The organism is Streptomyces pacificus, from assembly GCF_011766325.1.
Classification (GTDB): domain Bacteria; phylum Actinomycetota; class Actinomycetes; order Streptomycetales; family Streptomycetaceae; genus Streptomyces; species Streptomyces pacificus.
Genome location: NZ_BLLG01000008.1, coordinates 113,942 through 169,898 on the forward strand (window position 1 = coordinate 113,942; position 55,957 = coordinate 169,898).

General features: G+C 72.0%; 51 protein-coding genes, 1 tRNA gene and 2 pseudogenes (2 of these 54 cut by a window edge). 21 read left to right on the forward strand and 33 right to left on the reverse strand.

The window, feature by feature from the left end; genetic code table 11:
* The 3 genes from glpK to SCWH03_RS15590 form a co-directional block, all read left to right on the forward strand.
* Positions 1-1,183 carry the 3' portion of a glycerol kinase GlpK gene (glpK, locus tag SCWH03_RS15580; protein ID WP_173264840.1) on the forward strand. Its footprint begins 347 nt before the window's first position, so only the last 1,183 of its 1,530 coding nucleotides appear in the window; its start codon lies off the left edge, out of view; its stop codon occupies positions 1,181-1,183.
* A gap of 26 nt (positions 1,184-1,209) precedes the next feature.
* Positions 1,210-2,820 carry a glycerol-3-phosphate dehydrogenase/oxidase gene (locus SCWH03_RS15585; protein ID WP_173264841.1) on the forward strand — a complete coding sequence of 537 codons (1,611 nt, stop codon included), beginning with the start codon at positions 1,210-1,212 and terminating at the stop codon, positions 2,818-2,820.
* Positions 2,821-3,458: 638 nt separating this feature from the next.
* Positions 3,459-4,568 (forward strand): PAC2 family protein, encoded by a 1,110-nt coding sequence (locus SCWH03_RS15590; protein ID WP_173264842.1) that lies wholly within the window; start codon positions 3,459-3,461, stop codon positions 4,566-4,568.
* A gap of 329 nt (positions 4,569-4,897) precedes the next feature.
* On the opposite strand, the gene mshC is transcribed toward SCWH03_RS15590, so the two are convergent.
* From mshC to SCWH03_RS15620, 6 genes are all read right to left on the reverse strand, one after another.
* Complete coding sequence (gene mshC, locus SCWH03_RS15595; protein WP_173264843.1) at positions 4,898-6,127, reverse strand: cysteine--1-D-myo-inosityl 2-amino-2-deoxy-alpha-D-glucopyranoside ligase; 1,230 nt, start codon at positions 6,125-6,127, stop codon at positions 4,898-4,900.
* 646 nt (positions 6,128-6,773) lie between these two features.
* Positions 6,774-7,604: an SCO1664 family protein gene (locus SCWH03_RS15600; protein WP_173264844.1), complete on the reverse strand. Its 831-nt coding sequence runs from the start codon at positions 7,602-7,604 to the stop codon at positions 6,774-6,776.
* On the reverse strand, positions 7,568-8,158 hold the full coding sequence (locus SCWH03_RS15605) for a DUF3090 domain-containing protein (RefSeq protein WP_173264845.1): 591 nt from the start codon (positions 8,156-8,158) through the stop codon (positions 7,568-7,570). Before SCWH03_RS15605 ends, SCWH03_RS15600 begins: the two co-directional genes overlap by 37 nt.
* A 91-nt stretch (positions 8,159-8,249) precedes the next feature.
* Positions 8,250-8,957 (reverse strand): histidine phosphatase family protein, encoded by a 708-nt coding sequence (locus SCWH03_RS15610; RefSeq protein WP_173264846.1) that lies wholly within the window; start codon positions 8,955-8,957, stop codon positions 8,250-8,252.
* 272 nt (positions 8,958-9,229) lie between these two features.
* Complete coding sequence (locus tag SCWH03_RS15615; RefSeq protein ID WP_173264847.1) at positions 9,230-10,015, reverse strand: ferritin-like domain-containing protein; 786 nt, start codon at positions 10,013-10,015, stop codon at positions 9,230-9,232.
* A 383-nt stretch (positions 10,016-10,398) separates the two neighbouring features.
* Positions 10,399-11,448, reverse strand: a complete 1,050-nt coding sequence (locus SCWH03_RS15620; protein ID WP_173264848.1) for an LLM class F420-dependent oxidoreductase — start codon at positions 11,446-11,448, stop codon at positions 10,399-10,401.
* Between the two features lie 199 nt (positions 11,449-11,647).
* Between SCWH03_RS15620 and SCWH03_RS15625 the strand changes: the two genes are divergently transcribed.
* A complete protein-coding gene (locus SCWH03_RS15625) occupies positions 11,648-12,631 on the forward strand; it encodes an aldo/keto reductase (protein ID WP_173264849.1) in 984 nt (327 codons plus the stop codon).
* 227 nt (positions 12,632-12,858) lie between these two features.
* Positions 12,859-15,237 (forward strand): helix-hairpin-helix domain-containing protein, encoded by a 2,379-nt coding sequence (locus SCWH03_RS15630; protein WP_371872685.1) that lies wholly within the window; start codon positions 12,859-12,861, stop codon positions 15,235-15,237.
* 215 nt (positions 15,238-15,452) lie between these two features.
* Here SCWH03_RS15630 and SCWH03_RS15635 read toward each other — a convergent pair whose 3' ends face one another.
* Positions 15,453-16,118 (reverse strand): hypothetical protein, encoded by a 666-nt coding sequence (locus SCWH03_RS15635; protein ID WP_173264850.1) that lies wholly within the window; start codon positions 16,116-16,118, stop codon positions 15,453-15,455.
* Between the two features lie 47 nt (positions 16,119-16,165).
* On the opposite strand from SCWH03_RS15635, the gene SCWH03_RS15640 reads away from it, so the two are divergent.
* Positions 16,166-16,354 carry a DUF5703 family protein gene (locus tag SCWH03_RS15640; protein WP_173264851.1) on the forward strand — a complete coding sequence of 63 codons (189 nt, stop codon included), beginning with the start codon at positions 16,166-16,168 and terminating at the stop codon, positions 16,352-16,354.
* A gap of 413 nt (positions 16,355-16,767) precedes the next feature.
* Here the strand turns inward: SCWH03_RS15640 and chpH are convergent, their stop codons facing one another.
* Together chpH and SCWH03_RS15650 are read right to left on the reverse strand one after the other, a co-directional pair.
* Positions 16,768-17,001: a chaplin ChpH gene (gene chpH / locus SCWH03_RS15645; RefSeq protein WP_173264852.1), complete on the reverse strand. Its 234-nt coding sequence runs from the start codon at positions 16,999-17,001 to the stop codon at positions 16,768-16,770.
* 284 nt (positions 17,002-17,285) lie between these two features.
* Entirely contained in the window at positions 17,286-18,611 is a 1,326-nt protein-coding gene (locus tag SCWH03_RS15650; RefSeq protein ID WP_173264853.1) for a M20/M25/M40 family metallo-hydrolase, read from the reverse strand.
* A 158-nt stretch (positions 18,612-18,769) separates the two neighbouring features.
* Here SCWH03_RS15650 and SCWH03_RS15655 point away from each other — a divergent pair.
* Positions 18,770-18,857: transfer RNA gene (locus SCWH03_RS15655), tRNA-Leu, on the forward strand.
* A gap of 88 nt (positions 18,858-18,945) precedes the next feature.
* Here SCWH03_RS15655 and SCWH03_RS15660 read toward each other — a convergent pair.
* Together SCWH03_RS15660 and SCWH03_RS15665 are read right to left on the reverse strand one after the other, a co-directional pair.
* Positions 18,946-20,148, reverse strand: a complete 1,203-nt coding sequence (locus tag SCWH03_RS15660; protein ID WP_173264854.1) for a tyrosine-type recombinase/integrase — start codon at positions 20,146-20,148, stop codon at positions 18,946-18,948.
* A 107-nt stretch (positions 20,149-20,255) separates the two neighbouring features.
* A complete protein-coding gene (locus SCWH03_RS15665; protein WP_173264855.1) occupies positions 20,256-20,819 on the reverse strand; it encodes a hypothetical protein in 564 nt (187 codons plus the stop codon).
* Between the two features lie 136 nt (positions 20,820-20,955).
* Between SCWH03_RS15665 and SCWH03_RS15670 the strand changes: the two genes are divergently transcribed.
* From SCWH03_RS15670 to SCWH03_RS29895, 3 genes and pseudogenes are all read left to right on the forward strand, one after another.
* Positions 20,956-21,138 (forward strand): helix-turn-helix domain-containing protein, encoded by a 183-nt coding sequence (locus SCWH03_RS15670; RefSeq protein ID WP_173264856.1) that lies wholly within the window; start codon positions 20,956-20,958, stop codon positions 21,136-21,138.
* A 94-nt stretch (positions 21,139-21,232) separates the two neighbouring features.
* A pseudogene (locus SCWH03_RS15675) lies at positions 21,233-21,788 on the forward strand (recombinase family protein); the annotation flags it as partial.
* Positions 21,783-21,995 (forward strand): helix-turn-helix domain-containing protein, encoded by a 213-nt coding sequence (locus SCWH03_RS29895; protein WP_371872686.1) that lies wholly within the window; start codon positions 21,783-21,785, stop codon positions 21,993-21,995. The pseudogene SCWH03_RS15675 and the gene SCWH03_RS29895, both read left to right, overlap by 6 nt.
* A gap of 21 nt (positions 21,996-22,016) precedes the next feature.
* Here the strand turns inward: SCWH03_RS29895 and SCWH03_RS15680 are convergent, their stop codons facing one another.
* From SCWH03_RS15680 to SCWH03_RS15725, 10 genes and pseudogenes are all read right to left on the reverse strand, one after another.
* Complete coding sequence (locus SCWH03_RS15680; protein WP_173264857.1) at positions 22,017-22,871, reverse strand: hypothetical protein; 855 nt, start codon at positions 22,869-22,871, stop codon at positions 22,017-22,019.
* Positions 22,852-23,724, reverse strand: a complete 873-nt coding sequence (locus SCWH03_RS15685; protein ID WP_254076777.1) for an aldo/keto reductase — start codon at positions 23,722-23,724, stop codon at positions 22,852-22,854. Before SCWH03_RS15685 ends, SCWH03_RS15680 begins: the two co-directional genes overlap by 20 nt.
* Positions 23,725-23,753: 29 nt before the next feature.
* Positions 23,754-24,941, reverse strand: a complete 1,188-nt coding sequence (locus SCWH03_RS15690) for a cupin domain-containing protein (protein WP_173264859.1) — start codon at positions 24,939-24,941, stop codon at positions 23,754-23,756.
* Between the two features lie 14 nt (positions 24,942-24,955).
* Positions 24,956-25,093: a hypothetical protein gene (locus tag SCWH03_RS15695; protein WP_169748831.1), complete on the reverse strand. Its 138-nt coding sequence runs from the start codon at positions 25,091-25,093 to the stop codon at positions 24,956-24,958.
* 493 nt (positions 25,094-25,586) lie between these two features.
* Positions 25,587-26,420, reverse strand: coding sequence for a helix-turn-helix domain-containing protein (locus SCWH03_RS15700; RefSeq protein ID WP_173264860.1), 834 nt, complete (start codon positions 26,418-26,420; stop codon positions 25,587-25,589).
* Entirely contained in the window at positions 26,417-26,929 is a 513-nt protein-coding gene (locus SCWH03_RS15705) for a DUF6879 family protein (protein WP_173264861.1), read from the reverse strand. The genes SCWH03_RS15700 and SCWH03_RS15705 overlap by 4 nt, the downstream gene beginning before the upstream one ends.
* Positions 26,913-27,125: a hypothetical protein gene (locus SCWH03_RS15710; RefSeq protein ID WP_173264862.1), complete on the reverse strand. Its 213-nt coding sequence runs from the start codon at positions 27,123-27,125 to the stop codon at positions 26,913-26,915. Before SCWH03_RS15710 ends, SCWH03_RS15705 begins: the two co-directional genes overlap by 17 nt.
* Before the next feature lie 344 nt (positions 27,126-27,469).
* A complete protein-coding gene (locus SCWH03_RS15715; RefSeq protein ID WP_173264863.1) occupies positions 27,470-28,126 on the reverse strand; it encodes a class I SAM-dependent methyltransferase in 657 nt (218 codons plus the stop codon).
* Positions 28,127-28,197: 71 nt separating this feature from the next.
* A complete protein-coding gene (locus SCWH03_RS15720) occupies positions 28,198-28,422 on the reverse strand; it encodes a hypothetical protein (protein WP_216854752.1) in 225 nt (74 codons plus the stop codon).
* A gap of 85 nt (positions 28,423-28,507) precedes the next feature.
* A pseudogene (locus SCWH03_RS15725) lies at positions 28,508-28,978 on the reverse strand (hypothetical protein); the annotation flags it as partial.
* Between the two features lie 163 nt (positions 28,979-29,141).
* On the opposite strand from SCWH03_RS15725, the gene SCWH03_RS15730 reads away from it, so the two are divergent.
* A complete protein-coding gene (locus SCWH03_RS15730; protein ID WP_503827452.1) occupies positions 29,142-30,512 on the forward strand; it encodes an NsdA family TPR-like regulatory protein in 1,371 nt (456 codons plus the stop codon).
* 452 nt (positions 30,513-30,964) lie between these two features.
* Positions 30,965-31,882 carry a pseudouridine synthase gene (locus tag SCWH03_RS15735; protein WP_173264959.1) on the forward strand — a complete coding sequence of 306 codons (918 nt, stop codon included), beginning with the start codon at positions 30,965-30,967 and terminating at the stop codon, positions 31,880-31,882.
* Here SCWH03_RS15735 and SCWH03_RS15740 read toward each other — a convergent pair.
* From SCWH03_RS15740 to SCWH03_RS15765, 6 genes are all read right to left on the reverse strand, one after another.
* On the reverse strand, positions 31,855-32,484 hold the full coding sequence (locus SCWH03_RS15740; protein WP_173264864.1) for an MBL fold metallo-hydrolase: 630 nt from the start codon (positions 32,482-32,484) through the stop codon (positions 31,855-31,857). The genes SCWH03_RS15735 and SCWH03_RS15740 overlap by 28 nt on opposite strands.
* On the reverse strand, positions 32,481-33,566 hold the full coding sequence (locus SCWH03_RS15745; protein ID WP_173264865.1) for an S-(hydroxymethyl)mycothiol dehydrogenase: 1,086 nt from the start codon (positions 33,564-33,566) through the stop codon (positions 32,481-32,483). The genes SCWH03_RS15740 and SCWH03_RS15745 overlap by 4 nt, the downstream gene beginning before the upstream one ends.
* A gap of 414 nt (positions 33,567-33,980) precedes the next feature.
* Positions 33,981-35,441 carry an amino acid permease gene (locus SCWH03_RS15750; RefSeq protein WP_173264866.1) on the reverse strand — a complete coding sequence of 487 codons (1,461 nt, stop codon included), beginning with the start codon at positions 35,439-35,441 and terminating at the stop codon, positions 33,981-33,983.
* Between the two features lie 753 nt (positions 35,442-36,194).
* The gene (locus tag SCWH03_RS15755; RefSeq protein WP_173264867.1) at positions 36,195-37,760 is read right to left on the reverse strand and encodes an APC family permease; all 1,566 of its coding nucleotides are present in this window, start codon (positions 37,758-37,760) and stop codon (positions 36,195-36,197) included.
* 34 nt (positions 37,761-37,794) lie between these two features.
* A complete protein-coding gene (locus SCWH03_RS15760; RefSeq protein ID WP_173264868.1) occupies positions 37,795-38,751 on the reverse strand; it encodes a hypothetical protein in 957 nt (318 codons plus the stop codon).
* 353 nt (positions 38,752-39,104) lie between these two features.
* Positions 39,105-40,760 (reverse strand): FAD-binding dehydrogenase, encoded by a 1,656-nt coding sequence (locus SCWH03_RS15765; protein WP_173264869.1) that lies wholly within the window; start codon positions 40,758-40,760, stop codon positions 39,105-39,107.
* A 386-nt stretch (positions 40,761-41,146) separates the two neighbouring features.
* Here SCWH03_RS15765 and SCWH03_RS15770 point away from each other — a divergent pair, with 386 nt between their 5' ends.
* From SCWH03_RS15770 to SCWH03_RS15790, 5 genes are all read left to right on the forward strand, one after another.
* Positions 41,147-41,707 carry an NUDIX hydrolase gene (locus tag SCWH03_RS15770; protein ID WP_173264870.1) on the forward strand — a complete coding sequence of 187 codons (561 nt, stop codon included), beginning with the start codon at positions 41,147-41,149 and terminating at the stop codon, positions 41,705-41,707.
* A 130-nt stretch (positions 41,708-41,837) separates the two neighbouring features.
* Complete coding sequence (locus SCWH03_RS15775; RefSeq protein WP_173264871.1) at positions 41,838-42,227, forward strand: YidH family protein; 390 nt, start codon at positions 41,838-41,840, stop codon at positions 42,225-42,227.
* Entirely contained in the window at positions 42,224-42,541 is a 318-nt protein-coding gene (locus tag SCWH03_RS15780) for a DUF202 domain-containing protein (RefSeq protein ID WP_173264872.1), read from the forward strand. Before SCWH03_RS15775 ends, SCWH03_RS15780 begins: the two co-directional genes overlap by 4 nt.
* Before the next feature lie 163 nt (positions 42,542-42,704).
* Complete coding sequence (locus tag SCWH03_RS15785) at positions 42,705-43,727, forward strand: phosphotransferase family protein (RefSeq protein ID WP_173264873.1); 1,023 nt, start codon at positions 42,705-42,707, stop codon at positions 43,725-43,727.
* Positions 43,728-43,733: 6 nt separating this feature from the next.
* Positions 43,734-44,948: an acyl-CoA dehydrogenase family protein gene (locus SCWH03_RS15790; protein ID WP_173264874.1), complete on the forward strand. Its 1,215-nt coding sequence runs from the start codon at positions 43,734-43,736 to the stop codon at positions 44,946-44,948.
* Between the two features lie 214 nt (positions 44,949-45,162).
* On the opposite strand, the gene SCWH03_RS15795 is transcribed toward SCWH03_RS15790, so the two are convergent.
* The 3 genes from SCWH03_RS15795 to SCWH03_RS15805 form a co-directional block, all read right to left on the reverse strand.
* A complete protein-coding gene (locus SCWH03_RS15795) occupies positions 45,163-45,756 on the reverse strand; it encodes a TetR/AcrR family transcriptional regulator (protein ID WP_173264875.1) in 594 nt (197 codons plus the stop codon).
* 69 nt (positions 45,757-45,825) lie between these two features.
* Positions 45,826-47,481 (reverse strand): AMP-binding protein, encoded by a 1,656-nt coding sequence (locus SCWH03_RS15800; RefSeq protein WP_254076780.1) that lies wholly within the window; start codon positions 47,479-47,481, stop codon positions 45,826-45,828.
* A complete protein-coding gene (locus SCWH03_RS15805; RefSeq protein WP_173264877.1) occupies positions 47,478-48,239 on the reverse strand; it encodes an SDR family oxidoreductase in 762 nt (253 codons plus the stop codon). Before SCWH03_RS15805 ends, SCWH03_RS15800 begins: the two co-directional genes overlap by 4 nt.
* Before the next feature lie 975 nt (positions 48,240-49,214).
* Here SCWH03_RS15805 and SCWH03_RS15810 point away from each other — a divergent pair.
* From SCWH03_RS15810 to SCWH03_RS15820, 3 genes are all read left to right on the forward strand, one after another.
* Positions 49,215-49,826 carry a hypothetical protein gene (locus SCWH03_RS15810; RefSeq protein ID WP_173264878.1) on the forward strand — a complete coding sequence of 204 codons (612 nt, stop codon included), beginning with the start codon at positions 49,215-49,217 and terminating at the stop codon, positions 49,824-49,826.
* 433 nt (positions 49,827-50,259) lie between these two features.
* Positions 50,260-50,973 carry a YoaK family protein gene (locus tag SCWH03_RS15815; protein WP_173264879.1) on the forward strand — a complete coding sequence of 238 codons (714 nt, stop codon included), beginning with the start codon at positions 50,260-50,262 and terminating at the stop codon, positions 50,971-50,973.
* Positions 50,974-51,182: 209 nt separating this feature from the next.
* The gene (locus SCWH03_RS15820) at positions 51,183-51,644 is read left to right on the forward strand and encodes a MaoC family dehydratase (RefSeq protein ID WP_173264880.1); all 462 of its coding nucleotides are present in this window, start codon (positions 51,183-51,185) and stop codon (positions 51,642-51,644) included.
* 196 nt (positions 51,645-51,840) lie between these two features.
* Here the strand turns inward: SCWH03_RS15820 and SCWH03_RS15825 are convergent, their stop codons facing one another.
* Positions 51,841-52,464, reverse strand: a complete 624-nt coding sequence (locus SCWH03_RS15825) for a TetR/AcrR family transcriptional regulator (protein WP_173264881.1) — start codon at positions 52,462-52,464, stop codon at positions 51,841-51,843.
* A gap of 288 nt (positions 52,465-52,752) precedes the next feature.
* On the opposite strand from SCWH03_RS15825, the gene SCWH03_RS15830 reads away from it, so the two are divergent.
* Entirely contained in the window at positions 52,753-53,433 is a 681-nt protein-coding gene (locus SCWH03_RS15830) for a TetR/AcrR family transcriptional regulator (RefSeq protein ID WP_173264882.1), read from the forward strand.
* 151 nt (positions 53,434-53,584) lie between these two features.
* Here the strand turns inward: SCWH03_RS15830 and SCWH03_RS15835 are convergent, their stop codons facing one another.
* Both SCWH03_RS15835 and SCWH03_RS15840 read right to left on the reverse strand, forming a co-directional pair.
* Positions 53,585-54,919 (reverse strand): MFS transporter, encoded by a 1,335-nt coding sequence (locus SCWH03_RS15835; RefSeq protein ID WP_173264883.1) that lies wholly within the window; start codon positions 54,917-54,919, stop codon positions 53,585-53,587.
* A gap of 492 nt (positions 54,920-55,411) precedes the next feature.
* Positions 55,412-55,957, reverse strand: partial view of a Zn-dependent alcohol dehydrogenase gene (locus SCWH03_RS15840; RefSeq protein WP_173264884.1) — the 3' portion only. Its footprint extends 537 nt past the window's final position; 546 of the gene's 1,083 nt are visible here — the last part of the coding sequence; the start codon falls outside the window, past its right edge — the gene reads right to left on this strand; the stop codon is at positions 55,412-55,414.

Genomic DNA, 55,957 nt, shown 5'->3' on the forward strand with positions numbered 1-55,957 from the left:
CTGCCGGGAGCTGGGGCGAAACGTCGGCCAGGACCGCTTCCGCCGCGAGACCGGTCTGCCGCTGGCGAGCTACTTCTCGGGGCCGAAGGTCCGCTGGATGCTCGACAACATCGAGGGCCTGCGCGAGCGCGCCGAGCGCGGCGACATCCTCTTCGGGACCATGGACTCCTGGGTCATCTGGAACCTGACCGGCGGCGTCGACGGCGGCCGGCACGTCACGGACGTCACCAACGCCTCGCGCACCATGCTGATGAACCTGCACACCATGGAGTGGGACGAGAAGATCGCCCAGTCCATAGGGGTGCCGATGGCGGTCCTGCCGGAGATCCGCTCCTCCGCCGAGGTGTACGGAGAGGTCAGGGACGGCGTCCTCGCGGGCGTCCCGGTCGCCTCGGCGCTGGGCGACCAGCAGGCCGCGCTCTTCGGGCAGACGTGCTTCTCCGAGGGCGAGGCGAAGTCCACCTACGGGACCGGCACCTTCCTGCTGCTGAACACCGGCAACAAGATCATCAATTCCTACTCGGGCCTGGTCACCACCGTCGGGTACAAGATCGGCGACGAGGCCCCGGTCTACTCGCTCGAGGGCTCCATCGCCGTCACCGGCGCCCTGGTGCAGTGGATGCGCGACCAGATGGGGCTGATCAACAGCGCGCCCGAGATCGAGACGCTCGCCGCGTCCGTCGAGGACAACGGCGGTGCCTACTTCGTCCCGGCGTTCTCCGGGCTGTTCGCCCCGTACTGGCGCTCCGACGCCCGCGGTGTCATCGCCGGCCTCACCCGGTACGTCACCAAGGCGCACATCGCGCGCGCCGTGCTCGAGGCCACCGCCTGGCAGACGCGCGAGATCACCGACGCCATGACCAAGGACTCCGGCGTCGAACTGACCGCCCTGAAGGTCGACGGCGGAATGACCTCCAACAACCTGCTGATGCAGACCCTCTCGGACTTCCTGGACGTGCCCGTGGTGCGCCCGATGGTGGCCGAGACCACCTGCCTCGGCGCCGCCTACGCCGCCGGCCTGGCCGTCGGCTTCTGGCCCGACACCGACGCGCTCCGCGCCAACTGGCGCAGGGCAGCCGAGTGGACCCCCCACATGGACGCTGCCAAGCGTGATCACGAGTACACGTTCTGGCTCAAGGCCGTCGAGCGGACCATGGGCTGGCTCGAGCACGACGAGAGCTGACGAGAGCTGACGAGGAGCAATCGAGAATGACCACCCTGCAGAGCGTCCCCTCGCTGGGGACGCACCCGGCCTCCGGTTCACTCCCGAGCCGCGCCGAGACGAGGGAGCAGCTTGCGGGGGCGACCTACGACCTCCTGGTGATCGGCGGCGGAATCCTGGGCATCTCCACGGCCTGGCACGCCGCACAGGCCGGGCTGCGGGTGGCCCTGGTGGAGGCCGGCGACTTCGCCGGCGCCACCTCCTCCGCCTCCTCCAAACTGCTCCACGGCGGTCTGCGCTATCTGCAGACCGGCGCGGTGAAGCTGGTGGCGGAGAACCACTTCGAGCGCCGCGCCCTCTCCCGGGAGGTGGCCCCCCACCTCTCCAACCCGCTCACCTTCTACCTGCCCGTCTACAAGGGCGGACCGCACGGCGCCGCCAAGCTCGGCGCCGGGGTCTTCGCCTACTCGGCCCTCTCCGCCTTCGGCGACGGCGTCGGCCACGTCATATCGCCCACCAAGGCCCAGCGCGATGTGCCGGAGCTGCGCACGGAGAACCTCAAGGCGGTCGCCGTCTACGGCGACGACCAGATGAACGACGCGCGCATGGCCCTGATGACGGTCCGCGCGGCCGCCGAGTCGGGGGCCGTCGTCCTCAACCACGCCGAGGTCGCCGGTCTCCGCTTCACCGAGGGCCGGGTCACCGGCGCCGAGCTCAGGGACCGCACGGACGGAACCGAGTTCGGTGTCACGGCCCGCCTGGTCCTCAACGCGACCGGCCCCTGGGTGGACCACCTGCGCAGGATGGAGGACCCCGGCGCGGCGCCCTCGATCCGTCTCTCCAAGGGCGCGCACCTGGTGCTCAAGCGCACCTCGCCGTGGGGGGCCGCACTGGCCACCCCGATCGACAAGTACCGCATCACCTTCGCCCTTCCCTGGGAGGACATGCTGCTGCTCGGCACGACCGACGAGGAGTACGAGGGCGACCCGGCCGACGTGGCGGTCAACGAGAGGGACATCACCCAGATCCTCGACGAGGCAGCCTTCTCCATCCGGGACCGCCAACTGTCGCGTGATCTGATCACCTACTCGTTCGCGGGCCTGCGCGTACTGCCCGGCGGTCCCGGTGACACCTCCAAGGCCAAGCGGGAGACCGTGGTCACCGAGGGCCGCGGCGGCATGCTGTCGGTGGCGGGCGGCAAGTGGACGACGTTCCGCCACATCGGCCGCACGGTGCTGGGCAAGCTGGCCGAACTGCCCGGCCGGCCGCTCGCCGACGACATGGAGCCGATCTCGGAACTGCCGAAGAAGCTCCCGCTGCCCGGCATCTCCAACCCGCGTGCCGTGGCGCACCGGCTGCTGGTGGACTCCCCCGCGCCCGGGCCCCGGATGTCGGCCGACACCGCACGGCATCTCGCCACGCACTACGGCTCGCTGTCCTTCGACATCGCGAGGCTGGCGAACGACAACCCCGACCTGGCCCGGCGGATCCACCCGGACGCCCCCGAGATCTGGGCCCAGGTCGTGTGGGCGCGCGACCACGAGTGGGCCGAGACGGCGGACGACGTGCTGCGCCGCCGCACCACTCTGACGATCCGCGGTCTCGCCACCGACGAGATCCGGGGGAAGGTCGAGGACCTGCTGGCGAAGCGGACCTGACAGGGGATCCGGGCGGGCACGGTCCGCAGGACGGGGGCGGCTCCGCGCGGGGCCGCCCCCGTTCCGCACGCCGTTCCGCACGCCGTTCCGCGCGCCGTTCCGCGCGCCGTTCCGCGGTCCGGGCCCTGGCCGGGCCCTGGCCGGGCCGGTCGAGGACGCCGACAAGGGGCCGCCGCCGGAACGTGCACGGACCGCCGCCGTATTCCGGCCGATCTCGCGCAGACGGGCCGCGGCACGGGTACGCCGGGACCACGCCGCTGCGGCGAACAGCGCGCCGACCGGTTCGGATCGCGGGAGGGAGGAGGAGCGGGCGCACCCGGCGGCGTTCGGTGCCCCGGTGCCCCACACCGGTCCGGCGAGGTGCCCGCGGAAGCGGCCGGCGTACCGGACGCCCGGGCCCCCTGCCGTACGGGGACGCCGCCGTCCCCGTACGGCGGCCGCAGGTGCGGTCAGCCGGCGACCGCACAGCCGGGCGCCGGCCTTCCCCGGGCGAACCGGTCTTCGGCCGGAAGCCGGATTCCGCCGACCGGTGCCGCTCCCCGGGGAAGTTCCCCGCGCCGTGCACGGGGGCTGCGGGCAGGCGCCCGTGAAGCCTTAAGGTTGGGGCGTACCAAAGGGAACGTCGGAAGGAGGCCTGGGTGATCGAGCTCGAGGGGGTTCCCGAGCTGATCGACCCGGTCATGGTGGCCGCGTTCGAGGGCTGGAACGACGCAGGCGACGCCGCCTCCACCGCGGTCGCGCACCTGGACCGCGAGTGGAAGGGCGAGGTCTTCGCGGCGCTCGACGCCGAGGACTACTACGACTTCCAGGTCAACCGGCCCACCGTGTGGCTGGACGGCGGGGTCCGGAAGATCACCTGGCCCACGACGCGGCTGTCCGTGGTGCGGGTCGGCGGGGAGAAGCCCCGCGATCTGGTGCTGGTTCACGGGATCGAGCCCTCGATGCGCTGGCGCTCGTTCTGCAACGAGCTGCTGGGCTTCGCCCACGAACTGGGCGTCGAGATGGTGGTGATCCTGGGCGCACTGCTCGGTGACACCCCGCACACCCGGCCCGTCCCGGTGAGCGGCGTCACCTCGGATCCGGACCTGGCCAGGACGATGGAACTGGAGGAGACCCGCTACGAGGGCCCGACCGGCATCGTCGGCATTCTCCAGGAGGCCTGCACACACGCCGGGGTTCCGGCCGTGTCGCTGTGGGCCGCGGTACCGCACTACGTCTCCCAGCCGCCGAACCCCAAGGCGACCCTGGCGCTGCTGAACCGGCTGGAGGACCTCATCGGCCTCCGCATCCCGCTCGGTGAACTGCCCGAGGACGCACGGGCCTGGCAACTCGGGGTGGACCAACTCGCCTCCGAGGACAGCGAGGTGTCGGAGTACGTCCAGACACTGGAGGAGGCCCGGGACACAGCCGAGCTGCCCGAGGCGTCCGGCGAGGCCATCGCCCGGGAGTTCGAGCGCTATCTGCGCCGGCGGGACGGCGGCCCCGGACCGGGACCGGGCGGGCATGGGGCGGAGGGCGGCGAGGGGTCGTATCTGCGGGACACGGCCGGCGGACTCACGAAGCCGCCGAGGCCGCCGAGGGCCGAGGCGGGAACTCCCGAACCGGGAATCACCGAGCCGGGAACCACCGAGCCGGGGACGGGCGGATCCGGGACGGGCGCTCCCGAGGGCGACGGCTCCGGCGGGCCGCAGCGCAACAGGCCCCCCGAGGGTCCCGACTCCCCGGATTCACCGGATTCACCCGACTGACCGGGATCGACGGGTACACCGGGATCGACGGGGCCGACGGGGCCGACGGGATCGACGGGGCCGATGGAATCGACGGAAACGACGGCTTCATCCGCTGCCTCGGAGGGCTGAGCCTCCGGGGACCGCTCCCAGCACCTCCCCGCGAGCGGTCAGCGGCGGTTCCGGCCGCCCTCGGCCGCAGGCGCCCCGCCTCTCCCGCCCCCGCCGGTCGGGCCTCGGTCGTGTGCGGGTACGCGGCCGCAGCAACCCGGCCGTCCCCGGACCCGTACGGGAGTCCGGGGACGGCGGGGCACCGGGGCGAACCCCGGCAGGGTGACGGGGCGTCCGCCTTACAGCGCGACGCCGAGCAGGGCGTCCACGGCGCGCGACACCAGACCCGGGGCGCCCTCGTCCGTTCCGCCCTCCGTCTGCTGCGTCTCGGCCCAGCGGTCCACCGCGGTCAGCGCCGCCGGAGCGTCCAGGTCGTCGGCGAGCGCCCCGCGGATCTCCGCGACGAGCGCGTCGGCGGAGGGACCGTCGGGCCGGGACACGGCCGCACGCCAGCGCCCGAGACGGTCCACGGCCTCCTCGAGTACGTCGTCGGTCCACTCCCAGTCGGCGCGGTAGTGGTGGGCCAGCAGCGCCAGCCGGATGGCGGCCGGGTCCACGCCGTCACGGCGCAGCGCCGAGACGAAGACGAGGTTCCCCCTGGACTTGGACATCTTCTCACCGTGCAGGGCGACCATTCCGGCGTGCACATAGGCACGGGCGAACGGGTACTCACCGGTGAGCGCCTGGGCGTGCGAGGCGCCCATCTCGTGGTGCGGGAAGGCGAGATCGGAGCCGCCCCCCTGCACGTCGAAGCCCATGCCGAGGTGGTCCAGGGCGATGGCCACGCATTCGATGTGCCATCCGGGACGGCCGCGCCCGAGGCTGCCACCGTCCCAGCTCGGCTCGCCGTCCCGGGCCCCCATCCACAGCATCGGGTCGAGCGGGTTCTTCTTCCCGGGGCGGTCGGGGTCGCCGCCCCGCTCGGCGGACAGCGTGCGCATCACTTCGGCGTCGTAGTGCGACACCCCGCCGAAGTGGGAGTCCGACTCCACGGAGAAGTAGACGTCGCCGTCGAGTTCGTACGCGGCTCCGGCGTCCCGAAGGCGCTCGACGAGCGGAACGATGCCCGGAATGGCCTCGACGGCGCCGACGTAGTGCCGCGGGGGCAGCATCCGCAGCGCGGTCATGTCCTCGCGGAACAGCGCCGTCTCGCGCTCGGCGAGCGCCGTCCAGTCCTGCCCGTCGCGCTCGGCGCGCTCCAGGAGCGGGTCGTCCACGTCGGTGACGTTCTGGACGTAGTGAACCTGCCGCTTGGTGTCGAGCCACACGCGCTGAACGAGGTCGAACGCGTTGTAGGTCGCCGCGTGACCGATGTGGGTCGCGTCGTACGGGGTGATGCCGCAGACGTAGATGCGGGCGACGGGACCGGGGGCGAGGATCACACGGCCGCCGGTCGCGGTGTCGTGGATCCGGAGGTCGCGGCCCTCGCCGGGCAGGGCGGGGACCTCGGAAGCGGGCCAGGCATGCATGCCATGAGCCTAACCGGATGCAGGTTCCGGATACGAACCGGACGTCTCCGGAAGTGACTCCACGCCCCGACCCCGCAGGCCCCGGGCGAACACCCCGCGTACGGCCGCGGGCACACACTCCTCAGTGCGGCCCCGGCCGCGCCCCTGCCCGGCCCCGGGTAGACCGCGCGCCCGGCCCTGCGGCCCCCGCGTCCGCACCCGGCGCGCCCCAGGCCTGGACCGGGCAAGGGCCCGGATCCCGACCCGGCGAACCCCGGGAGTCCCCTGGGCATCCGCACCGCGGGACTTCCCGGCGGGGCCGTCCTGCGGGACTTCCCGGCCGCGGGACCGGCGCGGGCTCCCGCTCGGCGGGTGCGGGCCGTCGCGCCGGCACCACCGCGTCCCGCGGGTTCTGCGCCGACGCCGCCGCGGGGTTGCACACCGTCGCCGCAGGGCGGGTTCGGGACCGCGCTCCCCCGGTGCCCCGGTGCCCCGGTGCCGGCAACGCGTCAGGTGATGTTCGCCCGTCGCGACGCCCGGCACGGCGGGTACGGCGCATCGCGGCGTTGCCGAATCAACCGGGGCGGCCCACCGCAAAGCCGGTCCGGCGCCTTGCGACGCACCGGAGCGGACGCCGCTCGTCGGGCAGACCCCGGCCGGCGCCGCGCTAGACGGGCGGCCAGGGAATCGCCGGCCAGTTGCCCGCAGGCTCCGGGTGGCGGGCGCTCTTGCGCAGGGCACGGACCCGATCCCGCACGGCGGACGCCTCGTCCCGGGTGATCAGCTCGGCCAGCCGCCCGGCCAGCGGCGACTCACCGCCGAGGGATGCGTCAAGGGCTTCCAGGACCCCGAGGGCCTCCTCCGTCAGCGGCTCCCCCGCCCAGCCCCACAGCAGCGTCCTGAGCCGGTCCTCCACGTGGAAGGTGACCCCGTGGTCTATCGCGTACAGGTGTCCGTCCGGCGTCGGGAGCAGATGTCCGCCCTTGCGGTCCCCGTTGTTGATCACCGCGTCCAGTACGGCGAGCCGGCGCAGCCCCGGATCGTCCGCGTGTACCAGGAGCGCCGGGCGCCCCTCGCCGACCTCGGCGAGGCCGACCGCCTTCCAGCCGTCGTCCGGTTCGTCGCCGTCGACGAGCGCGAGCAGGGATCGCGCCGGGTCGGCCTCGATCCACATCTGGCACATGCCCTCCCCGTACGGCCCGTCGCGGAGCACGGTGGGCGGCACCAGGCCCCAGCCCGTCGCCTCCGACAGCTCGTACGCGGCCACCTCGCGCCGGGCCAGCGTCCCGTCGGGGAAGTCCCACAGCGGGCGCTCCCCGGCCACGGGCTTGTAGACGCAGTGCGCCTCCCGGCCGTCGAGGGCGACGGAGCAGTACAGCGCGGCGTTGGACGCCTCGCGGATACGGCCGCGCACGGTGATCTCGCCCAGAGTGAGCAGTTCCAGGACTCCGCCGTGCGTGGTCACGCTCCGCGGCGGTATCCGTTCTGGCGCGGGCATACGTGTCCCTCCGGGTCGAGCGGCAGACTGCACAGCGGGCACGGCGGCCTTCCCGCGTTCACGATGTCCAGCGCGCGCTTGGCGAAGGCCCTCGCCTGCGCGCCGGTCAGCCGCACGCGCAGCACCGGCGGACCGTTCTCCTCGTCCTGCAGCAGCCGCTCCTCGGCCTCCGCGAGGTCCTCCTCGGAGTCCGCGTCCAGCTCCACCAGCGCCTGGGCCTCGACGATCATGCGCTGCTCCTCGCCGTCCCAGGCAAGCGCCATCGTGCCGACCCTGAACTCCTCCTCGACGGGCGCGTCCAGGGGCGCGGTGTCGGCGACGTCCGCGGGGGCGACGGCCGGGACCGGGGCGTTGCCCCCGGTCCGCCGCACCACCTCGTCGAGCAGTTCGTCCATCCGCTCGGCGAGTGCGGCCACCTGGGTCTTCTCCAGCGCGACGCTGGTCACCCGCCCCCTTGCGGAGGCCTGCAGGAAGAACGTACGACGTCCAGGCAGCCCGACCGTACCGGCCACGAAACGCTCCGGCGGGTCGTACAGGAACACCTGACGGGTCACGTCCTGCTCCCTAGGGATTCATAGGTCTTCGGCTTCGGTGCCGGAAGCGGGCTTCCGGCTTTCGGCCCGTCCACCCTACTGCGCCCGGCGATCACGGTGCGCCCGCGCCGCCGCCGACCACCGCAGCCCCGTCGCCGCCGCCCTCGCGGGGCTCGTTCGCGTTCTCGCGCGGCCGGAGGAAGTCCAGGTCACCGGTGTCGCCGAGGCGCAGCAGGAAGGGCCGCAGGCGGGTGTAGCGGATCGCCGTCACGGAGCACGGTTCGACGTGGATCCGCTGGAACAGGTCGAGGTGCATGCCCAGGGCGTCCGCCACCACCGCCTTGATCACATCGCCGTGGGAGCACATCAGGTACGCGGCCTCGTCGCCGTGCTCCTGTGCGATCCGGGCGTTCCAGTCGCGTACGGCGTCGACGGCCCGCGCCTGCATGGCCCGCATCGACTCGCCGCCGGGGAAGGCCGCGGCTGCGGGGTGGCGCTGGACGACCTCCATCAACGGCTCGCCCGCCAGTTCCTCGAGTTCGCGGCCGGACCAGTCCCCGTAGTGGCACTCGCCGATCCGGTCGTCGCTGTGGAGCGGGAGGCCCGGCCGTGCGTCGAGCAGCGGCTGGAGGGTCTGGCGGCAGCGCTCCAGCGGGCTGGTGACCGCGGCCGCGAGGGGCAGCCCGGCGAGCCGGGCGGGCAGGGCGGCCGCCTGCGCGGTGCCGCGCCCGTCGAGGGCGACGCCCGGCGTCCAGCCGGCCAGCAGCCCCTCGGTGTTGGCGGTGGAACGTCCGTGGCGAACGAGGATCAACGTGGCCATGCGGGCCAGCCTAGGGGCTGTGTCCAGGCGACCGGGTGACGGGCTGCCCACCCGAAGCGCTCCCCGTGCGCCCCCGGCGGCCCGGCGGCCCGGCGGCGGACTCCGGACGGGCGGCCGGGGCGCACGGGGCTGCCGGGACGCGCGAGACGGGCAGGACGGGCAGGACGGGCAGGACGGGCAGGACGGGCAGGACGGGCAGGACGGGCAGGACGGGCGGGACGGGCGGGACGGGCGGGACGGGCTAAGCCTGAATCCCCACCACGACGAGCGGCTCAGACGACGGGGGCGGTGGCCGCGGGGCCGCCGAGGGCGTCCCGCCGCTCGGGCATCCTGAGCGTCACCATGCGCCGCCAGCCACCGGCCCGCTCGAAGGCGTACATGGCGTGGACACCGGCCGTGAGCGCCGCCGACTTGGCTCCGGGCCAGTCCAGGATCCGTGCCATGTGCGACATCACCGCGAGGCTGACGTCCCGGTGGACCACGATCTCGGTGAGCGCGCAGTCGCGCAGGATGCCCCGGATGACGCGCCCGTGCCCGGCGCGGGCGAGGCGGAGCAGTTCCTCGTGGCAGTAGGAGAGGTGGTTGTCCTCGTCGTTGCAGATCTGCTTGACGGCTTTGCCGACCTCGGGGTGGTCCCCGAAGAACTTCACCAGCATGTCCATCTGGTCCGCGGCGCGCTGCTCGGTGACCCGGCTGTGCGAGAGGTAGACCACGATGTCCCGTTCGGTGAGCCGTTCGTCGTGGCGCAGCTTCTCGTGAGCCAGTCCGATGCCCTGCTTCTCCAGGAGCATCGTGTAGTCGGTCTCGGGCGGGACCTCGACCGGCTCCAGACCACGCTTCTTCAGCAGTGCGGTGAAGATCCGGCCGTGCTTGTCCTCATCGGCACCATGCCGGGCGATCTTCGGCGCGAGTCCGCGCATGCTGTCGGGTACGAGCGCCGCGATACGGCCGTTCTCCCAGCCGCCCTGGGCCTCGCCACTGGCCGCGATCGAGCAGAAGAGCTGGTAGGCGTCGTCGCTTTCGAGGATCTCCTGGAAAAGACTTCGGGCCGAGAGCATCACTGCCACCTCCGTGAGGCACCCGTGGGCGACGGGTGTCCGCAGAGAAAGAGTCAAATGCGGACTGGGCGAACAGGCAACAGGTGACCTGGCCCAATCCGCCGAAAGGAGGAGCAAACAGATCATCGGGTACTCGGGAGGGCGTATGCCGCCCCCCGTAGCCTTCGGCGGTGCACCGGAGTCCGGCCGTGACCGAGGGCGGGGTGAGGCGTTAGACCTCGTGACGGCCGTGGCGGGGATGACCCCGAGCCCCCACCACGGCCGCAGGCATGTCCGGCACCGGACGGACCGGGATCGGCATCCGGCCCGGAACCCGCTCCCAGGCCGAGCGGACCGGCCGTGCCGGGCGTCACGGGTGGGCGAACGTCGCCTGACGCGCCCTCCTAGGCGAGGCCCGCCCGCTCCAGGGCCTCGGTGCCGGCCCGCAGCGCGATCAGCCGCTCTTCCCGGGTGAAGCCGGCGGGAGCGAGGGTCAGGGTGGTCACCCCGGCGGCGGCATAGGCCCGCATGCGGTCCGCGATCCGGTCGACGGTGCCGAGCAGGGCGGTCGAGTCGATCAGCTCGTGCGGCACAGCCGCGGCCGCCCCGGTCTTGTCCCCCGAGAGGTACTTGTCCTGGATCTCCGCTGCCTCCTTCTCGTATCCCATGCGCTGGGCCAGCCGGTTGTAGAAGTTCTGCCTGCGGCTCCCCATGCCGCCGACGTACAGCGCGGTGTAGGGGCGGAACATGTCGGCGAGCGCCTGGACGTCGTCACCGACGGCGAGCGGCACGGTGGGGCAGACGTCGAAGCCCTCCATCGTCTTCCCGGCCTTCTCCCGGCCCGCGCGGATATGGCGGATCGCGGTGTCCTCGAGATGGTCGGCGGAGGGGAAGATCAGCAGTGCCCCGTCGGCGATCTCGCCCGTCTGCTCCAGGTTCTTCGGGCCGATGGCGGCGATGTACAGCGGGATGCGCTCGCGCTCGGGATGGACGGTCAGCTTGATCGGCTTGCCCGGACCGCCGGGAAGCGGAAGGGTCCAGTGCTCGCCCTCGTAGGTCAGGCGCTCGCGCGTCATGGCCCTGCGGACGATCTCGACGTACTCGCGAGTGCGGGCCAGGGGCTTGTCGAACGTGACGCCGTACCAGCCCTCGGACACCTGCGGGCCCGAGACGCCGAGACCGAGGCGGAAGCGCCCGCCGGAGAGCGAGTCCAGCGTGGCGGCGGTCATCGCCGTCATCGTCGGCTGGCGGGCGGGGATCTGCAGGATCGCGGAGCCGACGTCGATCCGCTCGGTCTGCGCCGCGACCCAGGACAGCACGGTCGGCGCGTCGGAGCCGTATGCCTCGGCCGCCCAGCAGACGTCGTAGCCGAGGCGATCCGCCTCCTGGGCCACGGCGAGGTTGTCGCCGTCCATGCCCGCGCCCCAGTAACCGAGGTTGATGCCCAACCGCATACCGCTCCCCTTACCGCTCCGCACCGCTCCGGATGTGCCGAACCACTTCCGAAGTACCGATTTACCGATGAGTAACGTCCTGGGTCGGGACTCTAGCGCGGGGAGCGGCGTCGCGTCAGGGGGCGGCGGGTGACGGCTTCGCGGGCGAGTTGTCCACAGGGTCGCTCCGGGTTCGGCCGTGGCCAGTAATCTCGCGCCCATGGAGCAGAGGCATCTCGGCCGTACCGGACTGCGCGTGTCCCGGATCGGGCTCGGCACCCTCACCTGGGGGCGGGACACCGGCGAGCACGACGCCGCGGACCAGTTGAAGGCGTTCTGGGAGGCCGGCGGCACGCTGGTCGACACGGCGGATGTCTACGGCGGCGGCGAGGCGGAGTACCTGCTCGGCCAGCTGGTGGAGCGGCTGGTACCGCGGCGCGACCTGGTGATCGTGACCAAGGCCGGCAGCATACTCGACCCGGTGCGGCGGTACGACGGCTCCCGTGGCCATCTGCTGGCGGCCCTGGACGCCTCGCTGGAGCGGCTGGGGACCGATTACGTGGACCTCTGGCAGGTCCACGGATTCGATCCGCACACACCGCTGGAGGAGACGCTCCAGGCGCTGGACATCGCGGTGGGCAGCGGCCGGGCCCGCTACGCGGGGGTGTCGGGCTTCTGCGGCTGGCAGCTCGCCAGGGCCGCCACCTGGCAGCTCGCGGCGCCGGGCACCCGGACCCGTCTCGCCGGCGCGCAGATGGAGTACTCGCTGCTGCAGCGCGGCGTCGAGCGGGAGGTGCTGCCCGCGGCACTGGACCTCGGTGTGGGGCTGCTGCCGTCCTCCCCCCTGGGCAGGGGTGTGCTCACGGGCAAGTACCGGCACGCGACGCCGGCCGACTCGCGCGGGGCGTCGGAGCAGCTGGCCGCCTTCGTGGAGCCCTATCTGGACGAATGGGCGACACGCATCGTGGAGGCGGTCGTCACCGCCGCCGACGGGCTGGCGGCGAGCCCGCTGGAAGTGGCCCTCGCCTGGGTCCGCGACCGGCCGGGCGTGGCGGCGCCGATCGTCGGCGCCCGCAACGTCCGGCAGCTCACGCAGGCGTTGTCAGTGGAGGGAATTAGTCTTCCTGACGAGATCCGCCGGGCGCTGGACGACGTGTCGGCGCCCGTGCACCGCTATCCCGACCAGGACTGGAGCACGCTGTGACTGCGCTTCCCGGGGCAAGCCCCGGCACTCCCGCCGAGGACCCGGTGGCCGGGGGCCCCGGTCACGGCGAACCCGCGGCCGGCGGACCCGCGGCCGGCGGACCCGCGGCCGGCGACGCGGCGGCCGGTGATCCGGGATCCGGGGACTCGGCGGCGGGGCGTTCCGAGCACCGGGACTCCGCGGCGGAGGACCCCGAGGCCGCGGGCTCCGGGCCGGACTCCGGGCCGGTGCGGGGTAGCGAGGTCTCACAGGCCGAACAGGCAGAGCAGGCAGAGCAGGAGGAGGGGGCCGAGGGGGCCGAGGGCACCGATCGCAGCGAGGTGGCAGGCCGCGCCGGGGCCGGCTCCTCCGCCACCGAGGCGGCGGGCCGTGCCGGGAGGGTCCCGGACAGGGCGCCCGGTGATGCCGCGAGCGGTGAAGCGGCGCACGCTCCAGGGGCGGGGGGCGATACGGGGTCGCCCGCGGGTGCGGAGACGGAGGGCGGAGCGGAGGGCGGATCCTCCGGCGGCGAGGAGTCCGGTGCGCCCCTTGGCGAGGCCGCCGGGGGCGGAGCGGGCACCGAGGGCGGCGGGTCGTCCGAGGCACGGGCCGAGCTGGCCGCACAGCAGGAGTTGCGGTCCCGGATCGAGAAGCGCAAGGCCGAGAGGCCGGGGCCGATCGAGGCCGGCGGAAGGCTGAGCGGCACCGCGGCAGATCTGCTGGCGGCGGTGCGGGCGGTGGAGAGCGGCGCCAGGCCGCCGGGCGCCTTCTTCGAGGCTTCCGCCGCCCCGAGGAAGCCGGCCCCCACGTCCGTGGCCCGGCCGGAGCGGCCGCGGGTGCCTGCTCCCGGGCCCGCCCCGCGGCAGACCGGTCCGGGCACGGTGGCGGCCGTGCGGGAAGTACTCGTGTCGGGCGGTGCTCCGGAGGGTCTGGCCGCGCGGGTCGCCGGTGTGCTGGGTGATCAGGCCGGCGAGGCACTCCGGGAGGACCCCTGGCGGCTGCTGGCGGTGCCCGGTGTGCAGCCGGAGCAGGCGGACGGTTTCGCCCGTGCGCTACTCGGCGCGGAGTGCCGGCCGGACGACGGCCGCCGGGCCGCGGCGCTGGTCGGCTGGCTGCTGGAGCGGGCCGCGCTCCGAGGGCACACGGCAGCGGAGTCGGCGACGGTGCGCGAGGCGCTCGCCCGGCACTCCGTGCCGGACCCCGACGAGGCGTTGCGGGGCGCCGTCGCCGAGGGAGCCGTACTGGTCTTCCAGGACGGCGTCGACGCCGCCGCAGCACCGGTGCGGACCGAGGAGAGCGGGGCGGACGACGGACACGGGGCGCCGGAGACCGGGGAGGCCGCCGGACAGCCGGAGCCGGTCCCGGTCCTCCTCGGCCTGGACCGGTACGCCCTGGCCGAGGAGAGCCTCGCGGACGGTCTCACCCGGCTGGCCAGAAGCGTGCAACCGGCTTCCTGGGAGGCAGCGGCAGACGCGGCGGCCACTCCGTCGGCCGCGGAGCTGGTCCGCGCCGCCGCCGGGCACGGCCTCGTCGCCCACACGGGGGGCGAGACGGCACGCGGCGAGCCGGCCGCCCTGGTCGCCGCCGCCCGCGGCCTCGGCCTGCGAGCCGTCACCGCGGTGCACAGCGAGAACGGCCGGCGGAGGACGGGCGCCGGCGCGGTCACGGTGCGGGGACTGCTCTCGGGTGCGGAGGGCCCCGGCCGGGACGACGACGGCGCACTGGCCGTGGATCTGCTCGCGGTCCTCGATGCGCCGCAGCTCGACGTCGAGTCCGCGGCCGCGCTGGTGGAATCCCTGCCGGACGGGTGCCGGCTGGTGCTGAGCGGGGACCCGGGGGTGCTCTGGTCCGCCGGCGCGGGGCGGGTGTTCGCCGATGTGCTGGCCGCCCGGGTATGCCCGGTCGTCGCCTCCCGCACACCCGATCCCGGGCCGTTGGGCGAGCTGGTCTCGGGGGTGGGGGCCGGCGAACTCGTCCGGGTCGACGCCCCCGGCAGGGAGGTGGTGATCGTTCCGGTTCGGGACGCGGGCGAGGCCGTGCACCGTACGGTCCAGCTGGTCGCCGACTCGGTCCCGAGGGCGATCGGAGTGCCGTCGGCCGAGACCCAGGTCATCACCGTCGGCCATGGCGGCTCCGCCGGCACGAGGGCGCTGAACGCAGCCCTCAAGGAGCGGTTCAACCCCGGTCCCGGTCGCTTCGGGGGCTTCGACCCGGACGACCGCGTCGTCTACTCCCCCGCCGCCGGGCAGATCCTGACCGGCACGGTGGTCTCGGCCGGCGCGGAGGGGCTGCACGTCGACTGCGAGGGCGCCGCCGTCGTCGTCCGGCAGGACCGGGTGGGGTCGACGCTGCGGCACGGCTGGGCGCTCACCGCGCATCAGGCGGCCGGAATGCGCTGGCCCGCAGTCGTCGTCGTGCTGCCGGGAGACACGGTCCAGGGCCTGAACCGCGCCTGGGTCTACACCGCGTTCAGCCGCGGTGAACGCCACCTGTCCGTGGTCCACGGCGTGGAGCAGGCCCTGCCGCGCGCGGTGGCCGGCATCCCTCCCGAGGCCAGGACGACACGGCTGCGCTCGCTTCTGGAGAGCCTGCTCCGACCCGGCGGGGCCGAGGCCGCCCCCGCCTGAGCGGGTCGTGCCCCGGTGCGGCGGGACGCCCTGTCCGGCGGAAGGCTGTCCCCCGGGTACCGCGCGCCCCCGTCCGCCGCCCGGCACCGGCGGCGCAAGCCGTGCCGCGGGGGCTGCGGGGTGGCGGCACCGGGGACAAGGCGAGGCATCGTGCGGAGACCGGTGATCCCCGGGCCCTCGCACGGCGCCTCGCACCGCGCTCCGAGCGGCTCCCGCTACGCGGAGTTGAGGTCGCCCAGATCGTCGTCCAGGTCCTCCTCGTCGAAGACGGCGCTGACGTCGAAGCGGCAGACCACATGCTCCGGATCAGCCTGATCGAAGGGCGTACTGAGCCACTCTCCGGGCTCGGGCAGCTCGTCGGCGGCGGATACCCACAGCGTGGAGTCACCCTCCTCCAGTCCGAACTCCCTGTGCCTCGATGCGATCTCGTCCGGTTCGAACTCCCCGAACAGCACCCCGAGCGCGGCGTGCACGCTGGCTCCCACGACGGCCGCGGACGGGTCGTCCGCGGTCTCGTCCCGGTCGAGATCCGCGATCCGCTGGGCCTGGGCGAGCAGCCGCTGCGGCTCCACGACGGCGTAGTCACGGCGGATCAGGACACTCAGCGCGTTCGGTTCGTCCGGTCCCTTGTACGGCGGCATCGAGTCGTCCGCGCCGGGGATCTCGAACGGAGTGACCTCGTCGTAGCGGTCGTAGAGCCGCTCGTCGTACGCCTCGGCCGCGGCGGCAAGGGCGTTGAAGGCCGCGTACACCGCCGGGTCGTCCTCTCCCGTGCGGTGTTCGACCGCTTCGAGGTGGCGGTCCAGCGCGGCTTTGACCGCCTCGGCGGCGGCGCGGACCTCGGCAGCCGTAGGCTGCGCAGGAGCGGAAGCATCAGACATAGTGCAGACGCTATCCGTACTCGGCCCATGCCCGCACAATAGATGCGATGCCGGAATACGAATTCGTCGACGTGCGCGTGCCCCGTGGGACCTCCCGCACGGAGGCCACCCGCCTGCTGACCGACCATGCCGAGTACGGGCACTGGGAGTTGGACAGGCTGACCCTGCTCCGTGACGGCAGCCGCCGCGTACGGTTGCGCCGTCGCATCATCCGCCAGGTCCGTGCCACCTGGTGAACGCCCGTCGCACAAAGTACGGAGCGGGTCCGCGGTCGCGGATCCGCTCCATCGGGTCTTCCGACCGTCACGCGGAGGCACGGCTCTGCGATAGGGCACCGCTCCGCCGAGCCGCGGACCGGCCCGCGTCCGGAGCCGACGCCGGTGCGGGCGAGTTCCTCGGTGGCCCCCGGTGGTCCGGCGGTGTCGGCGTCCGGGGCGTCCGGGGAACCGGCCTCGGCCGGAGTTCCACGCTCCACGGGTTCTGCGGTTCTGCGGTTCTGCGGGCGACCCCGGCCCACCGGGCGTCCCGGGCGTCCTTCCGGACCCCTGCGGGCGCGGTGCCTGGGAGCAGGCTCCACGCGGGCGGTCCCGAAGCGCGGGCCATGCGCTTCGGGACCGCGGTCAGTCCCTCAGGGAGGCGAGACGCAGCGTCAGTCGTTGACGCAGACGTTGCCGAAGGCCGGGTTCAGCAGACCGATAACGGAGACCGTGTTGCCGCAGACGTTCACCGGCACGTGGACGGGCGCCTGCACCACGTTGCCCGAGAGCACACCGGGCGAGTTCACGGCGGCACCCTGGGCACCGGAGTCGGCGACGGCCATGCCGGCACCCGCGAGAACCAGGCCACCCGTGGCAGCGGCAACGGCGACGACCTTCTTGATCATTATTCCTCCTCGTTGACAATGCGATCCCAGCTGCGGACCGCACACCTGTAACGAGGAGGGGCTAATGGGGCTACTAGCGTATGAGCCCATTCACTCTTCTCAGTCGCATGCGCACACAGAGACGAATGCCGACGTCACGTTCCGGCGGAGGATGCTCTCCCCTGCCCGCGAACCGGCACGCGGGATCCCGCACCGCGGCGGAGCCCGCACATGAACTCGCACCGCGGGACGGACCCGGACCGACCCGGACCCGGCACGGCAGGCCGGAACCCGGCACCGCCCGCTCAGCTCGCGTCGAGGAAGCGGTCCAGCACCCGTACGCCGAACTTCAGGCCATCCACCGGAACGCGCTCGTCCACACCGTGGAACATCCCCGCGAAGTCCAGCTCGGGCGGCAGCTTCAGCGGCGCGAAGCCGAAGCAGCGGATGCCCAGGTCGTCGAAGGACTTGGCATCCGTGCCACCGGAGAGCATGTACGGCACGGCCCGGGCGATCGGGTCCTCTGCGCGCAGGGACGACTGCATGGCGTCCACGAGGCCGCCGTCGAAGCTCGTCTCCAGTGCCTTGTCGGCGTGGACGTCCTCACGGCGGACCCGGGGGCCGAGGATCCGGTCGAGATCGGCGAGGAACTCCTCCTCGTGACCGGGCAGGAAGCGCCCGTCCACGTGCGCGGTCGCCTGCCCGGGGATGACGTTGACCTTGTAGCCGGCACCCAGCATGGTGGGCGCGGCCGAGTTGCGGAGCGTGGCGCCGACCATCTTGGCGATGCCCCCGAGCTTGGCGAGGGTCGCCTCCATGTCCTCGGGGTCGAGCGGGGTGCCCAGGGCGTCGGACAACTCGTCCAGGAAGGACCGGACGGTCTTGGTCACCCGCACCGGCCAGGTGTGGCGGCCCAGCCGGCCGACGGCCTCGCAGAGCTCGGTGACGGCGTTGTCGTGGTTGGTCATGGACCCGTGCCCCGCGGTGCCCTCGACGGTGAGCCGCATCCAGTGCATGCCCTTCTGGGCCGTCTCCACGAGGTAGAGCCGCAGGTTCTCGTTGACGGTGAAGGAGAAGCCGCCGACCTCGCCGATCGCCTCGGTGACGCCCTCGAACAGGTCGGGGTGCCGGTCGACGAGATGGCGGGCGCCATAGGTACCCCCCGCCTCCTCGTCCGCGAGGAACGCCAGCACCACGTCGCGCGGGGGCCGGCGGCCGCTCCGCAGCCGGTCGCGCACGACGGCGAGGGTCATCGCGTCCATGTCCTTCATGTCCACCGCGCCCCGGCCCCACAGGCAGCCGTCGGCGATCTCGCCGGAGAAGGGGTGGTGGGTCCAGTCGCCCGCGTCCGCCGGGACGACGTCGGTGTGGCCGTGGATGAGCAGTGCCGGGCGGGAGGGGTCCTCGCCCTCGATCCGGGCAACGGTGGAGGCCCTGCCCGGGTGCGACTCGATGATCCGGGGCTCCAGACCGACCTCGGCGAGCTTCTCCGCCACGTACTCGGCGGCCGCCCGCTCGCCCGGTCCCGAGTGGTCGCCGTAGTTGCTGGTGTCGATCCGGATCAGATCGCGACAGAGGTCGACGACCTCGTCCTCGCCGGTGGCCTTCCGGGCGGTGTCCGTCTCGCTCACGCTGTTTCCTCCCGCTGTCGCTCTGGTGGTCCTCCATATCCTCCCCCGCCCGGGGCCGAGTCCCAAGGGCGGCCGGAGGCCGGGGGTGATCGGGCACCTCGAATGTTTGCTATGGTTTTCCACGTCGGAACGGCCCACGGCCGGGAGACAGACACCTTGTCCGGGTGGCGGAATGGCAGACGCGCTAGCTTGAGGTGCTAGTGCCCTTTATCGGGCGTGGGGGTTCAAGTCCCCCCTCGGACACCAGCAGAGACCCCAGTTCACCTGGGGTTTTTCTGTTTCTCCGGCTGTGGCGTGACCGACCACGTGGCCAACAGCCGAGCGAACTTCCTGGTCAGACCGGGGATGACAGGCCGAGACGGCTGGCACTCGAAGCGGCCAGCTTCTTCGCTCCCTCAGCGCGACGCCTGCCGTACCGCGCCATGGTGTAGCCCGGCGAGTGGTGCCGGGCGTTGGCCGAGACCTCTACCGGGTTCTCGTGGTTGTCGAGATCGTTCGTGATCTTCGATGCCCGCCAGTCGTGCAGCCGGAAGTTCTCCGGCAGGTGCAGGCGGTTGCGTGCCGTCCACCAGCGCGCCGACACCTTCTCGGAGTCCTGTGGTCCGCCTGCCTCGCCCCGGTACAGCTTGAAGCCGTCGCGGGCGAACACGAGGTCATGGTCCACCCAGAGATCCCCGAGGCGTTCCCGCTCCGCGTCCTGGCGTTCCTTCTGCCACTTGAGGATGTTCATCAGGGCTTGGTCTACGTAGATGATCGCGTTGTCGTCTCCGTCCTTGGTGAGCTTCCGCAGCCGGTAGGTGTTGCCTTCCTCGACCACGACCCAGCCCAGTTCGATGGCGCACTCATCCCAGTGGATGAGCGACCACTTCCACCCCAGCACCTCGCTACGGCGGCATGAGGTGGCCGCGTAGGCGGTCCACAGCGGGGCGTCCCGAAGGCAGTGGTGAGTCAGCCCGCCGTCACAGGCCCGGTTGCCGCACGGCTTCCAGATGTCCGCCAGGAACCCCCGCGTCTCGTGATCGTTGAGCGTGAGGAAGTCCGGCTGTGCCGCCTTGATCTGCCGCTCCGTGGGCGGGTTGGCAGTGTGGGCCGGGTTGACCGCGAGGAGCTTCCTCGGTCCAGTCACCGAGTCCAGCGCCGCCGAGATGATGTTGTGGATGTGACGGACGCTCTTGGGGCCGAGAGGCTTGTTGCCGTTCGCCTCGATGGGCGTGGCCTCCAAGAGCCGGTACAGCTCATCAAGCCGCTCGTCCGTCACCTCCACCACCTTGACCTTGCCTATGTGCGGCTTGATGTGCAGCCGGATCTTCGGCTCGTAGCCCTCCCTCGTGGTGCCCTCGCCCCGATGCTTGGCAAGCCACCCGTCCATGAGCTGGGCCATGGTCATGTCGGAGCGGGGCGTGAGGGTGCCTGCCTCGTGGTCGGTGTGCCACTTGCGCAGCGCCCGTTCCGCCTCGGTCTTGTTCTTGTACTCGCGCCCTATCCAGTAGCGCCCCTTCTTGCCCGTCGCCGGGTCGAAGTGCAGGGGCGTACGCACGCCCCAGGTGTTCGGTCGGCCCGTGCGCGGGATCTCCACCGGAGTCCCACCGAGACCGTTGCCGCGCTTTGCCACCCGGCTACTTCCCCCTCGTTCTGTCCCAGCCGTTACGGCTGTCGCACGTCTCCAGCGCCGTTGGCAACCTTGATCCCCTTCAACATCTCGACCGCCTTGTCCGTGAGCTGTCCGCCCGCTTTGCCCTCGACCTTGGTCAGGAATCCCCGCTGACGCGCCGCCCGAAGGTGACCCTTCAACGTGGCCTGCTTGGTTCCAGTAATGACTTCGAGGTCTTGGATCGGAGCGCGCACCCCGATCTCCACGAGTCGCACGTAGAAGCCGGAGAGAACTGCCAGGTACTCATCCGTGACCCTCCTCGCCCCCTGAATGTGGTCGAGCACGGCATCCACCGACATCCCCAGAACCTCAGGCTCTTGCACCGCTTGCTCGCGGAGTTGGGCGCGGTCCTGTGCAGGCGTCGTCGTGACGATCTGACGGAGGACTGTCGAGGAGATACCGCGAGCGATCTCCTGCGGATCGCCGTCCTCTGCCGGTTCGATGTGAACCTCGCGGGGGCCGCCGGCCATGAAGCCATGAGGGCGGAACGTGGTGACCTTCCAGGGGCCGATGCGCTGCATCGTCGTGAGCCCCTCGCGAGGCGAGTTGTCTGTCATGCGCAGCAACATACGGAACCGAACCGCACTGGGCAAGTCAGGGTGTGACGCATCCGGGTTTGACGGAACCAGACTGATAACTCAGGATGGGCAGCCCGAGGGGAACCGTCCCCTCCGCTAACCGAGGAGCCGTCCTTTGCGGAACGCCCGCCTGATGAGCGTCGCCGACCTGGCCGAGTACCTGGGCGTGACGCCCGCGTGGGTCTACAACAACCACCGAGCACTCAACATCCCCGCCTGCAAGATCGGCGGACATCTTCGCTTCCGCCCCGCCGAGGTGGACCGCTGGATCGAACGGGACTGCCGGGAAGCCGCCTGACCTGAATCCCAACCCCGAGCCAGCCGGACGGCTGACCGCGCCTACCAGAAGGGAGCACATGCAAACCATCAACAACCGGCGCACACCGCGCCACATGGGAAGGATCAGGACTCAGTGCGCATCGACTTCGGACCCGGCCACGGGCCGCTTCGCCCTCGTGCCCTCACTCAAAGCCGAACTCACCGTAAAGACCCCGGCCGACCGCAACCCCGGTAAGCGGTGGGTGCAGGGTGGGCCCGTGCCCGTGGTGGCCGAAGCCGTGCCGGGCGCAGCGATACGACTGGGCTATGCCAGGTGCAGCACGGTTGGGCAGGAACTCCAGTCCCAGTTGGATCTACTCGCCCGTGCCGACTGCACCCGCGTCTTCTCGGAGAAGATCAGTACCCGCGTGAAGGGGCGGCCGGAACTGGAGAAGGCCCTCACTCTCGCGCGGGAGTTCAAGGCAGCCGCACCGAATCAGCCCGTCATCCTCACCGTGGTGGAGATGAAGCGCTTTGCCCGCAACGCGGCGGAACTCATGAATGTCCTCCACCCTGCAAGCGGACGGCATCCAACTGGAACTCCTCTCCGGTCCCTTGCAGGGTGTGTACGACCCGAACGGGGCGGGAGCCATCGTGTTCGCCGTCCTGGCGGTGGCCGCCGAGGTGGAGCGGGAAGGTATCCGGGAGAAGACGTTGGAGGGGCTGGACACTGCGGCCCGTAAGGGCAACCACGGTGGACGCCCCTCCGTCGTGGATGACGACAAGCTAGCCATAGCCCGTGCCAGGCACGCCAAGGGAGAGAGCGTCACAGCCATCGCCAAGGCTCTGGGGATCTCCCGGGCCACCTTGTACCGGCACATCGGTGAGAGCGACTGAGATAGGCGCACAGGGGCACGGTCAGGCGCTCACCTCGGAGTGCACCGGGACGGGCGGGCTCATTCCGGTGAGGGCCTCCGCACGGGCCACGAGGTGGGGCGCAAGGTCGGGGTACCAGCCACGGGCTACGGCTTGCAGCATCTCGGCCAGGGCCGCGAGTTCCCCGATTCGGCCGGCGGGGGTGTCGAGGGTCGGCGCAAACTCCTTGCGGATGCGGGCGGCTACGTCGGGAACAAGCAGGCTGTTGGCATGGAGGAGTCCCGCGTCATAGCCGAAGGGCACCCGTCCCCACCGCTCCCAGTCCAGCAGGCACAGGGGCGCGGCTGTGAGGTTGCCCCAGTGCAGGTCACCGTGACCGGTCACCCGCTCCACCTTGGCGGGGGCAGGGATGCCGAGGAACTGGGGGAAGGCTCGTTCGATCCACCCGTCCCGCACGGTGGCCTTCACTCCCTCCGCTCCAGCGAGGAGGGCAAGGGCTTGGCGAAGGTCCGCCCACCACTCGTCAGGCAACCCCGGGTCGTGGTCGATGTCGGCCCGGTCCGGGGACACGATGGGTTGCGTGAGGTAGTCCAGGACTTCCGACTCGAAGGCCCACTCGCCGTCAGTCCAGTCATGCACCGCGTACAGGTGGGGGCGGGGCACGCCGTCAGGTACCAGCTCCGAGGCGCCGACGATGCCTTCCCCCGCCTTCCTGCCCGCGTTCCTCTTCGCCGTCCGGCTGACCCGTAGCCACCGGCCCTCCGCTCGGCGTCCGAGAGTGACACCGAGGAAGCCCCACGCCAGCGGCCCCGTGCAGGTGAGGTCCAGTGCCTTGGCCGCCCGGTCGTGGGCGGCCTCCATCAGGGCCTGCACCTCCTCATTCACCGGCGAGTTCATCCGTCACCCTCCTAAGTTCCTGGGCCGTCAGCGGCGCAGCCAGAGCCTTGGCCACATCGTCCCAGTGCTCGCGGGTGCTCGCGGAGGTGAGTACGACATCGAGGCCAGGGCACGAGCCAGGGGCCAGCAGGGCAGCGGCTGCGGCCGACAGGCCGGGGCGGATGAGGTTCACCAGTTCGGGTGTCATGGCGTCGAGGAGTTCGCCCCCGTGCAGGGGAGCGGAGCCGAAGGTGATCAGCCCTGCGTCCTTCGCTTGTACCAGAGGTCCGCCGCCGTTCAGGGCCTGTGTGATCGAGGCATCCATGATCAGGCTGACGGGCATCTGCAAGGCCGTGAAGTGGTGCTCGGCGGAACCGGCCGCCTGCCGGGCGAGTGTGAGCAACTCGGGCACGCTGAGCGCTCCGGAGGTCAGGCCCGACCAGGTGGCGACGCCGTACCCGCCGATCCTGCCCGCATGGGAGAACTCTTCCAGCGCCGTGAAGGCTTCCCGTACACGCCCGTGCAGAACGGCACGGTCAAGGCCGTGCCCGTGGTGCTCGGGGTTGTGCACGAACACAAGGTCCACGCGACCGAGCGCGGCCAAGGAACGCTCCGCCTGCCAGTGGACGAAACCCCGTTCAAGGCTGTGCCTACCGGCCGCCTCTTCCCGGGCGAGCGCTCCCTCTGCCAGGGCGGTGCGGCCTTGTTCCTCCGTGAAGAACCCCGTCTTCGTGGCTACCCGCGCGGTCGGGTACTCCCTGAGAACGGGGCGCAGTTCCTCATGCGCCCGTCCATGGGCGTAGTTGGGTGCCGTGTCCACCCAGGGGCTACCGGCGGCCAGGGCGGTGCGTGCCGCCTGAGCAACGGCACGCACGCGGTATGTCCCCAGGCAGAGCGCGGCGGTCACAGCACCGTCCCCACTACTGCGACGGCGTGGCCCTCGATGAGGATGGAGACCAGTTCGGCCACCTCCTTGACCTCAAGCCCGGCGGAGTCGGCCATCTCCCCCAGAGTGGTCGGCTGGTTGGTCAGCAGCGTGCCCAGCGCGGGAGCGGCGGACTCGGCGAAGTCCCACGCGGTACCGGCCGCCGAGAAGGTGACCGTGCCCTGTTCGCGGTTCGCCGTCAGGCGGCCCCTCGGAGTGGTGAGCTTGACCGTGATCTCCCCCCGTGCGGGGAGGCCGTCCACGTAGGGCAGGGACGGAATCGCGTGGCCCAGGTCCGTCGTGTCGATCGACTCTGCCCACCGCTCCACGAGGCGGTGGTCCGCCATCATGTCGGCCACTTCACGGCGTACGGCGTCGGTGAAGTCCGACTGTTCCACCAGCGAGCCGAAGCGCGGGATGTCCCTGCGGAGCGCGAGGGACGCCCGGAGCTGGTCGACGACCCAGAGCATCAGGTCAGCGCCCGTGTGCGGGACCATCCCGAACGTGAGGTGAAGGGATTCTGTCCCTTGGTCAGCGGTGACCGAGTGCCACCAGCCGCGCGGCAGGTAGAGCACGTCACCCGGGGACAGAACGAGGTCCGCCACCGGGACGCCCTCCGGTTCCTCCGGCGACTCCACGTCCCGGAAGGTGGGCGCTTCACGGGTCATCCCCCACAGGCGCCACCGCTTCGAACCGTGCAGTTGGACCACGACCACATCGTGGTCGTCCCAGTGCCGGCCGAAGCCCTCCCGATCGGTCCACGAGGCGTACACGTTGGCCTGCACGGAAGTCCCTAGGAAGCGTTCCAGTCCCTCCGCAGCCGCCCCCACGGCGGGGTGGATCTTCTCCACCGCGTCCAGGACCAGCGACGCCCCCTCCCTGAGCTGGCCGTGGAAGTCGGACGGCTGGATGCGGGACCAGGTGACCGCGCGGCGGTTCGTGGTCGGGATCGCGTAGCGGTGGAGCGGGACCATCTCGCCGTCGACCGACAGGCGCAGCCGGGGCGGCTCCAGCCGCTGCGTGGCGATGATCCGGTTCAGGTCACCCCAGGAGAACAGGCCCGCCGTGTCGGCGGCCCCGGGGAAGTGCGCATAGGAGCGGTGGTACGTCTGGGCGAGGAACGTGTCCCCGCCCAGACGCCCCGCCCACGAGGCTGCATCAAGCAACGTGGGCGCTCCCGTCAGTCGTTGCCGTCGGAACGGCCACTGCTGACGTCAGACTCCTGCTCGGCGCGGGTGCGCGCGGCCACGATCTTCCGCTTCGCGACGAGCAGGCCACCCCCCTCGGGGGCCACCGAAGTGGTGTTCTCTTCCACCATCGGACTACCTCTCTCTTCTCGGGGACTCCCGCCGGGAATTCGGCAGGAAGCAAAGGGAGACAGCGGCGAGTGCGGCGGCTACCGGATCGCCAGAGTTCCGGCGAGAACCAGGACGCACGCCACGCATCACGTCGCCTTCGGCTCCACCGCGACGGGGCGGAGAGCACTGGCAGGCAACGAACTGCGGCCCGTGCACCGAGGGCACCCGCACGGCGGGTACTTGGTCGGCGAACCCAGGATCACCGCATTGCGCGGCTCCACCTGCACCTCACGAACCGGGCCGTACGTCCGGCCGCCGTCGTACGACACCCGCAGAGTCATGCGCCCCGTCACGAGCGCACACCACCATCAGGGCCGAACGTCGGCCGGTACTCCAGCCCCCGACCTACGCCGTAACGCACCCGCTCTTCGTTTCGCTCGGTCGCTGTCATGGGGGAAATCATTGGCCCAGAAAGTGGCGGCTGTGTAGTTCTTTCCCGTCATGGACTAAAGATCATGAACGGCAGGCGGCAGCCCACTCCGTCAACAAGGCTCGCGCTTCGGCCCCGAACAGCGCGTACCCCTCCAGTGTCGAGAACAGTTCCAAATGCATTTCGATGTCGCGTGGATCTCTCAGGATCACGACTCCGGTGGTGTTCTCCACAGTGGCCAGGGTGTTGTCGTAGACAGTGAAGGTGTCCATCGGAGCCATGGGCTTGTATCCCGCGATTGGGATGACACCGAGCTTCACATTCGGCAGGTGGGTCAATGAGGCCAGCCGGTCAATCTGCATCGCCATCGCGGCCGGGGGCAGGATTGGCCACCTCACGGCCTGTTCGGTGAGGATGAAGGTGAACCGCTTCTTCGTGTCGTAAAGAACCTCCTGCCGCTCCAACTTCCTCGCGATCGCCTTAGTGATATCAGCCGGTGAATGGGCAAGGCTGGCCCGGATGTACTCAGGAGTGGACAGCAGTCCCGTAATCATCGAGAGCAGGAAGAAGCGGAACTCGGTAGAGGAGGATTCAAGCGCGGCAAGTTCGGTCTGCTTCTTCTCCAGCCCCCTTCGCCGCAGCGAGCGCAGGTCTTGCCACTCGGTATTGGCCAGCCTTGCAAGGGCAATGACCTCCTCGATGACCTCGGGCGGAGCAACGACAGCCCGGAGGATTCTCTCCAGGTCGAGCAGGCTCGGTTGCGCTTTCCCGTTCTCGATCCGACTGATCTTCGATTGGGACATGTTGCAACGCCGAGCGAGCCGGTCCCCAGTGAGGCCGGCTCGCTTGCGTAGTTCTTTCAGCAGGGCGGCCAATTCTTGCTTCGGCTGCCCCAACTGTTCAGGGTCGAACGTCACCCGCTCACGTACTCCAGGAATGGAACCGACTCGGCAATGGCAATCCGCTTCCACTGCCGGTATGACTCGGGATCACCCTCGCATAGTTCCCGGTTTATCTGCGTCCCGTCTTCCCGGTAGTTCATCAGGACCACCTTGGACTCATCGAACATCCAGAAGTCCTGATCCGGAAGGCCCGGGTTCTCTCGGCCGGTGAGGTCGAGGATACGAATATCCTCGCCCGCCTTGATGTGATGCCGGTAGTAATACTCGAACTCGAACCGGAGGTAATCCGAGAGCGGGCGTGTTACGACGTGGACCCTGCCGACATGCTTTCCTTCCGAGGTCCATTGCCGGACCTCGTCCATCCATGCCGAGGTGTAATCGTCCGGCGAATTCTCCCCGGCGAGAAAGCGCTTCAGCTTCTCCGCTTCCTGGGGCATGGTGTAGACGGGCAGCGTCTCCAGCCGCCACGCCTCACGCTCCATGGAATCGAAGCAGTCATTCCACGCGTCACCATCCAAGTGCACGGACAGCCTCCCTCAGAACGTCCTCGGGAATCTTCACCAGCGCCTCACCTGCCGGGGGCTGGAACGCGGCGCACTGGTCGCCCTGAACAACGATTCCGCCGTCCGTCTCGTCGCGGTAGACGTTCGGGCAGTCTTTCTCTCCACACTCGCCGTTGCCGTTGCCCGTGAGCCGGGTGAGTGCCGAACGTTCGGACATGCCAAACCCCCTTGCTCTGGACCCGTTTGGGCCGCCTGCCCACCGACAGTAGAGGGGGTGGCGCCACGCGTCTATGCGTGAACGCGACTATGCGTGTCCTTGCATAAACAGGTCCCCGACCGCCCCAGCCACCCCCGGCACGTCGCTTCTCTCAGGCTTCAGAGACGAGTGGACGCAGCGGGCCCCACTTTTCCCAGCTCAGCGGCATGACTCGTTCGGTGCAGCGTGCGCGACAGGTGTCGTAGATGCAGTTGGCGGCTGGTGGACGGTCCAGATGTTCACGACCTCGACAACGCAGGGGGCTTCTACTCCTTCCGATACCAGACCCCTGGCGCGCTGACCGTTCAGCGCTGGTGCCAGACCAGCGCGTAGCGCCAGAACAGTCGCCGACGCAGCCGTGCGCCGGGTAGTTCGTGGCGAGCGTCGCGCACGATGTCTGCGAAGTGCATGGTCGCCGGTCGGGTCGGGGCAGTCATCGAGGCCGGTCGCGGTGACTTGCGGCCCTTGTTCTTGATCCATGCCATGGCGACATTCGACGGAATGGCGACGGCGTCGATCAGGTAGTCGCTCCGAGATTGCGGGCGGTAGAGACCGAGGACGACCAGAGTTCCGCCAGGCGCCAGGTGCTGTCGAAAGCGGTTAAGGGCGTCGCTGAACGGCAGATGATGGATGGTGGCGACACATGTGATGACGTCGTAGGGACCAGGGGGTATCTCGTTCAGTGCGTCTCCGACGGTGAAGGTCACCGGGGCCGCCGGGGCTGTGAGCTCCCGCGCGCGAGCGACGATGGCGGCATCGACATCGATGCCGTGCACCACTCCAGCCCGTGAGACCAGGAGCCTGGCAAGGCCACCGCTGCCCGATCCGACGTCCAGGGCGCTGTTGAAGCGTTTTGGCAGTTGGCGCAGGATCCACCGGTGATAGTGGGCGTTGTGGTCCCAGGGACGGGTGGCATGAAACTGCTCAAGTGCGCGAAGAATGCGGGTCAGCAGTGTCGTCATGGCGTGAGTCCATCAGAGGTCCGGTCGCCTGGGACACCATCGCCGGGCAACCGCTGACGGCGACGACGCCGTCAGCGGTTGAGCTGGGCCATCAGCTCGCGGTTCGCGGCACGGGCGGCTTCGAGGTCCTCGTCCCGTTCGGCGAGTTCGCCGCGCAGATCGAGGATCTGCTGTTCCAGCTCGGTGGTCCGACGCGTGAGTGTCTCGATGTCGGCAGGGGCGCCGAGGCCGGAAGCTTCCCAGGCCGCTTGCCCCGGTGCCTCGGAGAGTCGCCGTTCGAGCCGGGTGATGTGCATGGAGAGGCAGCCGTTTCGGGCCGTCAGATTCGCGACGTCGGCCAGCAGTGACTGGCGGCTAGCCTGCGTCCCGGTCGCCGTGCCGGGCGGCGGCTCGGAAGCGCGGGCGGCCGACGTTGGAGATGTGGCCGTCGAGCTCGACCTCGTTCAGGGCCATGAAGGTGGCCGCCTCGCGGAGCATCTTCAGGTGCTCGGCGGTCACGTCCGGCAGGCCGAGCGTGGCGAGGTGCTCGTCCCGGAACAGGTACGAGTACACCTGGTACGCGATGGACAGGACCTCGCCCGTGTCGCTGGTCGAGCGGCCGTGCGCCTTCACGAACTCCAGCGCCATCTGCTCGACGCTCGCGGCCTCGGTCTCGTCCACGCCCAGCAGGCCGTCCGTCACGGTCTGCCAGTCGATGACGAGCCAGGTGTTCGCCTCGAACCGGAAGAAGTACTCGGCCGGGTTGAGGGTGATCTTCTTGCCGTCCACGGTGATACCGGGCAGGCGGTTCCAGCGCGGGTCGAACGCGTCGGGCAGTTCGACCGTGATCGTCGCGGTGTCGACGGTGGTCATCTGTGTCTCCGTTCCGGGCGGGGCGCAGCTTCGCTACGCCTGTCGGCTTGGCTGGCCACGCGAGGCGGAAGCTCCTGCTCATCGCCCCGCGTGGCACGACCCTGAGTCAACAGGTGTGCGCTCGCCGTGAATATGGAAGGAGCCTGGCGGTACCTTGAAACCCTTGAAACCCGGCCCCGGGGGGTGGCTTCATGGCAGCACGCCGCGTACTCCGAACCACAAGCTGGCAGCCCTCTACGCCGAGACACGCTGGAACCTTGGCGAGTTAGCGCGTGCGGTCAACCGAGTCGGAACGGAGACCGGCCGCCGGTTGAAGTACGACGAGTCCGCCGTCTCCCACTGGTTATCCGGCACACGCCCCATGGCCAAGTACCAACCTGTCGTGCTGGAAGCCCTCACCCGCAAGCTCGGCAGACAGGTCACCGCGTTTGAAGCTGGCTTCATTGATCAGCCCGACATCAAGCCCGAGGCGACGGATACCGTTGCCGGACTGATCGATCTCGGGAGCATGGACATGGACCCATCTCGAAGGGGCGTACTCGCAGCGGGCCTGTACTCGGTCGCACTGACCATCCCTGGCTGGCCCGACGTACTCTCGCGCTTCGAACGGATCAAGACCAACCCGCACACGCGGATCGGCATGGCCGAGGTTGAGTCCGTCATCGCCATGACCGAGCGCATCAGCGAGCTGGACGACCAGTTCGGCGGGCGTACCGCCCGGCCCATGGCTGCCGCGTTCCTGGTGAACAACATCGCCCCCTACCTACAGGCCACGGCGTCCGACGAGGTACGCAAGGCGATGCTCTCGGCCGCTGCCGATCACCTCTACCTGACGGGGTACATGGCCGTTGACGAGCGCCTGGACATGCTCGGCCAGAGCTACTACATGAAGGCCCTGGAGCTGGCCGGCGCAGCCGGGGACCACCTCACGTACTGCACCACCCTGCGCGGCATGAGCGTCCAAGCGGTCGAGCTTGGTCACGGCGCAGCCGCCTTGCGCTACGCGGGCGCGGCGTCGGCCGCCTCACCCGAGGCCGGACCGAGGATGCGGGCGTTTCTCGCCGGACAGCAGGCACACGCCCTCGCGCAGACCGGGGACCGAAGGGGAGCGTGGGCCAAGCTTCGTGAGGCAGAGGTGGCGATGGAGAAGGCAGAGTCCAAGGCCAAGGCCCATGGCTCATACGACCCGGCGTCCCTGAGCTACCACGTCTCCCAGGTGAGCTACGAACTCGGCGACCGCGAGGGAGCCATCCGAGCCCTTAAACAGTCCGAGAAGGTCAGGCCCGCCGTGTACCGACGTGCCAGGGTCCGTCACCGTTCGATGCTCGCCGAGTGGAAGCTACAGGTTGGGCGACTGGAGGAAGCTGTCCAGACCTGGCACCTGTCCCTGGACGATTACCCCCACGTCCAGTCCGGCCGTGCCGACGACCGCTTCCGCGCGATACTCTCCGCCCTTCGACCGCACGCCAGAAACCCCCACGTCCGCGAGCTGACCGAGCGCGCCCGGCCCCTGGCCACCGCACGCCGGGCCTGACCCACTGGTTCGAGCTGGCACCATGGCAGCAAGAGCCCTGATCAGACCCATGGTCCGAGGGTTGGTCACGTGACCAACGCATGACCAACAGGGGTCCGAGAGGGCCTGAAACAGCAGGAAAGAACAGGAGAAACGCCCGCCGAAATCAAGCCTGTCTACGGGCGTTTCCCCAGGTCAGAGCGGTTGTGGGCTGGTGCCCGAGTGGAGAGTTCAAGTCCCCCCTCGGACACCGGCTGAGACCCGATTCCATGTGGGTCTTCTGCTTCTCCGGCTGTGGCGTGTGCGACCACGCGTGACCAAGCGCGTGACCGGCCATGCGGCCGACAAGCCGGGCGGGCCTCCCCGGACCGGGGTGACGGGCCGCGGACGCCTTTCTTGCAGGTGGCGGGTGCGCCCGTCCGTGATGGGGAGGAGGTGCGGGAGCCGTGGGACGCGGACGACGGGCGGCACCGGTGTGCCCGCTGCCGCAGCGGGACGGGATCGACCCGGTGCGGCTCCGGCTGCCCGGTGACCCGGACCGGGCCTGGCCCACCGTGCGGGACCATCTCGTCCACCGGTTCGCCGGGACGGTCGGCGCCGAGCGGGTGGACGCCATGCTGCGGGACGGGCGGTTCGTCGGCACGGACGGCCCCCTCACCGCGGACGAGCCGTACACCGCGGGGCGGCACGTCTGGTTCCACCGCGACTTCGCACCCGAGGCCCCGGTGCCGTGCGAGGTCGGGATCGTCCACCGGGACGAACGGCTGGTGATCGCCGACAAGCCGCACTTCCTGGCGACCACACCGCGCGGCAGCCACATCACGGAGACCGCGCTGGCCCGGCTGCGGCGCGATCTGGGGCTGCCCGCGCTCCAGCCGGCGCACCGGCTGGACCGGCTCACCGCGGGGCTCGTGCTGTTCGTCGTACGTCCCGGGGACCGGGGCGCGTACCAGACGCTGTTCCGCGACCGCCGGGTGCGCAAGGAGTACGAGGCGGTGGCGCCGTACGACCCGGGGGTCGCGCTGCCCGTCACGGTACGCAGCCGCATCGAGAAGGAGCGCGGGGTCCCCGCGGCCCGGGTGGTGCCGGGCGAGCCGAACAGCGAGAGCCGGATCGAGCTGCTGGAGCAGCGGGGCGGGCTGGGCCGGTACCGGCTGCTGCCGGCCACCGGCCGTACCCACCAGCTGCGGGTGCACATGAGCGGCGCCGGGCTGCCGATCCTGAACGACCCGCTGTACCCCTCGGTGCTCCCCGAGGGGCCGGAGGACTTCTCCCGTCCGCTGCAGCTGCTGGCGCGGACGCTGGAGTTCACCGACCCCTTCACCGGCGAGCGGCGGCTCTTCGCCAGCCGAAGGCGGCTGGCTCAGTGGCCGCGGTCGATCCACTCCTGAAGGTGCGGCGCCTCGGCGCCGATCGTGGTCGTCCCGCCGTGCCCCGGGCGGACCAGCGTTCGCGGGGGAAGCGTCAGCAGCCTGTCCCGGATCGAGTCGATGATCGTCGGGAAGTCGGAGAACGACCGGCCGGTCGCTCCCGGGCCGCCCTCGAAGAGGGTGTCCCCGGTGAGGACGGTGACCAGTTCGGGAGCGTGGAGGCAGACCGCGCCGGGTGCGTGGCCGGGGGTGTGCAGGACGGTCAGGGTGACGCCGGCGACGGTCAGGGGCTGCCCGTCGGCGAGTTCGCCGTCGGGTGCGCGGCCGGGGTGGGTCCGCTTCCACAGGGGGAGGTCGTCCGGGTGCAGCAGCACCGGGGCGCCGGTGGCGTCGGCGAGTGCCGGGGCCGCGTCGATGTGGTCGTTGTGCGCGTGGGTGCAGACCACGGCGCGCAGCGTCCGGCCGCCGAGGGCGGTGATGATCGCGTCGGCGTCGTGGGCGGCGTCGACGACGATCGCCTCCTCGTCGTCGCCGACGATCCAGACGTTGTTGTCGACCTCCCAGGTGCCGCCGTCCAGGGAGAAGGTGCCGGAGGTGACCAGCAGGTCCACACGCGCGGTCACAGGACCACCACCGAGCGGAGCACGTCGCCGGTGTGCATCCGGGCGAAGGCCTGCTCCACGTCGCCGAGCCCGATGGTCTCGGTGACGAACGCGTCGAGGTCGATGCGCCCCTGGAGGTGCAGGTCGACGAGCATGGGGAAGTCGCGGGACGGCAGGCAGTCCCCGTACCAGGAGGACTTGAGCGCCCCGCCCCGGCCGAAGACGTCGAGGAGGGGGAGGTCCAGCTTCATGTCGGGGGTGGGGACGCCGACGAGGACGAGGGTGCCGGCGAGGTCGCGGGCGTAGAAGGCCTGCCGGTAGGTCTCGGGCCGGCCGACGGCGTCGATCACGACGTCCGCGCCGAAGCCGCCGGTCAGCTCGCGGACGGCTGCCACGGGATCGCCGGTACGGGAGTTGACGGTATGGGTGGCACCCATCGTCCGCGCGGTCTCGAGCTTCCGGTCGTCGATGTCGACGGCGATGATCGTGGTGGCCCCGGCGAGCCGCGCGCCCATGACGGCCCCGTCGCCGACACCGCCGCAGCCGATGACGGCGACGGAGTCGCCCCGGCCGACCCGGCCGGTGTTGACGGCGGCCCCGATCCCGGCCATCACGCCGCAGCCGAGCAGGCCCGCGGCGACCGGGGAGATGGCCGGGTCGACCTTGGTGCACTGGCCGGCGGCGACCAGGGTCTTCTCGGCGAACGCGCCGATGCCCAGGGCCGGCGACAGTTCGGTGCCGTCCGTGAGGGTCATCTTCCGCCGGGCGTTGTGGGTGTCGAAGCAGTACCACGGGCGCCCCCGGCGGCAGGCGCGGCAGCGGCCGCACACGGCGCGCCAGTTGAGGACCACGTAGTCCCCCGGCTCGACCTCGGTCACTCCGTCGCCGACCGACTCGACGACGCCGGCCGCCTCGTGTCCGAGGAGGAACGGGAAGCCGTCGTTGATGCCGCCCTGTTTGTAGTGCAGATCGGTGTGGCAGACCCCGCAGGCCTGCACCTTCACCACGGCCTCCCCCGGTCCCGGGTCGGGGACGACGATCGTCCCGACCCGCACCGGCTCGTTCTTCCCTGGTGCGACCACGCCCTGCACCTGCTGCGGCATTGCCAGACCTGCCCTTCCTCGCGCGGTGGGTGTCGCCACACACTACGGCGTACGGCGGGGGCGGTCGGTGCGGGACGTCCGCCGAAGGGCACCGCCGCCGGTGCGGGAAGCGCGCGTCAGGGCCGGGCGGGCCGCGGGCGGGCCGGGGCCGGTGCAGGGCAGGGCGTCATGTACAGGGCGTCACGGGCAGGGCGTCACGGGCAGGGCGTCACGGGCAGGGCAGCCGCGAACCGGCGGCCGAAGTCGGGGAGTCGGGGCCCGGCGGCCGCGAACCGGCGGTCAAGGACCCTGCGGCAGCGGCTCCGGGCGGGTGGGGACCCGCCCGCGCCGCCCCCGCCCCGGCGGGGCGTATCGTCCAGGCGGTGCCCCGTCGTGCGGCATCTCGCCGGTGCGATGCGTACCGGGCCCGAGGTGTCAGGGCGCCCCGCGCCCGGCGGCGATGCGCCGGACCCGGTTGCGGACGGCATACCAGCCGCCGACGAGGCCGAGCGCGATGAGCGGCAGGCACTCGATGGTGGTACGGCCGATCCCGCCCTCCATCCACATGAGGACGAGGACGCAGACGAGGAAGACCAGGGTGACGATCTGGGTCCAGGGGGCCCAGGGCAGGCGGTACGAGGGGCGGGTGAGCCGGCCCTGGTGGGAGCGGTTCACGAACAGCAGCGAGCAGATCATGATCATGCCCCAGGTGCCGATGATGCCGATCGAGGCGAAGTTCAGGACGAGTTCGAACGCCTTGCCGGGCATCACATAGTTCAGGATCACGCCGATGACACCGAATCCCGCGGTGAGCAGGATACCGCCGTAGGGCACGCCCCCCTTGTTCATGACGCCGGTGAACTTCGGCGCGGAGCCCGCGACCGACATGGAGCGCAGGATGCGGCCGGTGGAGTAGAGACCGGAGTTGAGGCTGGAGAGGGCTGCGGTGAGCACGACGAGGTTCATGACACTCGCGGCGCCGGGGATGCCGAGCTTGTTGAAGACGGTGACGAATGGGCTCTGGTCACCGGTGTAGGCGGTGTACGGCAGCAGCAGCGAGAGGAGCACCACGGAGCCGACGTAGAAGAGGCCGACGCGCCACATGATGGAGTTGATCGCCTTCGGCATGACCTTCTCGGGGTTCTCGGTCTCACCGGCGGCGACACCGCACAGCTCGACGGAGGCGTAGGCGAAGACGACACCCTGGATGAGCAGCAGCATCGGCATGACACCGCTGGGGAAGAGGCCGCCGTTGCCCGTGACGGTGGCCAGGCCCGGGGTGTGGCCGCCGACCTGGTGCCCGGTCACGACGAGGAAGATGCCGATCACCATGAAGAGCACCAGCGCGCCGACCTTGATGATCGCGAACCAGAACTCCATCTCGCCGAAGTACTTCACCGAGATGAGGTTGGCGGTGAGGACCACGGCGAGTGCGATCAGGGCGAGTACCCACTGGGGGATGTCGCTGAAGGCCGACCAGTAGTGGGCGAACACCGCGGCGGCGGTGATGTCCGCGATGGCGGTGGTCGACCAGTTCAGGAAGTACAGCCAGCCGGCGGTGTAGGCCCCCTTCTCCCCCATGAACTCGCGCGCGTAGGAGACGAAGGCGCCGGAGGACGGCCGGTAGAGGACCAGCTCGCCGAGCGCCCGGACGACGAAGAACGCGAAGACGCCGCACAGCGCGTATGCGATGAACAGCGAGGGGCCGGCGACGGCCATGCGCCCGCCCGCGCCGAGGAAGAGGCCGGTACCGATGGCGCCGCCGATGGCGATCATGTTGATGTGCCGGGACTTGAGGTCCTTGCGGTATCCGGCGTCTCCGGCGTCCGTGTGGAGGGTGCCGGCCACCGGGGCGGCGGCGGGCGCGTCGGACGCGGCCAAGCTGTGGTCACTCATACAGTGGTTCGCCTTTGTGAGGGGTACGGAGGCCGGACTCCTCCGGCGGTCTTCCCTCCGGCGCGGAGGACGGTCGCCGCCGGAGGGTCGGGCGTACGGAGACGGCCCGACACCACACGGTCGCCTCAACCTGGGATTCTGGCAGCGACTAACCTCGCTCGTATATATATCTAAAGTATTCAAGTGGTTAAGACAAAGTAAAACAAGGTCAACTCGCTGGACTGGAGGCATCAGACCGGCACCGGGAAGGGGCCTGCGGCTTCTGGATGTCGCGACGCACGGCCTCCGGGGGCCGCCCCCCGTCATGTTTTCTGCGGCTCCGCCAGACCGGCCGCCCGGCATCGCCTTTGCGAACGGCTTCGGCGGCGCGGGCGCAGAACGTGGCGGCGACCGGGCCCGGCTCTCCTGCACTGCGGGCTGCGGGCTGCGGGCTGCGGGCTGCGGGCTGCGGGCTGCGGGCTGCGGGCTGCGGGCTGCGGGCTGCGGGCTGCGGGCTGCGGGCTGCGGGCTGCGGGCTGCGGGCTGCGGCGAACCGTACCGACGGGCGCCCCCGTGAGCGCGGCGCCCGGACGGCGGGCCGGGCGGTCCCCGGATGGGCGGGCTCCCGGGCACATCGCACCCCATACTTTCCCTGGCGCACGGCCCGCTGCCGCCGGCGGCGCACGGCCCGGCCGAACCTCCGCACGCGGCCGGGGGCTCCCGGCGGGGGGAGCACCGTCGCGGCCGTTCGGCCTGCCGACCCGGGCGTCGAAGTCACACCTCGGCGCGGGGTGCCGGGCCCTTCTCCGCGGCCTGCTCAAGCCGGAAGGCCTCGTTGCCGAGCCCGATCCGGGCGTGCACCTCGGGCCGCAGCCGCTTCAGGACCATGCCGTAGACGAGCCCGCCGGCCAGCCAGGCGCCGATGATGCCGGGCAGGATGCGGCTCAGCGCGGAACCGGGTCCGGCGCCGATGAGGACGTCGAAGTCCTTCACCGTGTAGACGGCTATCCCGAGGAGCGCGAGCCCGGCCAGCCCGGAGCAGACGAGTCGCCACGCCTGCGAGCCGGCCGCGCCGCGGCGCACGAAGAAGGCGATCACGGCGAAGGAGGCCGCGGCCATCAGCAGGATCACCCCGAGGGCCCCGATGTTGCCCATCCAGGTGAACAGCCGCAGTACCGGAGTGGTCGGGTCGCCCGCGGGCCTGCCGTCGGTGGCGGCGAACGCCGCGATCACCGCGACGGAGACGACGGACTGGAGCACCGATCCGGTGGCGGGGGCGCCGCTGGTACGGGTGGTCCGGCCGAAGCCGGATGGCAGCAGCCCCTCCCGGCCCATGGCGAACGCATAGCGGGCGACGACGTTGTGGAAGCTGAGCAGCGCGGCGAACATCCCGGTCAGGAAGAGGACGTGCAGCACGTCGGTGAAGGTCGTGCCGAGCCGGCTGCCGGTGAGCGAGAACAGCAGTCCGGGCCCCTGCTCGGCGGCCTCGCGGGTGACGGCGCCGGGACCGGTGGCGACGGTGATCGCCCAGGCGCTGAGCGCGAGGAACAGCGCGGCGTAGCCGACCGCGAGGAACATCACGCGCGACACGACCACCTGGGGCCGGCTGGTCTCCTCCGCGTACACCGGGGACTGCTCGAAGCCGACGAACGCGGCGATGCAGAAGCACAGGGCGGTGCCGAGGCCCGCACCGGTGAGGGTGGCGGGGTCGAAGGCGCGCAGGGAGAGGCCCTCGGGGCCGGGCTCGGCCACGGCGGCGATGTCGAAGACGACGACGAGCGCGCACTCGACCACGAGGAGGACGCCGAGCACCCTGGCGTTGAGGTCGATCTTCAGCCAGCCCAGCACGGCGACGACGGCGGCGGCCGCGAGTGCGGGGACCCACCAGGCGACGGTCAGGCCGAGGTGGGTGGCGAGCAGCCAGGAGACCTCGAATCCGAGGATGCCGTAGATGCCGACCTGCATGGCGCTGTACGCGACGAGGGCGACCAGCGCGGCCCCGGCGCCCGGGGTGGGGCCGAGGCCGCGGGCTATGTAGGCGTAGAAGGCACCGGCGTTGTGGACGTGTCGGCTCATCTCGGCGTATCCGACGCTGAACAGCATCAGGACGAGGCCGAGGACCACGTACAGCAGGGGCTGGCCGACGATGCCCATCACACCGTAGACGGTGGGCATGACCCCGGCCACGACCATCAGCGGTGCGCTGGCGGCGAGGACCGAGAGCAGCAGGCCCGCCGTCCCGAGCCGGTCGGCGCGCAGCGCCCGGTCCTGGCCCTTGTAGGTGTTGATCTCGCTCGTGCTGGTGGCGCTCGTGCTGGTGCTCGAACTGGCCGGCGGCATGGCGGGGCGGTCCCTTCTCGGGGATGGGGTCGTTTCAGACGGAGCCGAGCGCGGCGTCGCGCGCGGCGAGGAAGGCATGGTGCGGATCCCGGTCCGGGTAGGACCAGGGGGCCGGGGTGGCGTGCGGTCCGATGCGGTGGAAGAGGGCGGCTGCCTCGGCGGAGCGGCCCTCGCAGAACTTCGCGTGGGCGAGGAAGTTGAGGTCGAGGCGGTTGCGCGGGTGGTCCTCGCCTTCCCACTCCAGCCACCAGTCGAAGGCCGCCTTCATCACCTGGCGGGCCCGCCGGCTGGTCCAGTGGCCCGCGAGGGCCGGGTCGGCGGGCCGGCCGTCGGCCGCGGCCAGTACCCGGTACCGCTCGGTGTGCGCGATCACGGGCAGCACGGCGAGCGGGGAGTCCGCGGGGGCCTGCTCGGACGCCCAGGATGCGAAGTCGTACACCTCGTGGAGCGGGTCGTGACCCGCCCGGGCGTGGCGTTCGGCGAGCCGTGCGGCCATCAGATGGTGGGCGTGGTGGTGTTCGGGGTGTCGGACCCGCACCTCGTCGAAGAGGCGGACGACCTCCCCCTCGGTTCCCAGGGTGCGGGCGAGGAGCAGCTGGGCGAGCCACGGGGTCGGGTCGTCGGGCGCCCGTCCCGAGGCCACCAGGCAGGCGGCCCTGGCGGACTCCGGCCGCTCCCTGCCGCGCAGGGCGGCCCGGACCGCGGCGCAGGCGAGCAGCGCGGCGGCGTCGGGGCTCTCGGGCTCGGCGAGGAGCCAGTCGCGCGCCCACGCGGCGCTGGACGGCGGCTCGCCGAGGACGACGAGCCGATGGCCGCGGCGGTCCCAGTCGTCGCCGGTGGCCGAGAGCAGCGAACGGGCCGCGCTCCAGCGCCCCTGGGTCAACTGGCCGCGCACGCATATGAGTTCGGTGTCGTCGAGCGCGGGATCGAAGGACTGACCGGAGCGCCCTGCCCGACGGCGGTGGCCGAGCGGAGGCGGAGGTGGCGGCATCCGCATTGCTACTTTCACATCAGACAGTGAGCGAATGATCGCTCTCAGCAAAGCGGTAGGGAAGGCTCTGCGTCAAGGCCGACCCCTCCGACGCCCCTCCGACGCCCATCCGACGTCTCTCCGATGTCTCTCCGATGTCTCTCCGATGTCTCTCCGGCACCCGCGCCCACCACCAGCCCGAGCCACTCGTACCCCGCGCCCCGCCTGCGCCCCTCTCCCCCCGCACGCGTCCACCGCCCGCCGCCCAGCGGCCCGGATCGGCCACCGCTCCCCGCAGCCGGCCGGGGGCGGGCGGTCCCGCCGGCCCTGCCGACCCCGCCGGCCCCGCCGCGGTCGCGGCCGTGCCCGATCCGCTACGACACCGCCTTCGCCGCCGCCCGGCCCGCCGCGCGCCCCGAGAAGATGCAGCCGCCGAGGAAGGTGCCCTCGAGGGAGCGGTAGCCGTGGACGCCCCCGCCGCCGAACCCGGCGGCCTCGCCCGCCGCGTACAGCCCCGGCAGCGGATCCCCGCCCTCGGTGAGGACCCGGGAGGAGAGGTCCGTCTCCAGGCCGCCGAGCGACTTGCGGGTGAGGATGCTGAGCCGTACGGCGATCAGCGGACCGGCCGCCGGGTCGAGGACGCGGTGCGGGGCGGCGGTGCGGATCAGCTTGTCCCCGAGGTACCTCCTGGCCCCCCGGATGGCGGTGATCTGGAGGTCCTTGGTGAAGGGGTTGGCGATCTCGCGGTCGCGGGCGGTGATCTCGCGGCGCAGCGCCGCCTCGTCGATGAGGGGTTCACCGGTGAGCGCGTTCATGCCCCGCACCAGCGCCGCCAGGTCCTTCTCGACGACGAAGTCCGCCCCGTTGTCCATGAACGCCCTTACCGGGCCGGGCACTCCGGCGCGGGCGCGGTCGATGACGCCGCGGACGGAGCGGCCCGTCAGATCGGGGTTCTGCTCGGAGCCCGAGAGGGCGAACTCCTTGCCGATGATGCGCTCGTTGAGCACAAACCAGGTGTGGCCGTGGCCGGAGCGCGAGATGTGCTCCAGTGTCCCGAGCGTGTCGAAGCCCGGGAACAGCGGGACCGGCAGCCGCCGCCCGCGCGCGTCCAGCCAGAGCGACGAGGGCCCCGGCAGGATGCGGATGCCGTGCCGGGCCCAGACGGGGTCCCAGTTCTCGATGCCCTCGGTGTAGTGCCACATGCGGTCGCGGTTGATGTGGCTGGCGCCTGCCGACTCGGCGATACCGAGCATCAGCCCGTCGACGTGGGCGGGGACGCCGGAGAGCAGCTTGCCGGGCGGAGTGCCGAGCCGGTCGGGCCACTGGGCGCGCACGAGGTCGTGGTTGCCGCCGATGCCCCCGGAGGCGACGACGACGGCCTGGGCGCGGAGTTCGAAAGATCCGGTGGCCCGGCGGCTGCTCGCCTCCCCCCGCAGCGCCTCGGACGGCTCCAGGATCTCCCCGGTGACGGTGTCGAGGGCGCCGGAGGTGCGGCCCAGCCCGGTCACCCGGTGCCGGAAGCGCAAGTCGACCAGTCCGCGGGCCACGCCCTCCCGCACCCGGCGCTCGAACGGCTCCACAAGACCGGGCCCGGTTCCCCAGGTGATGTGGAAACGGGGCACCGAGTTGCCGTGTCCGCCGGCGTCGTAGCCGCCGCGCTCGGCCCAGCCGACGACGGGGAAGAACCTCACTCCCCGGGCGTGGAGCCAGGACCGCTTCTCGCCCGCGGCGAAGTCGACGTACGCCTCGGCCCAGCGGCGCGGCCAGCGGTCCTCATCCCGGTCGAACCCGGCCGTGCCGAGCCAGTCCTGCAGCGCCAGGGCGTGGCCGTCCCTGATCCGCAGCCGGCGCTGCTCCGGCGAGTCGACGAGGAAGAGACCGCCGAACGACCAGTGTGCCTGACCACCGATCGACTGCTCCGGTTCCTGGTCGAGCAGGAGGACCTTCCGCCCTGCGTCGGCGAGTTCGGCGGTGGCCGCGAGCCCCGCCAGCCCTGCCCCGATCACGATGACATCGGCGTCGTACGGCATGGTTGCTGTCCCTCTCGGAGCGGGCACCCGGCGGCGCGGCCCGGTGCGGTGGGCTCCGATCTTCTTGACGCTGCGGTAACGCGTCAACCGTTCCCACGGCGGTCGGCCGTTCCCCCCGAGGTCAATCGATCCCTTCGCAGTCGGCCCGCCTTCGCCGACGGCCCCCTCCGGGGACAGCCGATGCCGCCGGGGACCGCCGTTCCCTTCGCAGGCGAGCGGCGGCCGACCCGTACGGCCGTGGTCATGCCCGCGGCGCGACCGCCCGCCCGCCGCGTCCCGCCCGCCCCGTCCCGGCCGTGGCCTCCCGGCGGGGCCGGCGGGCCGCTTCGCCGGCGTCGAGCGCCCGCGGCACGAGCTGGTTTGACACGAGCTGGTTTGATGGGGGCATGAACAGCGTCGGCCGTCCCGCGGAGGAGATCCTCGACATCGTCGACGAGTTCGACCAGGTGGTGGGCCGGGCACCCCGCGGCGAAGCGTACGCGCGAGGCCTGCGCCACCGCTGCGTGTTCGTCCTGGCCCGCGACGCGGACGGACGCATCTTCGTGCACCGCCGTACGGCGACGAAGCTCGTCTTCCCGTCGCTGTACGACATGTTCGTCGGCGGTGTCGTGGGCGCGGGCGAGTCGTACGACGACGCGGCACTGCGCGAGGCCGAGGAGGAACTCGGGGTGTCCGGACTGCCCAGGCCGGTCCCGTTGTTCACGTTCCTCTACGAGGCGTCCGCCCCGGTGCCCATCCACGGGACGGAACCCGTGCGGCACACCTGGTGGTCCGCGGTCTACGAGGTGCGCTGCGACATCCCCGTACGACCGCAGGCCGAGGAGGTCGCCTGGTACCGCTTCCTGCCGGAGTCCGAACTCCAGGCGCGCCTCGGCGAGTGGGAGTGGGTTCCCGACGGCCTCGCCGCGTACGAACGGCTGCGGCGCGACCGGTCGCGTCCGCGCTGAGCCGGAGCCGCGACCCCGGCCGCGGCCACCCCGGAGCCAGGGCGCGCCCCCACCGCGCACACTCCGGGCGGGAGCGCACGCGGCCCCGCCGTCAGGCCCCGCGCACCGCGGCGCGGGTAGGGTGCGGCGGGTGAGCGACTTCGTACGCAACCTGGGGCTGTGGCTCGCGCCGCACCGCATCCAGGAGGAGGGCGAGACCCCCGACTACCGCTTCTCACTCGCCAACGAGCGCACGTTCCTCGCCTGGATCAGGACGGCGCTCGCGCTGATCGCGGGGGGTTTCGCCGTCGACCAGTTCCTGCCGGACCTGCGAGGGGGAATCCGGGTGGGGCTGTCGCTCGCGCTGATCGGGACCGGAGTGCTGTGCGCGTTCCGGTCGGTCCACCACTGGGTGCGCTGCGAACTGGCGATGCGGCGTGGAGAGGACCTGCCGCTGTCGCGCTTTCCGTCCGCGCTGGCGCTGGCCGTGGGGGCCGTCTCGGTGACCATGGTGGTGGTCGTGGCCTCGGGCCGTGGATGAGTACGCCGGTGCGTGACCCTGGGCTTCAGCCGGAGCGGACCCGGCTGGCCTGGCGGCGTACGACACTGGCGTTCACCGTGGCTGCTGTCTTCGCGGTCCGGCAGGTCGTGCGGCACGGTTCGGCCACGGCGGGGGACGTCGCCGCCTTCGCGCTGAGCGCGGTGGTGTGGCTCGGCTTCCTCGCGGTGGCGCACCGGCGCATCCGGGCGATGGCACCCCCGCGGCCGCCGGCTGCCATGCCCTTCGTCCAGGCGGCGGCCGCGACCACCTGCACGCTCGCGCTCGCGGGGTTCGCCGTCGCGATCGTGTGGTGAGCGGTCGCCGCCGCGTCGTGGACGGGCACCCTCATCGGGGTTCGGTGCGCTGCGGTGAGCGGTCGCCGCCGTGTGCGCCGGCCGTACCCGCCCTGGACGACATACCGACCGGTCGGTCATGATGGGTGGACCGATCTGCCCCGCCCCACCGGAGGTATCGCCGATGAGCTCAACCCACCCCCCGGGCCTCGACCCAGAGAAACTGCGGGTCCATCTCGACCGCGCGCTGCCGGGCCTGGTGAGGGGGCCGCTCGAGGCCCGGTGGATCGAGGGCGGCCGTTCGAACCTCACCTACTCCGTCACCGACGGCAGCGGCCGGTGGATCGTCCGCCGGCCGCCCCTCGGCCATGTGCTCGCCACCGCCCACGACATGAAGCGCGAGCACCGGGTCATCAGCGCCCTGCACCCGACGGCCGTCCCCGTGCCCGAGCCGCTGCTGCTCTGCGAGGACGAGGGCGTGCTCGGCGCGCCCTTCTACGTGATGGAGTTCGTGGAGGGCACCCCGTACCGGACGGCCGAGGAACTCGCGCCCCTCGGACCCGAGCGCACCCGTGCTGCCGTCCTCGCCCTCGTCGACACGCTCGTCGACCTCCACGCCCTGGATCCGGAGGCCGTGGGACTGGGCGACTTCGGCCGACCGGACGGCTTCCTCGACCGCCAGCTGCGCCGCTGGGGAAAGCAGCTGGCCGCCTCCCGGGGCCGGGAACTCGCCGGCATCGACGAGCTGCACACCGCCCTCGGGCGGAGCCTCCCGGACTCCCCCGCGCCCGCCGTCGTCCACGGCGACTACCGCCTGGACAACGTGCTGGTGGGCGAGGACGACCGGATCAGGGCCGTCCTCGACTGGGAGATGTCCACGCTCGGCGATCCGCTGACCGATCTCGGGCTGCTGGTGATGTACAGCCGCGAGCTGGAGCTGCCGGACTCCCCCGTCGGCACCACGGCCGGGGCCGCGGGCCACCCGGACGCCGCGGAGCTGGTCGAGCGCTATGCGGTCCGCTCCGGCCGGGACACCTCGGCCGTCTCCTGGTACACGGCGTTCGCTTGGTTCAAGCTCGCCGTGATCCTGGAGGGCATCCACTACCGCTACACGCTCGGCCAGACCGTCGGCGACGGCTTCGACCGGATCGGCGAACTGGTCCCCCTGTTCATCGAGCACGGACTCGCCACCCTGCAGGAAGGCTGACCACCCATGGACTTCGCTTTCGACGCCCGTACCGAGGAGCTGAGGGCCAGGCTGCTCGCCTTCATGGACGAGTACGTGTACCCGGCCGAGCCGGTCGAGCAGGAGCAGCGGGCGAGGCTCGCCTCGCCGTGGGACACCCCCGCGGTCATGGAGGAGCTCAAGGCCGAGGCACGCCGGCAGGGTCTGTGGAACCTCTTCCTGCCCGACTCCGAGCACGGCGCCGGACTGACCAACCTCCAGTACGCGCCGCTCGCCGAGATCACCGGCCGCAGCCCCCACCTGGCACCGATCGCGCTGAACTGCGCCGCGCCCGACACCGGCAACATGGAGGTGCTGGCCCAGTTCGGCACCGAGGAGCAGAAGAAGCAGTGGCTGGAGCCGCTGCTGGCCGCCGACATCCGCTCCGCCTTCGCCATGACCGAGCCCGAGGTGGCGTCCTCGGACGCGACCAACATCGAGACGCGGATCGAGCGCAGGGGCGGCGAGTACATCGTCAACGGCCGCAAGTGGTACATCTCCGGGGCCATGAACCCCGGCTGCCGGATCCTCATCGTGATGGGCAAGACCGATCCGGAGGGCGCGGACATCCGGCGCCAGCAGTCGATGATCCTCGTCCCGCGCGACACCCCGGGTGTCGAGGTGCGCCGGGCGATGCGGGTGTACGGCTTCGAGGACCACTCCCACGGCGGCCATGCCGAGGTCGTGTTCGACGACGTCAGGGTGCCGGTGTCGCACCTGATCGGCGAGGAGGGCGGTGGCTTCGCCATTGCCCAGGCACGGCTGGGGCCGGGACGCATCCACCACTGCATGAGGCTGATCGGCATGGCCGAGCGGGCGATCGAGCTGATGTGCCGGCGGGCCCTGTCGCGCACGGCGTTCGGCAAGCCGATCGCCGGGCAGGGTGTCGTGCAGAACTGGATCGCCGACGCGAGGGTGGCGGTGGAGCAGCTGCGGCTGCTGGTGCTGAAGACGGCGTGGCTCATGGACACGGTCGGCAATCGCGGTGCCCACACGGAGATCCAGGCGATCAAGATCGCCACACCGCGTGCGGTCGTGGACATCCTGGACCGGGCGGTCCAGGTGCACGGGGCGGGCGGAGTGGGCCAGGACTTCCCGCTGGCGGAGCTGTGGGCCGCGGCTCGGACGCTGCGGCTGGCGGACGGGCCGGACGAGGTGCACCAGCGGTCGCTGGCGCGGCGAGAGCTGAAGCAGTACCAGTGAGGCGGCACCGGTAGGGCGTTGCGGCCGGCAGGACAGCAGAGCGGCAGGGCGTTGCGGCCGGCAGGACAGCAGAGCGGCAGGGCAGCACCGCCCGTCGCCCCGCCACCCGCGCCGCACCACCGGCACACCACCGGCACACCACCGGCACACCACCGCACTGTCCGCGCGGCGCCCCCGCGGGCCGGGCGCCGCGCGGTTCACGACCCCGCGGGTGTCACGGGCGCAGTGCCCGCAGCAGCAGGTCGGCGAGGTGGTCGGCCACCTGCTGCGGGCTGAGCGGACCATCCGGGCGGTACCAGGTGGACAGATGGTGCACCGAGCCGAAGTGGTAGTCCACCACGAGGTCGGCGGGGGTGGCGGCCGAGAACACCCCGCTCTGCTGCCCCTCCTCGATCAACGCGCGGAACCGCTCGTGGTAGCGCCGGCGCTCGGCTCGGACCTGCTTGTTCTTCTCCGGGCTGAGGTGGTGCATGGAACGGAAGAAGATCGAGGCGTCGTCGAGGTTCTCGATCGTGGTGACGACGACATCGGCGGCGGCGGACCTGAGCCGCCGCTCCACCGGCGCGTCCGCCCCGGCGAAGGCGTCGAGGCGTTCCTGCTGGAGCCTGAGCACCCGGGAGTAGACCTCCTGGAGGAGGTCCTCCTTGGAGCCGAAGTAGTGGTAGAGGGCTCCCTTGGTGACGCCCGCCGCCTCGACGATCTCCTGGACGGACGTACGGTCGTACCCCTGCTCGGCGAAGAGCCGGGTGGCGGTGGCCAGCAGCCTCTGGGGGACGGGCGTGCCGTTCCCGTCCGTCGTCCTGGCCATTGCCGCCACCCGCCTTTCCGCTCGGTCGTCCTGTGCCGTGTGCCCCCGTCGCCGGGGCCCGGCGGTGTCTCATGCCCGGGAACGCAGTTCCCGCCTGAGGATCTTCCCACTCGTCGTCTTCGGGAGCTCCTCGAGGATCTCGACCTGCCGCGGGTACTTGTAGGCGGCGAGCCGGTCGGCGCAGTAGCCGGCGAGTTCGTCGGGGCCGACGGAGGTGCCCGGACGGAGGCTGACGTACGCCTTGACGGTCTCGCCGCGGTAGGCGTGCGGCACGCCGACGACCGCCGCCTCCCGGACCGCGGGGTGGGTGTGCAGGACGTCCTCGACCTCGCGCGGCCAGACCTTGAAGCCCGAGGCGTTGATCATGTCCTTCTTGCGGTCCACCACGTAGAGCCAGCCGTCGGGGTCCATGAATCCGATGTCCCCGGTGCGCAGTTCGCCGTCGGGGAAGCCCGCCGCGGTGGCCTCGGGCAGCCCCCAGTAGCCGGGCACGACCTGCGGCCCGCGGACGGCGATCTCGCCGTGCTCGCCGAACGGGACCTCCTGGCCGCGGTCGTCGAGTATCCGTACGACGGTGTCCGCCCCGGGAAGGCCGACGGAGAGGGCGCCGGAGGCGGGGTCGACCGGGGCCTTTCTGCCCGGGGGCACCGAAGCGCAGGGAGCGGTGCACTCGGTGAGCCCGTAGCCGTTTTGCAGGTAGGGGCCGAACTGGGCGCGGAACCTCTCCACCAGCGCGGGCGGCACGGGCGCTCCGCCGGAGGAGAGGACGGCGAAGGACGCGAAGTGGTCGGGTCCGGCGCCGGGGTGCGCGGCCAGGGCCATGAAGGCGGTGGAGGGGCCGACGGTGAAGGCGGGCCGGTGCTCCAGGAAGGCGTCGAGGACGACGCCCGCCTCGAACCGGTACGCGAGCGCGAGGGTGCCCGCGTTGGCCACGCAGGCCGCCAGTTCGCACACCAGGCCCGTGATGTGGAAGAGCGGAGCGAGGGCGAAGTAGCAGGCGCCTTCGGGGACGGGGTGGCCGGTGCGCTGGCGCTCCGCGTTGTAGGTGATACCGCCGTGGAGGTTCATGGCGCCCTTGGGCCGGCCGCTGGTACCGGAGGTGTAGCTGATCAGGGCCACGTCGCCGGCCGCCGGGTCCCGGTCCCCGGGTGCGGCGTACCCGGTGCGGGCGACGGCGACGAGGTCGTCGGTGTCGCCGGGCGCCGGCAGCCGTCCGAAGCCGAGGACCCTGCCGTCGTCGCGGGTCTGCAGGTCCAGCTCGCAGGCCGTGACGGCGAACCGCACGGGGGTGGCGGCGGCGGTGCCGCGCAGCCCGGTCTCCCAGGCGCGGTCCGAGCAGATCAGCGCCGTCGCGCCGGAGTCCACCAGGGCGTGGGTCGCCTCGGCCGACTTGTACATGGGGTTCAGCGGGACGACGGTCGCCCCGGCCTTCCACGCGCCGAGCAGGGCGAGGACGAAGTGGGGGGTGTTCTGGAGCATCAGGGCGACCCGGTCCCCCCGGGCCACTTGGCGGGCGGCGAGATAGCCGGCGAGGGAGTCGGAGAGCGCGTCGGCCTCGCGGTAGCTCAGCCGGCCGTCGAAGTAGGCGAGGGCCGTGCGGTCCGGGGCCCGCCGGGCGGCGGCGCGGAAGGAGTGGACGACGCTCGCGGGCGGGTGCACGGGGGCGCGCTGGGCCGCCGTCAGCTGGGCGAGCCAGGGGCGGGCGGCATAAGGGGAGGCGCTCACCGGGCGGCCTCCCACTTCTGCTGGATGCGGTTCATGGTGCCCAGCCAGCGGTCGGGGTCGCCGGCGCGGGCCTGGTGGAACCCGGCGACCTCGGGATGCGGCAGGATGAGGAAGCGGTCGGCCTCGATCCCCTCGAACAGGGCGTCGGCGACGTCCTCGGGCTCGATGGCGTCGGGAGCGAGGACGAGTTCGCCCGCCGATCCCGCCGCGGCGAGCATGTCGGTGCGGACGCCCTGCGGGCAGATGGCGTGCACCTTGAGGCCGCGGTGACGGTACGTCAGTGACAGCCATTCCGCGAAGGCGAGCGCGCCGTGCTTGGTGACGCTGTACGGGGCCGCGCCGACCATCGTCAGGAGCCCGGCGGCGGAGACCGTGGAGACAAAGCGCCCGCCGCCCCGCTCCAGCCAGTCGGGGAGCAGGGTGCGTACGGCCCGGACGTGCGCCATCACGTTCACGTCCCAGGCCGCGGCCCAGACCTCCTCGGGGGCGAGGGCGTCGCCCGGTGAGGCGAGTCCGGCGTTGGCGCAGTAGACGTCGACGGTGCCGCCGAGGGCCTCCCTGGCCTCCTCGACGACGGCGGAGGCATCGCCGGGGACGGCGAGGCCGCCGATCTCCTCCGCGACCGCCCGGGTGCGGCCCGGGTCGATGTCGTTGACGGCGACGCGCGCGCCCTCCGCCGCGAAGCGGCGTGCCAGGGCGGCGCCGATGCCGCCGCCCGCGCCGGTGACCACCACGTTCGCGCCCTGAACCGTGCTCATCGGACCTGCCTCTCCGTCGCGGCTCACTGAGAAGGGCAGACTAACCAGTCGGTATGTACCGGCGAAAGAGGGACCCCCGCGGACTCCCCGCGGCTCGGCGGGAGTACCTGCCGGACCGGTGACCGCGGGCCGGTCCGCCCCGGCCGGCGGCATGGCGGGCGGGACGGCGGGCCGCGTCGGAGCGCCCCCCGCCCGGCGTCGGACCCGGCGTCGGACCCGGCGTCGGACCCGGCGTCGCCCGCCGTTCGCCATCGGACTCGGCGCCACCCCGGTCGATCGCCACCCCGGTCGATCGCCACCCCGGTCGATCGCCACCCCGGTCGATCGCCGCCGCCTGCCTCCGAGGCGCACACCCGCCGCCGCGTCCACCACCGCCGGGAGCCGCGGACCGCGGAGCACGACCGGGACCGGACGCCCAGGGCGACGTGGTCTGGTGCGTGGAGAATCGGCCACATCCCGTCGGTACCCGCGACTTCAGGGCGCGTTCGCACGGGACCTCGCGCCCGGGGCCGCGTCCGCACCGGAACACCCCGGCGAGGTCCGTCCCTCATGCGCGACCTCCATGGACCGGTCCTGCCCGCGCCGGCGTGCCCGTGCGCACCCCCGGGCGCGGACGCGCACGAGCACGCCCGGGGCCGGGTGCCCGGTAGTGCGGCTCCCCGGGCCGCGCCCCCTGCGCGGCGCCAGGAGACGGCCGGCTCCCGTACGCCGCCCGGCCCCGGCCCCGGTAAAGGCGCCTGGCCGAGGCAGGGTTCCGGCGCCCCCGGCACGGGGAGCCGGCCGCCGGGAAGCCGCGGGTCTCCATCGACCGCGCCACCCCGGCCTGTTCTCGGCGCCGACCCGCCGCCCTTGCCGAATCGCCGCGCCCCGTCTCGCGGTACGGACGGTCAAGGGAGCCGTATGGGGTACTCGTACGTCCATTCATTGACGCGGAAGTACCAGCGACGGCGTTCGAGCGACGGAGGTGGCAGGACGATGGCCGGATTCCGGAGTCTTGCGAGACAGGTGCGCGACCCGCGGTGCGATCTGGCGCTGCGGCGCTATTCACTGCGGAAGTGCCTGGAGCGGTTCGCCCCCTACGGGCACCGGGCGACCTGGGACCACCTGTGCACCAGGCACGGGATCGATCCCGACGACAGAGATCCCGATCCGGCACGGCTGGTGGCCGCTCTCGCCGAACTGGAGGAGGCTCGGGCCGTGTGGCTCGGGTACGAAAGGGACTTCGCGGAGCGGCGCAGGCGTGAGAAGCACGGCGGCCTGCGGCGGCCGGGGGCCTTCGACGACTGGCACCGGCGGACCTGGGGCGGCAACGGCATCGCCCGGTGCGACGACCCGGGGGTCCACCCGGCCGACCCGCTCGCCGATGTGCTGCGCCGGCTGATCACCGCGCTGCAGGCAGCGCCCTCCGCGATGTGCCCGGTGTGCGCGGACTCCCGGATCGTCTGGCGGCAGGACCTGGACCAGGAGCCCGGGTTCGGCCCCGTGTGCTCCGGCTGCGGGATCGTGGTCCCGCAGCCCGTGCTGACCCGGGAGGCACTGATGGCCGCCAAGCGGGCGCGTGTGGGGGAGCTGGCGTCGGTGGCGTGACCCGGCCGGGGCCGGCGGGCGGCGCCGGTGGCCCGGCACGAGTGCGCGCCCGAGGCCCGGAACCGACGCGGGACGCCGCGGCGCACGGTCCGGGGCCGGCTGCGCGGGACGGCGCGCCCCGCGCCGCACCCTCGCCGTTCCCGGCGGAGCGGCGCCCCGGCCCGGGTCCCGGCCGGATGACCGGGTGCGCCGAGTTGCCGGCCGGGGCCGGACTGGGCGTGCTCGCGCGGCTGCTCCACGACCCGGCATCCGACCGCGGCTTCCCCGACGCCCCGGTACCGGCCCGTCTGCCCTGAGGGCCTCGGCGCGGTCCCGCCGTGCGGTCCCACCATGCGGTCCCGCCATGCGGTCCGGCCCGGACAGCGGGCCCAGCCCGGGCCCACGGTCGGCGCAATGGCCTCCGGCCGGGCGGGGCGGGCGCAGACTCGGCGGGATGCGGGCGAGACGCGGGACGTTCCTCGTGTGGGCGATGACGGTGCTCACGCTGACGACGGGGATGATCGAGGCGGTCAGCTTCCTCGCGCTGGGGCCGGTGTTCACCGCCGTGCAGACCGGCACCCTGCTGCTGCTGTCGTTCGCTCTGGTGGGCGTCGGCGGCCTGGCCGTCGCGCCGTGCCTGGCCTCGGTGGCGGGGTTCACCGTGGGGGCCGCGCTCTCCGCGCGGTTCGAGTCGCGGTCCCGGGTGCGAGGCCACCGGTGGTTCCGGGAGGCGCTGATGGCGGAGAGCCTGGTCCTGGCCGTCGCCGCAGCGGTGGCGTGGGGCATCGATCGCCCCGGTGAAACGCTCACCGGACGCCATTACACGGCGGCCGGCCTCGTGGCACTGGCCATGGGGATCCGCAATGTCTCCACGCTGCGGACAGGGGTGCGGGGCATGCCGGTCACGGTCATCACCCGGGCCCTGGCGGCACTGATCGGAGCCTCTCCGCTGGCGGTGGACACGCGCCTCGCACCCGGCACGGGCGAGCAGGTCCGGCGGGCCGTCTCGGTGGCCGCGATGTTCGCGGGCGGCCTGTCCGGTGCCTGGCTGCTGCACGTGGTCCGGATCAGCGCAGGCACGGCGCTGCTGTTCACCGCGGTGCTCGGGATGGCCGTGGCGCTCGCCTTCACCCTGGCGCCGCGGGAGCGGATGTCCGACGCCGACTGACGGCACTCGACACTCGACACTCGACGAGCGTCAGGCGTCAGGCGTCAGGCGTCAGGAGTCAGGAGTCAGGAGTCAGGAGTCAGGCGATGGTTCGCGTCGACGCGGAATACCCTCGGGTGCTCCGTTGACAGGAAGCCCCGCCCCGGTCAGACTAAGCAGTCGCTTAGCCATGATGCAGCATCCGAGCGAGAAGGGCAGGGACAGGGAACATGGCCGAACCGAGGATCTTCACGTCCGCCGAGGAGCTGGCCGCCGGGGTCGGCGAGGAGCTGGGACCCAGCGACTGGCTGGAGGTCGACCAGAAGCGGATCGACCTGTTCGCCGAGGCCACGGGCGACCACCAGTGGATCCATGTGGACCCCGAGCGGGCGGCCGCCGGGCCGTTCGGGACGACCGTCGCACACGGCTATCTGACGCTCTCGCTGCTCCCGGCACTCGTCCCCCGGATCATGCGGGTCGAGGGCATGAAGATGGGCATCAACTACGGGACCAACAAGGTCCGCTTCCCCGCCCCGGTCCCGGTGGGCTCACGACTGCGGGCCACGGCGGTCCTCAGCAGCGTGGCGGAGGTGGGCGGCGGCGTGCAGGTGACGGCGGTGGTCACCGTGGAGCGCGAGGGCGGCGACAAGCCGGTGTGCGTCGCCGAATCGGTGTCCCGCTACTTCTTCTGAGGCTTCCTCGTCCGGGGCTTCCTCCATGCCTTCCTCCGGTTCGCCGGCAGCACCCCTTGCCCCGAAGCGCGAGCGGGGCCCGCGACTCCCGGCCCGAAGAGCCGCCTGTTCCCGCACGAACCCGCATGAACCCGCATGAACCGGCCGCCCGGGGCACCGGCCGGGCACGAACGCCCGCCACCACTCGCCCGCCCCGCTAAGGCCGCGCGGACACCATACGCAGGACGAGGTCGGCGTACAGCTCGCCGACCTCCTCCGGCGTCCTGCGCCCCTGGACGTTGAACCAGCGCGCCACGTCGATGCAGAGCGACAGCACCGCCAGGGTGGTACCGGACACGTCGGGGACGTCGAACTCGCCCGACTCCACTCCGTCGCGCAGGATCCCGCGCACCACGGCGTCGCTGCGCCGGCGCAGCGCCATGATCTCGGCCCGGTGCTCCTCGGAGAGGGCGTCGAGTTCGTACTGCACCACCCGCGCCGTGTCATGCCGCCCGGCGTGCCAGCGGACGAAGGAGCGCACCGCCTCGGCCAGCCGCCCGCCCGGCGAGCCACCGCGCCCGGACGCGGCCGACAGCACCTCGAGCGCCTTGTCGTGGCCGATCCGGCTGATCCGGTGGAGCAGCTCCTCCTTGGTCTTGTAGTGGATGTAGAGCGCGGCCGGGCTCATGCCCGCCCGGCCCGCGATGTCCCGGGTCGTCGTCGCGTGGTAGCCCTGCTCCGCGAAGGCCTCGACGGCGGCGACGAGGAGCTTGCGTGCTGCTTCGGGGGCGACCTCGCCCCAGGGCACGTCCTCGGCCGTCGCGTCCTGCGCCGCAGTCATGGCTCACCCCTTCTGCCCGCCGTCCCTGTGAGTGCGGGACGAACACCATACCCCGAACCTGAGCAAGCGCTTAGGGCGTGGAATGCGCGCATCCCCGGCGGTGCGGCGCGGATACGGGACCGGGGTCGCGACCCGCCCGCCGGCCCGGCCCGCCACCGCCCCTTGCCCGCTTCGCACTTCACCCCCCGGGGGATCCGCTCCGGCTCCAGTCCGGCTGACGGGGACCAGCGGGGACCAGCCGCGACTAGCAGTGCTAGTTTCCGGTCGGTAGGGCCTACCATGTGCCGCATGGCCCGACCCCGCAAACCCCTCCTGAGCAGAGAACGCATCGTCGGGGCGGCGAGCGCGCTGGTCGACGCGGAGGGCCTGGACGCCGTCTCCACCCGGCGCCTCGCCGGGGAGCTCGGCGTCAGCGGACCCTCTCTCTACAACCACTTCCGCAACAAGGAGGAGATCCTGGACGCGGTGGCCGACGCCGTCAGCGCCAAGGTCGATCTGTCGATGTTCGAGGAGTCCGACTCCCGCGACTGGCGCACCGCGCTCCACGACTGGGCCGTCTCCTATCGGGCGGCCCTGACCGAACACCCCCACGTCGTCCCGGTCCTGGCCCGCGGCCCGGGGCGCCGACCGGCCGCGCTGAGGGTCGCCGACGCGGTCTTCGGCGCGATGGTCCGCGCGGGCTGGCCGCCTGCCCAGGCCACCCGCATCGGCGCCCTGATGCGCTACTTCGTCACCGGCTCCGCGCTCGGTTCGTTCGCCCGCGGCTTCGTCGACGACGAGAGGGCCTACGACCCCTGCCGGTACCCCCACCTGGGCCAGGCCCATCTCCTCGCGGAACGACAGGAGGAGATCGACGAGGGCGCGTTCGACACGGGGCTGCGGGCGCTGCTGGACGGCCTCGCGGCGCAGTACGAGAAGGTGGCGGTGCAGGCGAGCCGGACGGGGGCCGCGCGGAGGGACGGCCCGTAGCGCCGGCCCACCGAACCGCTCGCCACCCACGCGCCACCGGCCCGCCCCGAGGCGGCCCGGCGGGAGGCGGCCCGGCGGGAGGCGGCCCGGCGGGAGGCGGGCGGGCCGGGAGGTGCACCGCCGTGGGATCCCGGGAGGGCGTGGTGCCGCGTCACTCCCGGGCGGCCGCCCGCTTCGCGAGGACCCTGATCGAGCCGAGCGCGACGACGGCCAGCACGGTGATGTAGACGGAGACGGCCATCGACGTGCCCGTCGCCTCCAGCAGCAGCACCATGATGAACGGGGCGAGGCCGCCGCCGAACACGGCCGCGATCTGGTAGCCGAGCGAAGCGCCGGTGTAGCGCATCTCGGGAGTGAACAGCTCGGCGAACAGGGCGGCCTGCGGCCCGTACATGATGCTGAGGAAGCAGCTGGTCACAAAGGTGCCGACGGCCAGCCACAGCAGCGAAGCGGTGTCGATCAGCAGGAACAGCGGGAAGGCCCACGCCAGCAGGCCGACCGCGCCTGCGGCGTAGATGCGCAGCCGTCCGACCCGGTCGGAGAGGGCCGCGGCGGCCGGTATCAGCGCGAGCTGGGTGAGGCTGACGCACAGGGAGACGGTGAGTACCGCCTCGCGCTCCATGCCGAGTTCGCGGGTCGAGTAGTCCAGCACGCCGGTGATGATGATGTAGAAGGTCGCGGTGTTGACGGCGAAGGAGCCGCCGGCGAGGAAGACGGTGCCGAGGTGCCGGCGCAGAATGGTCCGCAGCGGCGAGCGGGGCTCGTTCTTCTCCTCCTCGGCCAGGGCCCGTTCGGCCTCGCGGAACTCGGGGGTCTCCTCGACCCGGGTGTGGATGTACCAGGCGAGGCCGAGCACCAGGAAGCCGACGAGGAACGGCACCCGCCAGCCCCAGGACGCGAACGCGGCGTCGCCGGTCAGGGCGCCCGCGGCGAGGAACACGGTGTTGGCGGTCACCACGCCGATGGGTACGCCCAGTTGGACGAGGCTGCCGTACAGCCCGCGCCTGCCCTCCGGCGCGTACTCGGTGGCCATGAGCATCGCGCCGCCCCACTGGGCGCCGACGGCCAGGCCCTGCATCACCCGGAGCAGCACGAGGAGCAGTGGTGCGGCGACGCCGATGGACTCGTACGTCGGCAGCAGTCCGATGCCGGTGGTGGCGAGGCCCATCAGCGTGAGGGCGAGGACGAGCATCGGCTTGCGGCCCCGCTTGTCGCCGAGGTGCCCGGCGATGACCCCGCCCACGGGGCGCGCGAGGAAGCCGACGGCGAAGGTCGCGAAGGCGGCGAGGACTCCGGCCGACGCGCTGCCCGCGGGGAAGTAGAGATCGCCCAGCACCAGCGCTGCGGCGATGCCGAAGACGAAGTAGTCGTACCACTCGACGGCCGAGGCGAGGGCGGCGGCGCCGGCCACCCGTCTGCGGTGCCGGTCGGTGGGTGCGGCCGGCCGGGGATCTCCGGCGCGCGGGGAAGGGGGGACCGTGTCCATGTGTGCACACTCCGGTGGGTGCGGGGGACGAAGGTGCGGGGACCGTACCGACCGGATGGTATGGAGGTCAACGGATCGCGCAGCGGGACTTTCCGCTCGATCGTCACCCATCAGTAGCGCGAAGTCGGCGGCTGGGTCCGTGGAGTTCACGCACCCGCCTGCCGACCCGGCCCGGCTCCGCGGGGACACCCGGCAGAGGGCTTCGAGGTGGCCTTTCCCCCGGGTCGTCGCCGGATCCCGCCTTCCGCCGTGCGTCCGCCGCCGGCATCGGCCGACCCCGGCCACGCGACGCCGGACCCCGCCTCCCACCGGGCACCCGCCCCCGGGGCTCGGCCCGACCCGCTCCACGCGGCGCGGGGCGGGCGGCGCGGGGCGGGGCGGCGCGGGGCGGGGCGGGCGGCGCGGGGCGGGGCGGCGCGGGGCGGGCGGGGCGGGCGGGGCGGGGCGGCGCGGGGCGGGCGGGGCGGGGCGGCGCGGGGCGGGCGGGGCGGGCTACGGGAAGACGACCAGCGCCCTGCCGCCCCTGCCCGCCAGCATGTTCTCGAAGGCGGCCGGGATGCCGTCGAGGCCGATCCGCTCGGTGACGAGCACGCTCAGGTCCAGTCGTCCGGCGCGGATGTGCTCCGCGAGCACCGGCACGTCCCGGGCCGGGTCGGAGTTTCCGTAGACGCAGCCCGAGAGGGTCCGCCCCCAGTGGAACAGCTCCAGGGCGTGGAAGGTGACCCGCTGGTCCTTGCCGCCGATGCCGACCACGGTCGTCCGCCCGCCGCGCCGGGTCGAGTCCCAGGCGGTACGGATGGTCGCGGCGCGGCCCACGCACTCCACCGCGACATCCGCGCCCCGACCGCCCGACAGGGCGCGGACCTCGCGCGCGGTGCCGTCGGAGGCGACGACGAAGTCGGTGGCGCCGGCGGCGCGGGCCAGGCCCTCCTTCTCCGGCGACACGTCCACGGCGATGATCTTGGAGGCGCCGGCGATCCGGGCCGCCTGGAGGGTGGCGAGCCCCACTCCGCCGACGCCCAGGACGACCACGGTCTC

Excerpts from the sequence above, each read along its gene's own strand:
- SCWH03_RS15585 (WP_173264841.1), top strand. The coding sequence starts at position 1,210 with ATGACCACCCTGCAGAGCGTCCCCTCGCTGGGGACGCACCCGGCCTCC.
- mshC (WP_173264843.1), bottom strand. The coding sequence starts at position 6,127 with ATGCATGCCTGGCCCGCTTCCGAGGTCCCCGCCCTGCCCGGCGAGGGC.
- SCWH03_RS15600 (WP_173264844.1), bottom strand. The coding sequence starts at position 7,604 with ATGCCCGCGCCAGAACGGATACCGCCGCGGAGCGTGACCACGCACGGC.
- SCWH03_RS15610 (WP_173264846.1), bottom strand. The coding sequence starts at position 8,957 with ATGGCCACGTTGATCCTCGTTCGCCACGGACGTTCCACCGCCAACACC.
- SCWH03_RS15615 (WP_173264847.1), bottom strand. The coding sequence starts at position 10,015 with ATGCTCTCGGCCCGAAGTCTTTTCCAGGAGATCCTCGAAAGCGACGAC.
- SCWH03_RS15620 (WP_173264848.1), bottom strand. The coding sequence starts at position 11,448 with ATGCGGTTGGGCATCAACCTCGGTTACTGGGGCGCGGGCATGGACGGC.
- SCWH03_RS15625 (WP_173264849.1), top strand. The coding sequence starts at position 11,648 with ATGGAGCAGAGGCATCTCGGCCGTACCGGACTGCGCGTGTCCCGGATC.
- SCWH03_RS15635 (WP_173264850.1), bottom strand. The coding sequence starts at position 16,118 with ATGTCTGATGCTTCCGCTCCTGCGCAGCCTACGGCTGCCGAGGTCCGC.
- SCWH03_RS15640 (WP_173264851.1), top strand. The coding sequence starts at position 16,166 with ATGCCGGAATACGAATTCGTCGACGTGCGCGTGCCCCGTGGGACCTCC.
- chpH (WP_173264852.1), bottom strand. The coding sequence starts at position 17,001 with ATGATCAAGAAGGTCGTCGCCGTTGCCGCTGCCACGGGTGGCCTGGTT.
- SCWH03_RS15665 (WP_173264855.1), bottom strand. The coding sequence starts at position 20,819 with ATGACAGACAACTCGCCTCGCGAGGGGCTCACGACGATGCAGCGCATC.
- SCWH03_RS15680 (WP_173264857.1), bottom strand. The coding sequence starts at position 22,871 with ATGAACTCGCCGGTGAATGAGGAGGTGCAGGCCCTGATGGAGGCCGCC.
- SCWH03_RS15695 (WP_169748831.1), bottom strand. The coding sequence starts at position 25,093 with ATGGTGGAAGAGAACACCACTTCGGTGGCCCCCGAGGGGGGTGGCCTG.
- SCWH03_RS15710 (WP_173264862.1), bottom strand. The coding sequence starts at position 27,125 with ATGTCCGAACGTTCGGCACTCACCCGGCTCACGGGCAACGGCAACGGC.
- SCWH03_RS15715 (WP_173264863.1), bottom strand. The coding sequence starts at position 28,126 with ATGACGACACTGCTGACCCGCATTCTTCGCGCACTTGAGCAGTTTCAT.
- SCWH03_RS15720 (WP_216854752.1), bottom strand. The coding sequence starts at position 28,422 with ATGCACATCACCCGGCTCGAACGGCGACTCTCCGAGGCACCGGGGCAA.
- SCWH03_RS15745 (WP_173264865.1), bottom strand. The coding sequence starts at position 33,566 with ATGCCGCAGCAGGTGCAGGGCGTGGTCGCACCAGGGAAGAACGAGCCG.
- SCWH03_RS15750 (WP_173264866.1), bottom strand. The coding sequence starts at position 35,441 with ATGAGTGACCACAGCTTGGCCGCGTCCGACGCGCCCGCCGCCGCCCCG.
- SCWH03_RS15755 (WP_173264867.1), bottom strand. The coding sequence starts at position 37,760 with ATGCCGCCGGCCAGTTCGAGCACCAGCACGAGCGCCACCAGCACGAGC.
- SCWH03_RS15760 (WP_173264868.1), bottom strand. The coding sequence starts at position 38,751 with ATGCCGCCACCTCCGCCTCCGCTCGGCCACCGCCGTCGGGCAGGGCGC.
- SCWH03_RS15765 (WP_173264869.1), bottom strand. The coding sequence starts at position 40,760 with ATGCCGTACGACGCCGATGTCATCGTGATCGGGGCAGGGCTGGCGGGG.
- SCWH03_RS15770 (WP_173264870.1), top strand. The coding sequence starts at position 41,147 with ATGAACAGCGTCGGCCGTCCCGCGGAGGAGATCCTCGACATCGTCGAC.
- SCWH03_RS15780 (WP_173264872.1), top strand. The coding sequence starts at position 42,224 with ATGAGTACGCCGGTGCGTGACCCTGGGCTTCAGCCGGAGCGGACCCGG.
- SCWH03_RS15785 (WP_173264873.1), top strand. The coding sequence starts at position 42,705 with ATGAGCTCAACCCACCCCCCGGGCCTCGACCCAGAGAAACTGCGGGTC.
- SCWH03_RS15790 (WP_173264874.1), top strand. The coding sequence starts at position 43,734 with ATGGACTTCGCTTTCGACGCCCGTACCGAGGAGCTGAGGGCCAGGCTG.
- SCWH03_RS15795 (WP_173264875.1), bottom strand. The coding sequence starts at position 45,756 with ATGGCCAGGACGACGGACGGGAACGGCACGCCCGTCCCCCAGAGGCTG.
- SCWH03_RS15805 (WP_173264877.1), bottom strand. The coding sequence starts at position 48,239 with ATGAGCACGGTTCAGGGCGCGAACGTGGTGGTCACCGGCGCGGGCGGC.
- SCWH03_RS15810 (WP_173264878.1), top strand. The coding sequence starts at position 49,215 with ATGGCCGGATTCCGGAGTCTTGCGAGACAGGTGCGCGACCCGCGGTGC.
- SCWH03_RS15815 (WP_173264879.1), top strand. The coding sequence starts at position 50,260 with ATGCGGGCGAGACGCGGGACGTTCCTCGTGTGGGCGATGACGGTGCTC.
- SCWH03_RS15820 (WP_173264880.1), top strand. The coding sequence starts at position 51,183 with ATGGCCGAACCGAGGATCTTCACGTCCGCCGAGGAGCTGGCCGCCGGG.
- SCWH03_RS15825 (WP_173264881.1), bottom strand. The coding sequence starts at position 52,464 with ATGACTGCGGCGCAGGACGCGACGGCCGAGGACGTGCCCTGGGGCGAG.
- SCWH03_RS15830 (WP_173264882.1), top strand. The coding sequence starts at position 52,753 with ATGGCCCGACCCCGCAAACCCCTCCTGAGCAGAGAACGCATCGTCGGG.
- SCWH03_RS15835 (WP_173264883.1), bottom strand. The coding sequence starts at position 54,919 with ATGGACACGGTCCCCCCTTCCCCGCGCGCCGGAGATCCCCGGCCGGCC.